General features: G+C 70.8%; 38 protein-coding genes and 2 pseudogenes (2 of these 40 only partly in view). 20 read left to right on the top strand and 20 right to left on the bottom strand.

The features are described 5' to 3' along the window. Window positions 1-703, top strand: the end of a protein-coding gene (gene glnA, locus CRP52_RS23495) for a type I glutamate--ammonia ligase (protein ID WP_097238197.1). 710 nt of this gene lie to the left of the window's left edge; only the last 703 of its 1413 coding nucleotides appear in the window; its start codon lies beyond the left edge, outside the window; its stop codon occupies window positions 701-703. A 221-nt stretch (window positions 704-924) separates the two neighbouring features. Here glnA and CRP52_RS23490 read toward each other — a convergent pair whose 3' ends face one another. After that, window positions 925-1773 carry a helix-turn-helix transcriptional regulator gene (locus tag CRP52_RS23490; protein WP_097238196.1) on the bottom strand — a complete coding sequence of 283 codons (849 nt, stop codon included), beginning with the start codon at window positions 1771-1773 and terminating at the stop codon, window positions 925-927. Between the two features lie 235 nt (window positions 1774-2008). On the opposite strand from CRP52_RS23490, the gene CRP52_RS23485 reads away from it, so the two are divergent. From CRP52_RS23485 to CRP52_RS23475, 3 genes are all read left to right on the top strand, one after another. Beyond that, window positions 2009-3448, top strand: coding sequence for an aldehyde dehydrogenase family protein (locus tag CRP52_RS23485; RefSeq protein ID WP_257032817.1), 1440 nt, complete (start codon window positions 2009-2011; stop codon window positions 3446-3448). 36 nt (window positions 3449-3484) lie between these two features. After that, window positions 3485-3841 carry a nuclear transport factor 2 family protein gene (locus tag CRP52_RS23480; RefSeq protein WP_097238195.1) on the top strand — a complete coding sequence of 119 codons (357 nt, stop codon included), beginning with the start codon at window positions 3485-3487 and terminating at the stop codon, window positions 3839-3841. Between the two features lie 117 nt (window positions 3842-3958). Continuing rightward, the gene (locus CRP52_RS23475; protein ID WP_097238194.1) at window positions 3959-4375 is read left to right on the top strand and encodes a nuclear transport factor 2 family protein; all 417 of its coding nucleotides are present in this window, start codon (window positions 3959-3961) and stop codon (window positions 4373-4375) included. A 48-nt stretch (window positions 4376-4423) separates the two neighbouring features. On the opposite strand, the gene CRP52_RS23470 is transcribed toward CRP52_RS23475, so the two are convergent. Continuing rightward, a complete protein-coding gene (locus CRP52_RS23470; RefSeq protein ID WP_179852899.1) occupies window positions 4424-4840 on the bottom strand; it encodes an SDR family NAD(P)-dependent oxidoreductase in 417 nt (138 codons plus the stop codon). A gap of 3 nt (window positions 4841-4843) precedes the next feature. On the opposite strand from CRP52_RS23470, the pseudogene CRP52_RS23465 reads away from it, so the two are divergent. The 5 genes and pseudogenes from CRP52_RS23465 to CRP52_RS39795 all read left to right on the top strand — a co-directional run bounded on the left by CRP52_RS23465 (window position 4844) and on the right by CRP52_RS39795 (window position 8706). Next, window positions 4844-6056 (top strand): annotated as a pseudogene (locus CRP52_RS23465) (replication initiator). Continuing rightward, window positions 6053-6238 (top strand): helix-turn-helix domain-containing protein, encoded by a 186-nt coding sequence (locus CRP52_RS23460; protein ID WP_097238193.1) that lies wholly within the window; start codon window positions 6053-6055, stop codon window positions 6236-6238. Before CRP52_RS23465 ends, CRP52_RS23460 begins: the two are co-directional and overlap by 4 nt. Then, a complete protein-coding gene (locus tag CRP52_RS23455; RefSeq protein ID WP_097238192.1) occupies window positions 6238-7446 on the top strand; it encodes a tyrosine-type recombinase/integrase in 1209 nt (402 codons plus the stop codon). Before CRP52_RS23460 ends, CRP52_RS23455 begins: the two co-directional genes overlap by 1 nt. Before the next feature lie 215 nt (window positions 7447-7661). Continuing rightward, window positions 7662-8072 (top strand): annotated as a pseudogene (locus CRP52_RS40855) (IS110 family transposase); the annotation flags it as partial. Between the two features lie 46 nt (window positions 8073-8118). Next, window positions 8119-8706, top strand: a complete 588-nt coding sequence (locus CRP52_RS39795; RefSeq protein ID WP_257032816.1) for a transposase — start codon at window positions 8119-8121, stop codon at window positions 8704-8706. Window positions 8707-9297: 591 nt separating this feature from the next. Here the strand turns inward: CRP52_RS39795 and CRP52_RS37720 are convergent. The 3 genes from CRP52_RS37720 to CRP52_RS23440 all read right to left on the bottom strand — a co-directional run bounded on the left by CRP52_RS37720 (window position 9298) and on the right by CRP52_RS23440 (window position 10888). Next, complete coding sequence (locus tag CRP52_RS37720) at window positions 9298-9606, bottom strand: hypothetical protein (protein ID WP_143685813.1); 309 nt, start codon at window positions 9604-9606, stop codon at window positions 9298-9300. A gap of 648 nt (window positions 9607-10254) precedes the next feature. Then, window positions 10255-10506 (bottom strand): DUF7848 domain-containing protein, encoded by a 252-nt coding sequence (locus CRP52_RS23445; RefSeq protein ID WP_097238191.1) that lies wholly within the window; start codon window positions 10504-10506, stop codon window positions 10255-10257. Window positions 10507-10582: 76 nt separating this feature from the next. Beyond that, window positions 10583-10888, bottom strand: a complete 306-nt coding sequence (locus CRP52_RS23440; protein ID WP_373560513.1) for a hypothetical protein — start codon at window positions 10886-10888, stop codon at window positions 10583-10585. A gap of 181 nt (window positions 10889-11069) precedes the next feature. Here CRP52_RS23440 and CRP52_RS23435 point away from each other — a divergent pair, with 181 nt between their 5' ends. Continuing rightward, window positions 11070-12272, top strand: coding sequence for a helix-turn-helix domain-containing protein (locus tag CRP52_RS23435; protein WP_097238190.1), 1203 nt, complete (start codon window positions 11070-11072; stop codon window positions 12270-12272). A 529-nt stretch (window positions 12273-12801) separates the two neighbouring features. On the opposite strand, the gene CRP52_RS23430 is transcribed toward CRP52_RS23435, so the two are convergent. Beyond that, entirely contained in the window at window positions 12802-13188 is a 387-nt protein-coding gene (locus CRP52_RS23430) for a winged helix-turn-helix domain-containing protein (RefSeq protein ID WP_257033114.1), read from the bottom strand. Between the two features lie 549 nt (window positions 13189-13737). Between CRP52_RS23430 and CRP52_RS23425 the strand changes: the two genes are divergently transcribed. From CRP52_RS23425 to CRP52_RS23415, 3 genes are read left to right on the top strand one after another with little or no spacing between them, the layout of a single operon-like run. Further along, window positions 13738-15264, top strand: coding sequence for a replication initiator (locus CRP52_RS23425; protein WP_306458919.1), 1527 nt, complete (start codon window positions 13738-13740; stop codon window positions 15262-15264). Beyond that, complete coding sequence (locus CRP52_RS23420; RefSeq protein ID WP_097238189.1) at window positions 15261-15449, top strand: helix-turn-helix domain-containing protein; 189 nt, start codon at window positions 15261-15263, stop codon at window positions 15447-15449. Before CRP52_RS23425 ends, CRP52_RS23420 begins: the two co-directional genes overlap by 4 nt. Continuing rightward, window positions 15449-16780, top strand: coding sequence for a tyrosine-type recombinase/integrase (locus CRP52_RS23415; protein ID WP_097238188.1), 1332 nt, complete (start codon window positions 15449-15451; stop codon window positions 16778-16780). The genes CRP52_RS23420 and CRP52_RS23415 overlap by 1 nt, the downstream gene beginning before the upstream one ends. A 334-nt stretch (window positions 16781-17114) precedes the next feature. On the opposite strand, the gene CRP52_RS23405 is transcribed toward CRP52_RS23415, so the two are convergent. Together CRP52_RS23405 and CRP52_RS23400 are read right to left on the bottom strand one after the other, a co-directional pair. Then, window positions 17115-18125: a polymorphic toxin-type HINT domain-containing protein gene (locus CRP52_RS23405; protein WP_097238186.1), complete on the bottom strand. Its 1011-nt coding sequence runs from the start codon at window positions 18123-18125 to the stop codon at window positions 17115-17117. A gap of 20 nt (window positions 18126-18145) precedes the next feature. Then, the gene (locus CRP52_RS23400; RefSeq protein ID WP_101948242.1) at window positions 18146-24895 is read right to left on the bottom strand and encodes an RHS repeat domain-containing protein; all 6750 of its coding nucleotides are present in this window, start codon (window positions 24893-24895) and stop codon (window positions 18146-18148) included. A gap of 710 nt (window positions 24896-25605) precedes the next feature. Here CRP52_RS23400 and CRP52_RS23395 point away from each other — a divergent pair. Continuing rightward, complete coding sequence (locus CRP52_RS23395; RefSeq protein WP_097238184.1) at window positions 25606-29682, top strand: FG-GAP-like repeat-containing protein; 4077 nt, start codon at window positions 25606-25608, stop codon at window positions 29680-29682. 73 nt (window positions 29683-29755) lie between these two features. On the opposite strand, the gene CRP52_RS23390 is transcribed toward CRP52_RS23395, so the two are convergent. The 3 genes from CRP52_RS23390 to CRP52_RS23380 form a co-directional block, all read right to left on the bottom strand. Beyond that, on the bottom strand, window positions 29756-30964 hold the full coding sequence (locus CRP52_RS23390) for an acyltransferase family protein (RefSeq protein ID WP_097238183.1): 1209 nt from the start codon (window positions 30962-30964) through the stop codon (window positions 29756-29758). Between the two features lie 141 nt (window positions 30965-31105). Beyond that, a complete protein-coding gene (locus CRP52_RS23385) occupies window positions 31106-32266 on the bottom strand; it encodes a PP2C family protein-serine/threonine phosphatase (protein ID WP_097238182.1) in 1161 nt (386 codons plus the stop codon). Window positions 32267-32507: 241 nt separating this feature from the next. Next, window positions 32508-33749, bottom strand: coding sequence for a cytochrome P450 (locus tag CRP52_RS23380; RefSeq protein ID WP_257032815.1), 1242 nt, complete (start codon window positions 33747-33749; stop codon window positions 32508-32510). Window positions 33750-33907: 158 nt separating this feature from the next. Between CRP52_RS23380 and CRP52_RS23375 the strand changes: the two genes are divergently transcribed. Then, window positions 33908-34264, top strand: a complete 357-nt coding sequence (locus CRP52_RS23375; protein ID WP_097238180.1) for an arsenate reductase family protein — start codon at window positions 33908-33910, stop codon at window positions 34262-34264. A gap of 24 nt (window positions 34265-34288) precedes the next feature. Here the strand turns inward: CRP52_RS23375 and CRP52_RS23370 are convergent, their stop codons facing one another. After that, the gene (locus tag CRP52_RS23370; RefSeq protein ID WP_097238179.1) at window positions 34289-34759 is read right to left on the bottom strand and encodes a pyridoxamine 5'-phosphate oxidase family protein; all 471 of its coding nucleotides are present in this window, start codon (window positions 34757-34759) and stop codon (window positions 34289-34291) included. A gap of 165 nt (window positions 34760-34924) precedes the next feature. On the opposite strand from CRP52_RS23370, the gene CRP52_RS23365 reads away from it, so the two are divergent. Both CRP52_RS23365 and CRP52_RS23360 read left to right on the top strand, forming a co-directional pair. Then, window positions 34925-35494: a DUF1697 domain-containing protein gene (locus CRP52_RS23365; protein ID WP_097238178.1), complete on the top strand. Its 570-nt coding sequence runs from the start codon at window positions 34925-34927 to the stop codon at window positions 35492-35494. Between the two features lie 184 nt (window positions 35495-35678). Beyond that, window positions 35679-36224: a DUF1707 and FHA domain-containing protein gene (locus CRP52_RS23360; RefSeq protein WP_097238177.1), complete on the top strand. Its 546-nt coding sequence runs from the start codon at window positions 35679-35681 to the stop codon at window positions 36222-36224. Window positions 36225-36273: 49 nt separating this feature from the next. On the opposite strand, the gene CRP52_RS23355 is transcribed toward CRP52_RS23360, so the two are convergent. The 3 genes from CRP52_RS23355 to CRP52_RS23345 form a co-directional block, all read right to left on the bottom strand. After that, window positions 36274-37236, bottom strand: coding sequence for a DUF1152 domain-containing protein (locus CRP52_RS23355; protein WP_097238176.1), 963 nt, complete (start codon window positions 37234-37236; stop codon window positions 36274-36276). Window positions 37237-37402: 166 nt separating this feature from the next. After that, window positions 37403-38311, bottom strand: a complete 909-nt coding sequence (locus tag CRP52_RS23350) for a hemerythrin domain-containing protein (RefSeq protein ID WP_097238175.1) — start codon at window positions 38309-38311, stop codon at window positions 37403-37405. A 330-nt stretch (window positions 38312-38641) separates the two neighbouring features. Next, window positions 38642-39691 carry an alpha/beta hydrolase gene (locus CRP52_RS23345; protein ID WP_257032814.1) on the bottom strand — a complete coding sequence of 350 codons (1050 nt, stop codon included), beginning with the start codon at window positions 39689-39691 and terminating at the stop codon, window positions 38642-38644. Between the two features lie 425 nt (window positions 39692-40116). On the opposite strand from CRP52_RS23345, the gene CRP52_RS23340 reads away from it, so the two are divergent. Further along, entirely contained in the window at window positions 40117-40860 is a 744-nt protein-coding gene (locus CRP52_RS23340; protein WP_097238174.1) for an SDR family oxidoreductase, read from the top strand. 156 nt (window positions 40861-41016) lie between these two features. Here the strand turns inward: CRP52_RS23340 and CRP52_RS23335 are convergent, their stop codons facing one another. The 3 genes from CRP52_RS23335 to pulA all read right to left on the bottom strand — a co-directional run bounded on the left by CRP52_RS23335 (window position 41017) and on the right by pulA (window position 51543). Next, on the bottom strand, window positions 41017-42753 hold the full coding sequence (locus tag CRP52_RS23335) for a carbohydrate-binding module family 20 domain-containing protein (RefSeq protein ID WP_097238173.1): 1737 nt from the start codon (window positions 42751-42753) through the stop codon (window positions 41017-41019). Window positions 42754-43047: 294 nt separating this feature from the next. Further along, window positions 43048-45384, bottom strand: a complete 2337-nt coding sequence (locus CRP52_RS23330; protein WP_101948240.1) for a M4 family metallopeptidase — start codon at window positions 45382-45384, stop codon at window positions 43048-43050. A gap of 627 nt (window positions 45385-46011) precedes the next feature. After that, window positions 46012-51543: a pullulanase-type alpha-1,6-glucosidase gene (pulA, locus tag CRP52_RS23325; RefSeq protein WP_097238172.1), complete on the bottom strand. Its 5532-nt coding sequence runs from the start codon at window positions 51541-51543 to the stop codon at window positions 46012-46014. A gap of 317 nt (window positions 51544-51860) precedes the next feature. Here pulA and CRP52_RS23320 point away from each other — a divergent pair, with 317 nt between their 5' ends. Continuing rightward, a complete protein-coding gene (locus CRP52_RS23320; RefSeq protein WP_097238171.1) occupies window positions 51861-52829 on the top strand; it encodes a phosphatase PAP2 family protein in 969 nt (322 codons plus the stop codon). A gap of 73 nt (window positions 52830-52902) precedes the next feature. On the opposite strand, the gene CRP52_RS23315 is transcribed toward CRP52_RS23320, so the two are convergent. Then, window positions 52903-56034: a bifunctional [glutamine synthetase] adenylyltransferase/[glutamine synthetase]-adenylyl-L-tyrosine phosphorylase gene (locus CRP52_RS23315; RefSeq protein WP_097238170.1), complete on the bottom strand. Its 3132-nt coding sequence runs from the start codon at window positions 56032-56034 to the stop codon at window positions 52903-52905. A gap of 211 nt (window positions 56035-56245) precedes the next feature. Here CRP52_RS23315 and CRP52_RS23310 point away from each other — a divergent pair, with 211 nt between their 5' ends. Then, window positions 56246-57025 (top strand): class E sortase, encoded by a 780-nt coding sequence (locus CRP52_RS23310; RefSeq protein ID WP_097238169.1) that lies wholly within the window; start codon window positions 56246-56248, stop codon window positions 57023-57025. A gap of 72 nt (window positions 57026-57097) precedes the next feature. Here the strand turns inward: CRP52_RS23310 and CRP52_RS23305 are convergent, their stop codons facing one another. After that, window positions 57098-57671: the final stretch of a hypothetical protein gene (locus CRP52_RS23305; RefSeq protein WP_097238168.1), read on the bottom strand. Its footprint extends 683 nt past the window's final position; only the last 574 of its 1257 coding nucleotides appear in the window; the start codon falls outside the window, past its right edge; its stop codon occupies window positions 57098-57100.

Here is a 57671-nt window from a genome sequence, read left to right as displayed (position 1 = left end):
CAAGTACATCATCAAGAACGTCGCCTGGCGCAACGGCAAGACCGCCACCTTCATGCCGAAGCCGATCTTCGGCGACAACGGCTCGGGCATGCACGTCCACCAGTCGCTGTGGACCGAGGGCTCCCCGCTCTTCTACGACGAGCAGGGCTACGCCGGCCTCTCCGACACCGCCCGCTACTACATCGGCGGCCTGCTCCGGCACGCCCCGTCCCTGCTGGCGTTCACCAACCCCTCGGTGAACTCCTACCACCGCCTGGTCCCGGGCTTCGAGGCGCCGGTCAACCTGGTCTACTCCCAGCGCAACCGCTCGGCCGCGATCCGCATCCCGATCACCGGCTCCAACGCCAAGGCCAAGCGCATCGAGTTCCGCGCCCCGGACCCGTCCTCCAACCCGTACCTGGCCTTCTCCGCCATGCTGATGGCCGGCCTCGACGGCATCCGCAACAAGATCGAGCCGCTGGAGCCCGTCGACAAGGACCTCTACGAGCTCGCCCCCGAAGAGCACGCCAACGTCCCCCAGGTGCCCTCCTCCCTCCCGGCCGTCCTCGAAGCCCTCGAAGCCGACCACGAGTACCTCCTCGCCGGCAACGTCTTCACCCCGGACCTGATCGAGACCTGGATCGACTTCAAGCGCACCAACGAAATCGCCCCCATCGCCCTCCGCCCCCACCCGCACGAGTTCGAGCTGTACTACGACCTGTAGGAGCCCCGCTGACCTGCGGAAACGCAGTGTGATCGCTCATCGTTTCCGCAGGTCGGACACTCTTCTGACCTGCGGAAACGCTGTCTTCGGACCCGCTGTCGGACATCCGGTGGCTCGCGATGTGAAATCGGAGTGAAACGGAGCACGAGACCGCAGGCCGCCGAGCCCAACAGCTTCTCCCGCGCATGGCCGACAGACGGCCCTCGCCGGGCGGCAATCGGTCAGCTGCCGGCGGGCCGTACGTCGTCCCGGTGTCCCGCTGCGTGGAGGGAGCCGAGGAGTGCGAGGGAGTCGGTGTCGGTGCTGCCCGGCGCCGTGGTGCCGACGAGGAGGTACTGGCCGTCGGCGGCCTGCACGTCGAACGCCTGGTAGGTGAGGGTGATGCGGCCGACGTCGGGGTGGTTGAAGACCTTGGTCTTGCGGCCCAGGCCGCTGACGCTGTGGTCGCGCCACAGGGCGGCGAACTCCGGGCTGTCGGTGATCAGTTCGCGCACCATGGCGGCGAGCTCGGGGTCCTGGCGGTCGTGTCCGGCGGCCAGGCGCAGTGCTTCGACGGTGTCGCGGGCGACGCTGTGCCAGTCCGCGAAGAGTTCGCGGGCGGCCGGGTCGTGGAAGAGGGAGCGCACCATGCGGCGCCGGTCGGCCAGGGGTGAGAGCAGGGCGTCGGCGAGGGAGTTGGAGGCGAGGACGTCCAAGCGGCGGTTGATGACGTAGGCCACGGCCGTGGGGAAGGCGTCCATGAGCTGGAGGAGGGCGGGGTGCACCTGGTCGTGCGAGTGGGCGGGCGCCGACTTGGGTAGCAGGCCGGCCAGGCGGTAGGCGTGCCAGCGGGCGTCGGTGCCAAGGCGCAGGGCGCCGGCGATGGCGTCGATCACCTGGCCGGAGGGGTTGGTCTCGCGGCCCTGTTCCAGGCGGGCGTAGTAGTCGGCGCTGACGCCGGCCAGAACGGCGACCTCTTCGCGCCGCAGGCCCGCGACCCGGCGGGAGCCGGAGGTGGGCAGGCCCACGTCGGCGGGCGTCACCCGGGAGCGGCGTGCCCGTAGGAACGCGCCCAGCTCGTGGCCACTCATGCTCGCATCGTACGCCGCCCAGACCACCGGCTCGCCGGGGCGGCTCGCACCGGTCGTGGCGCGGATTCGGGCGTCTGTTCCTGGGTGTGGCACTCCTAGGCAGGCCCGGCCTTCCTGGTGGCCTGTGCGGTGCCGATAGTCGATGGTGTGCCGGTCCGCGGCCTTGGGGCACCGGGCCGGACGTCCGCCCCGAAGGCGGGCACACACCAGCGATCGTCGTGCCAGGAGAACCACCATGGACGCCAGTGCCTTCACCGACTTCACCATGACCATCGCCGGCCGGGCGGTGCCGGGTGCGGCGTCCTACGAGGTCCTCGACCCGGCTGACGAGACGGTCGTGGCCTCGGCGCCGGTCTGCTCGCCCGAGCAGCTCGACCAGGCGGTGGCGGCGGCCAGGGCAGCCCTGCCCGGCTGGTCGGCGACGCCGTTGGAGGAGCGGCGCAGGCTCGTGCTGGCGGTCGCCGACACGGTCGAGGCGCACCTGGAACCCCTCAAGTGGCTCCTGACCCGGGAGCAGGGCAAGTCGTTGGACGACGCCGCCGCGGAGATCCTCGGGTTCGGGTACTGGTTGCGGGGGACGGCGTCGCTGTCGCTGCCGGAGACGGTGAACGAGGACAGCGCGGAGCGGCTCTCGGTGACCCGCCGGGTGCCGCTGGGGGTGGTGGGCGCGATCGTTCCGTGGAACTACCCGCTGGGCAACGCGGGGTTCAAGCTCGCCCCGGCGCTGCTGGCGGGCAACACGGTGGTGTGGAAGCCGTCCCCGTCCACCCCGCTGGTCACGCTGAAGGTCGGCGAGCTGCTGTGCGAGGTCCTGCCGCCCGGTGTCCTGAACGTCGTCTCGGGCGGCGCCGAGCTGGGGCCGTGGATGACCGCGCACCCCGGCATCGACATGATCAGCTACACCGGCTCCACCCGCACCGGCCGCCGGGTGATGGCCGGCGCGGCGCCGACGCTGACCCGGGTGACCCTGGAACTGGGCGGCAACGACGCGGCGATCGTCCTGCCGGACGTCGATGTGCCCGCCGTCGCGGAGAAGCTGTTCTGGGGCGCCTTCGCCAACAGCGGCCAGGTGTGCCTGGCGATCAAGCGGCTGTACGTCCACCGCGACATCCACCAGCCGCTCCTGCGGGCGCTGGCCGCCTACGCCGCCACCGTGCGGGTCGGCCGCGGCACCGAGCCGGGCGTGAGGCTCGGCCCGGTGCAGAACCGCCCGCAGTACGAGCGGGTCCTCGACCTCCTCCAGGACTCCCACGCCCAGGGCCACCGCTTCGCCACCGGCGGCCGGGCCGGAGAGGGGCCGGGCTACTTCGTGGTGCCGACGCTCGTGGACGATCCCCCGGAGTCCTCGCGGATCGTCCAGGAGGAGCAGTTCGGGCCGGTCCTGCCGGTGCTCTCCTTCGACGACGTCGAGGACGCCGTCACCCGGGCGAACGCGAGCGAGTACGGCCTCGGCGCCTCCGTCTGGTCGTCCGACCCGCGGACGGCCCTGGCCGTCGGACGGCGCCTGCGGGCCGGCACGGTGTGGATCAACGAGGTCCAGCACCTCACCCCGCTCGTCACCTTCGCGGGCCACAAGCAGTCCGGGCTCGGCTCGGAGAGCGGCGCCGAGGGCCTGCTCGAATACACCGCGCCCCAGACCTTCACCCTCCGCCACGCCGCTGCGGCCTCGGCCTGAGACCCGGGCGTGGACCGACGACGAAGGAGGCCGGCGATGCCGACCGAACAGCAGGTCAACGACTGGGTCCAGGCGTACGTGCGGGCCTGGCGCAGCAACGCGCCCGAGGACATCGCGGCCCTGTTCTCCGCCGATGCGGAGTACCACGAGTGGCCGTATGAGACCGACTGGATCGGCCGCGAGGAGATCGTGAAGGGCTGGCAGTCCCGCCAGGCCTGGCAACAGGGCGGCTGGGACTTCGAATGGTCCATTCTCATGATCAACGGGGACACGGCCGCGATCAAGGGCACCGGCGCCTACGAGGAGCTCGGCACCTTCGCCAACCTCTGGACGGTGACCTTCGACGACCACGGCAGCTGCGTGATGTTCCGGATGTGGAACAACCAGGTCTGACGCGGCGCGGACAGCAAGCAGCACGGGCCGCCGGCCGGCGGCCCGTGCCGGGATTCGGAAGACACGATGAGCGAGACGATGGTCGACTACGCGTAGTTCAGGGCCCTGGGCCCCTTCATGGAACTGGTCGAGGAGTCACTGGCCGGTCTGACCGACGGCGAGCACTACTTCGACCTGTTCGCGGACGACGTCGTCATGGAGTTCCTCTACGCGCCCCCGGGCACACCGCCCGCGCTGCACGGACGCCAGGCGATCATCGACTCGTTCCGCGGGTACGGGCGCATCATCGCCCTGGAGCGCATGAGCGATTCCAAGGTCTACCCGACCACCACCCCGGACGTGGTGATCCTGGAGTACGCCGGCCACGGCACCGGGGTCGCCACCGGCAGGCCCTACCACCAGCACTACGTCTCGATCGTGACGATCCGACAGCGGCGGATCGTCCACTGGCGGGACTACTCCAACCCCCTGGTCGTCATCGACACGATCGGTGGTGCGCAGGAGATGACGAAGGCCATGTTTCCCAGGGCCTGACCACACCGGTGGCCCCGGCTGCCGTGGCGGCCGGGGCCCGTCCCCGATTCACTGCGGTGGAGCGAAGTGGCCGTCGACGGCCGTCCACCCGCCGTCGACGGTGAGCACGCCGGCGGTCACGTAGCTCGCGGCGTCCGAGGCCAGGAACACCACCGCACCCGCCATCTCCTCGGGCTGCGCCCAGCGGCCCAGCACGGTCTTGGCCGCGTACGAGTCATAGCGCGCGGGGTCGGACGTGGCCCAGGTCGTCATCGGCGACTCGACCACCCCGGGGGCGAGCGTGTTCACCCGCACGCCGAGCGGGCCGAGTTCGGCGGCCGCCGTGTTCAGCAGGGCCACCAGGGCGGCCTTGGTCGCGGAGTAGATGCCCTGGGCGGGTTCCACGGTGACGGCGCGGATCGAGGAGACGCCGATGATCGAGCCGCGGTGGACGCCCGCCAGCGTGGCTATCTGGGTAAGGGTCACAGCGTGGACGCCTTCGGCCAGAGCCAGGCGGCGCGCGGCGGCCAGCTCCTCGGCACCCCGCTCGACCCCGCGCGCTACGACTACGCGGGCGCGGTGCTCTGGAACGCGCACGCCCCCGCCCTGTGGGCACGTTCACCACCCACCTGCGCCGCGAGATCGCCAAAGCCGCCGGGCTCACCCAGCGGACCCTGCGACACCACGCCACCCTGTCCTACGCCAAGGTCGCCGAGTACCAAAAGCGCGGCCAGGTCCACTTCCACGCCGTCATCCGCCTCGACGGACCGACCGGCCCCACAAGCGAACCGCCCGCCTGGGCCACCACCGAGCTCCTCGATCACGCCGTCCGCACAGCCGCCAGGCGTGCCCGCGTCCCGCACGAAGGCCAGCCCCGGCGGGAACGACCGCAGCCCGCCGGGAACGCGACCCGGGTCCAGGGCGCTGACCGGGCGGGGCGCCTGGTGTTCCGGTTCGGGCGGCAGATCGACGTCCGCGCGATCCGCAGTACCGACTTCACCGGCGACGCCCCCGTCACCGACCGCCACGTCGCCGCCTACATCGCCAAGTACGCCACCAAGGGCGCCGAGACCACCACCGGCACCCTCGACCGCCGCCTCCGCCTCCTCGCCGAACTCGCCCAGCACGACATCACCGACCACGCCCGCCGCATGATCCACACCGCCTGGCACCTCGCCGCCCGCCCCGATCACGCCCACCTCCGCCTGCGCCAGTGGGCTCACATGCTCGGCTTCCGAGGACACTTCTCGACCCGTACCCGCCACTGCTCGACCACTCTCACCCAACTGCGCACTGAACGCACCGCCTGGCGAGCCCGCCAATCCGAGGCCACCGCTTCGGCTGCCGTCGGCCCGCGCCCTGAGCAGATCGAGGCCGACACGTTGTCTCCACCGGCGGACAGCCGGTTACTGACCGGAACGGTGACCGCGATGACCACGGTGACCTGACCGCCGGTCACCGAGCCGGTCGCTGTGCCGGTCAGCACGGCGGCACGAACACGACCCTCGTCCTCTCGCACTGGCAGTACGCGGGAACCGGCCTCCTGCCCGAACTCGCCCACCTCGCTGACCTCCTGGCCACCACACCGCGCCCCCGGCCCGAGCAACCGAGCCGCCCCCGGCATGCGCGGCGCGCCGGTGACCCGGCCGGTCACACCACCGACCCGCTGACCGCCGCCATCCAGACGGGGGTGATCGCGTGACCGCCGACGCCGAACTCCTCACCGTCCCCGAGGTCATGGCCCGCCTGAAGATCAGCCGCTCCACCGTCTACGACCTCATCCGCACCCGGCGGCTCGCGTCGATCACCATCGGCCGCGCCCGCCGTATCCCCGCGCACGCCCTGACCGCCCTCGTCCACCACCAACTCGCAGAGGCAGCCTGATGACCACCCACGACAACAACCCCGCCACCGGCACCAGCTCGCGGAGGGTCCGCGCCAACGGCGACGGCACCATCTACCAGCGCAAGGACGGCCGCTGGGAAGCCGCCGGCTACGTCCTCGCCCCCGGCAACACCCGCAAGCGCGTCAGCGTCTACGGCACCACCCGCAAGGACGCCCTCGCCAAACTCACCGAGAAGACCGCCTCCAGCAACCGCGGCGTCCCCGTCGTCACTGCCCAGGGCAGCCTGGCCACCTATCTGACGTACTGGCTGGAGAACGTCGCCGTCCATCAGCTCCGCGAGACCACCCACACTCGCTACACCGCCTGCGTCACCCAGTACCTCATCCCCGGCCTCGGCAAGAAGAAGCTCGCCAAGCTCACCGCGAAGGACGTGCGCACCTGGCTGAACGAACTGCGGACCGTCTGCCAGTGCTGCGCTCGCGGCATCGACGCCCGACGCAAGCCCGACGCCCCGGCCGGCCGCCGCCCGCGCTGCTGCCCCATCGGCAAATGCTGCCGCAAGTACCTCTCCCCGCTCACGCTCGCCTACATCCACTCCGTCCTCAAGTCCGCCCTGGAGCACGCCGTCTGCGAGGAAGAGATCCCGCGCAACGTCGCCCGCAACGTCCGCACCGGAACCCCCCGCCCCCGCCGCTTCAACCCCCTCACCGCCCACGAGGCCCGCACCTTCCTGACTGCCGCGCAGGGCCACCGCCTCCACGCGCTGTTCGAACTCGCTCTGCGCACCGGCCTCCGCAAGGGCGAACTCCTCGGCCTTCACTGGGAAGACCTCGACCTCGACCACGGCACCGCCAGCATCCGCCGCACCCTCCAGCGCACCGGCACCGGCGGCCTCACCACCCTGCCGACCAAGACGATCAGCTCCGAACGCCGCATCGCCCTCCCCGCCGCCTGCGTCGCCTCGCTCCACGAGCACCGTGACCGACAGGCCCGCGAGAAGCAACAGGCCGGCGCCGAGTGGGCGGACAACGGCCTCGTCTTCACCCGCCCGGAGGGTCACCCCATCGAACCCTCCACCCTCACGCGGCACTTCAACGCGCTGCTCCGATGCTCCCGCCTGCGGGCGATCCGGTTCCACGACCTGCGGCACTCGACCGCGACCCTCCTCCTGGAACAGGGCGTCGAACTCGTCGTCATCAAGGAACTCCTCGGTCACGCTCACATCGGCGTCACGGCGACCGTGTAGGCACACGTCCGCCTCCGCCTCCAGCGCGACGCCATCGACCTCCTCAGCCGTACCCTCGGAAAGCCCCCGAGGCCGCCACCGACCCCGACGACGGCGACGACCCACCGCTTGGTGCAGCACCCGTCCGCTGATGCGATGAAGGGGCGGAGCCTCCGCTCCTCGTGGGTGCCCCGGCGTCGGGCGACACTGGGCTTGTCCATGCAACCTGCACAACGATGGAGGCCCCTGTGTGTGCAGAGTACGCCGGGCGGCAGTACGTCGGTATCGACCTGCACCGCCGCCGCTCGGTTATCGTGAGGCAGACTGATCAAGGCGAACTGCTGGAGACCGTCCGGATCGACAACGACCCCGTGGCGCTGGCCCTTCAGATCGCCAAGGCGGGGCCCGACCCGGACGTGGTACTGGAGGCCACCTACGGCTGGTACTGGGCCGCGGACGTGCTCCAGGCCGCCGGCGCCACCGTCCACCTGGCGCACCCGCTCGGCATCAAGGGCTTCGCCTACCGGCGCGTGAAGAACGATGTGCGGGACGCAGGGGATCTTGCCGACCTGCTGCGGATGGGCCGCCTGCCCGAGGCCTATCTCGCCCCGCCCGCCGTACGCGAGCTGCGCGAGCTGGTCCGGCATCGAGCCAAGTGCGTCGCCCTGCGATCCGGACTGAAGGCGGAGATCCATGCCATCCTCGCCAAGCAGGGCATCATTCTGCCGGCCAGCGATATCTTCGGCGTCCGCGGTCGCGATCTCCTCGCCACGGCGCCACTGGACCTCCCTTCCGGCCCGGGCCAACGCCACACTGCGACTCATCGACGCCTACGACTTCGAGGTCGACCTCGCCAACGGGTGGCTGCGCGCCCGTTTGGCCACCCACGCCGGCTACCGCACAGTGCAGACCCTGCCTGGTGTGGGCCCCACCCTGGCGGCGGTGTTCGTCGCCGAGATCGGCGAGGTCGACCGCTTCTCCGACGCCGCTCACCTGTGCTCCTGGGCCGGTATGACACCACGTCATCGCGAGTCCGACACCAAGGTCCACCGAGGACGCATCACGAAGCAGGGCTCCACCCTCGTGCGCTGGGCCGCAATCGAGGCCGTCCAGAGGATTCCTTCCGGCAGCTGGCTCACCTCCACCAGGGCCGCCATCACCGAACGACGCGGCCGCAACATCGCCACCGTCGCGGTCGCCCGCAGACTACTGACCCTGGTCTACTACGGCCTGCGCGACGGCGAGATCCGCTCCCTACGTCGAGGCAAGGCCGCAGCATGACCAGGCACACTGCCGCGTCCGGGCGCGAGGTCGTGCAACGTCTGACCCCCGCCACGGCGGCGAGGTCGCCCCGCTGATTGACCCCGCCCGGCCGCACGCCGAACCGCTCCATGCCCCACCCGGGGCGAAGGGATGACCGGCAGCCGTGCCAACGGCCTGCCCACCCCGGCACCGTCCGGACCCTGGAGACGACACCAAACACCCCCAACACAAACCCACCAGGAACGCAGCAGCAACCAACCAGCACTTCCGGCCCCAACATCGTCGCGAGCCGACGCCCCAACCTCAAGGCCGTTCGTCCTCGGCTCCGCCTGCGGGCGCTCCGCCTTGACCCACGGGACGCCGTGTTCGCGTACGCCCAAAACCAGCCGGAACAGCTGGAAAACAAGCTGCCCGGCACTTGACCGGCCCCGTCCCTTCAGGGATGACGTTGCCGTCAACTACTGCCGTCAGACGCCCAGAGGCCCCACCGGAACTAGACCAGTGGGGCCGCTGTGATCTCTATAGACCGGGAGCCTTCCCATGCCAGGGAATTCCCAGGCAGGACACCTTCAGAATAGAAGAGCATTGCAGAGTTCGATGTAGCTTCAGTTACTCCTGAGACGCAACCGAGCGAAAATAATCGGCTGCACGGTTGAGCGAATTATCCAACGCCACCAGCCCCTCTGCATCACGCCATTTTCTGGTCCCCGCCTCACAGGCTTGCCATGCCTCGACGTACGCATCCTCTGCATCAGCGATGCTGAAAAGCAACTCATCTAGACGATCACCCGAGATCCGACTCTTCTTGCCTGGATCAAGGATCCTGTCATTCATTTCGGCTCGCGCAACCAAGACCTCTCCTGCGCGCCGAAGATGAATTTCACCCACGTTCGCACTAACGATGATCTCGGCCAGCACTCTAAGAGCAGGTGGCGGAACATACATCGAAGATCAATCTCCTCACTAACCCCTCCTAAGGGCGAGTCGCAATGTAGCCACGCCCCTCGCGCCTTCCGGCAACTCGACTCCACCCGCCCGCAATATGGCTACGCAGTACGTGACGCAGTTGTTACCGGGACCATAGGGGCCGAAGTTCGTGTCGATGGAGCCTTGCTGGGCTTTCCAAGCAGCCTCCGCATTGGGAAGATTGAACGTCCTGGATACGGTCTTCGGCCCCATGTCCTCTAGATACGCCTCCCCACCCACATTTGGGAGCCCAGAATAGTTGCCAGGCGACCTAGGCCTTCCCTGCGGCATGGCTTCTGTCGTGGCCGATCGCCCGTCTGCCATGTCTATCCGAATGATGGCGTGCCCATCACTCCCCTGCTCAGGATCGTAATGGATGGTCGCCGTTCCATCGCAATTATGGACAAGGACCGGCGTGGCCCCTGCCAGCACATAGTACGTGTGCTACGCGACCCCTCTCCACCTGCCTTTTCGCAGGTCAACGGTGGTTTGACGGTCCGTTGGTGTCCGTGGATGTGCGCCGAAGTCCGTGGTTGTTGCCGTCGCTACTGCCGTCAGAGGTGTAGACCAGTTGTGCTGTCATCGGCTGCGCGCGTGATCCTACTGCCACGCTCCGGGCTCGGCACGGACGATGGTGTGGGTGGTCTGCCGATAGGACTGGTGGCCGGTCTGCGCGCAGTGTCCGGCGATCCAGCGCGTCAGGTCATCGGGGGTGTGCATCTCGCCGGACGCGGCCGCGCAGTCCTGTTCTTCGCCGGTGACGCAGAGCGCCTCGAAGGTCGGCAGCGCCAAGGGGTCCGGGTCGGTGGTCACGTTGTACTCGCGGAACCGGTAGCGGGTGGTCGTCCCCATCAGTGTGGTCCTCTGCCTCTGTCGCGTCATCGGGTCTCGAAGGTCTACCGCCGTGGTGGTGTCGCGGACTTGGCCATCAGTTGTGCTCGTCAGGCCGGGCACCCTCGGTCGCCTCCTGTGGGGCGGGGATGCGCTGCCCGCGCGAGTCCGCGATTCTGAGCACGTCCGACAGGGCCTCGGTCAGGCGGCAGGCCAGCCAGCGGTATTCGACGGCCGGCCGTACGGGCGCACCAGGTGCCAGGACGCCTCGGGCGTACTCCAACAGTTCCTCACCCATGCTGATCTGCACCGTTTCGATGTCGTCGGCGAGGGTCGAGAGGTACCCCCTACCGTCGGTGCTCAGGTAGCAGGGGTTCCCGTCCGGGGAGGTCCACGGGAGCAACCGAGGCCCCTCCCCTGCAGACTCCGCACTCCGATGAGGCAGGCGTTCCGCTTGGCTGCTGTTCTGGTTCATCGTGCCCGCCCGTGGTCGGCTCCGCTGTGGCTGTTGATCAGGGTCCCCTTTGGCGCGAACCTTGCGGAGTAGCCAGCGTGTCTGCCTCCGTGTCTGCCAAGCTGGCTTGGTGCGGGAGACGGTCGGGGAACTGGTCAGGCGGCTGCGCCTGGCGCGCGGTTGGAGTCAGCGGCGGCTGGCCGAGGCGCTGGCCGATGCTGCTCCTGAGCGCGTTCCTCCGACGCGCAACGACGTGTCCCGCTGGGAGATCGGCACGCGGTCCCCCCGGGAGTGGCTGCCCTTCCTCGCCCTGGTGCTGGAGGTGCCGCGCGAGCTGCTGGAAGCGGCGAAGGCAGTCCAGCCCCCCAAGTCCGTGCCGCGTGCGCTGACCGTCGCCGACTTCCTGCCCGAGAGCGACCCGCTGTCCGCGCTGACGGCGCGAACTGGTCGCCGGATCGGTGCCGGGCAGGTTACCGACCTGGCCCGGCGGGTGCACGGGCTCCGGCTGGCCGACGATGTGGTGTACGGGAAGGACCTGATCGCCCCGGCCCTGCGGGAACTGCGGACGGCGGTCACGCTCTACCGCGAGGGCACCCACACCGAGCAGGTGGGCCGTGAACTGCTACGGACGATTGGCGAGTTGGCGCAGATCGCCGGTTGGGTCGCCTCCGACGCGGGCGAGCATGCCGAGGCCGAGCGGATCTACCAACTCGGGATCAGTGCCGCCCGTGCCGCCGGGGACGGGGTGCTGTCGGGGAACGTGGCGGGTTCGCTGGCCTACCAGTGGAGCAACACCGGACGCCCCCGCGACGCGGTGGACCTGGCTGCCGCCGCAGTGGCAGAGGCCGGCCCCGATGCTCCGGCGAAGGCCCGCGCGCTGTACCTGGACCGGGTGGCCTGGGCGCACACCCGCGCCGGCCAGGACCGCGCAGCGATGACCGCGCTCGGGGAAGCCGGCGAGGCCCTGGCCAAGGACTCGGCCGGTACCGAGTCGCCCTCGTACCTGTACTGGATGGACGCTGGGGAACTCCAGGTCATGGAGGCCCGCGTCTACACCGAGCTGCACCGGCCGCTTCGCGCCGTACCGCTGCTGACGGACGTCCTGGGTCGTTATGACGCCAGTCACGCGAGGGAGTTGGCGCTGTACCTGTCCTGGCTGGCCGTGGCCTACGCCGACGCGAACGAGCCCGAGGCCGCAGCCGGGACCGCCGGCCGGATGCTCTCCCTGGGGCAGAGCGGCAGCGAACGCACCACCGAGCGCGCACGGATCGTCCTGGACCGGTTGCGAGCGTTCCGCGACGTTCCCGAAGTCGCCGAGCTGCTGGCGTCCTGATCGCCCCGATCGCGCGGGGGGCGAGTTCGGACTGCTGCTTGCGGGCGTCTCGGCACTCGGCGGGCTTGCGCACGGTGTGGTCGCTCGGCACAGGAGCGGTCGTGGGTCGGCGGGGAGCCTGCGCTGCGGAGCCGGGGCGGCGTCGGACACCGCCCTCGGCGGGCCCGGCGGTGGAAACGGAGGGTCGGACCCCTGGCCGACCCCGTGCCCGCGATCCGACCGTAGGACGGTCGCAGGCGACAACTTGCTCCGCGACGCGGGCAAGGAGTCCATAGGACACAACTTGCTCCGACCCTGGGCGGTGCTGGGGTAAGCAGCGCTTACCCCACAACTTGCTCCCACCGGGCACCAGTCGCCCCCCGCTCACGACCTGGTGGACCACTGTTCGCCGACACCCGTGAAGACCTCGGGGCCAGTCAGCCCTGGGTCGGTCGGCGACGGCGGGCCACCTCCAGCGGGCGGAGCCCGCCTTGAACCTCGTAGAGAAAATCTGAACGCACTGCCCCGACCAGCGTCCCCGCACGGCGGGTCAGCGGCCTCGCTCGGTGCCGCCCGCTTCCAGGGCTTCGATGCGGGCGCGGAGGTCGGCGAGCTGCTCGACCGCCCCGGCAAGCGCGTGCTCCAGCGCCCCGACGCGGGCCGCCGTCCCGCCCGCGGGCACGGTCTCCCGGCTCGGGCTGTCGAGCTCATCAGCGTCGGCCTGGTCGTGGCGGGCGACGAAGGCACCCTTGCCGGGGCGCGAGAGGGCCCAGCCGTCCTGCTTCAGCAGGGCCATGGCCTTCTGCACGGTCAGGCTGGAGGCCCCGAACTCCCGCATCAACGCGCTCTGCGTCGGCAGCGCGTCCCCCAGCCTGAGCCCGCCGGAGCGGATCTGCTCGCGCAGGGTCTCGGCGATGACCTCGAACGTCAACGGCACTCCGCCGCCCGCCGGCCTGCGCCCGCGCCGCATCGCCACCACGCCCGCCACTCCCGCCTTTCGTGCCCACTATCAGCGAATTCCGGCCCGTCCAAACCGGGAAACCGGCCCCACACTACCCGCGTCCCGCCGCCCGAAGAAAGGAATGAGGAGGGATGCACTTGAATGCGCCCGTGGAACGGTGCTACCTTCACGCACCGCCGGTGATCACCACCGCCCCCGCCGACCGGACCAGCCGTCCCCGGCCCAGCGCCCGCGCCCGCCATGAGGCGCCACTCCCCATCCCCTGTGAGCCGATCACTTCGGCCCTCCGCTCCGCCACCTCTCGTCCCCTCATCGCTTCTGCCGGAGGTCTGTCCCGCATGCCCGCGCAGCTCCACCTCCCGTCTACCGCAAGCACTTTCGCTCCCGCGAACGGGGTGTGCGCCACGCCGATGCACGCTGTCACGGTCACGGCCGACGCGTCCGCGAGCAGGGATTCGGCGCTGGAGCGCCGGGCGCGGCTGACCGCCCGGCTGGCGAAGCTCGCCGCCGCCGGGTACCTCTCACCTGGCCCGCCAGGTCGGCGGGCTCGGCGGCTGCGCCCGTCCGATCCGCCTGACCGGGCACCGCACCCGCGTCGACGCCGCGACGGGCCAGGTCCTCGACCACCTCGACGCGCGGCAGCTCCCGGCGGGCGAGCTGCTGGTCCGCTGCGGCAACCGCCGCGTCACCCGCTGCCCGGCCTGCTCGACGGTCTACCGCTACGACACCTACCAGCTCATCGCCGCCGGACTGCGCGGCGGCAAGACCGTCCCCACCAGCGTCGCAGCCCACCCGCGCGTGTTCGCCACGCTCACCGCGCCCGGCTTCGGCCCTGTCCACAACCGGCCCGACACCGGCCGCTGCCATTGCGGCCAGTGCCATGCCGACGACGACCCGCTTCTCGGCACCCCGCTCGACCCCGCGCGCTACGACTACGCGGGCGCGGTGCTGTGGAATGCGCACGCCCCCGCCCTGTGGGCGCGCTTCACCACCCATCTGCGCCGCGAGATCGCCAAAGCCGCCGGGCTCACCCAGCGGACCCTGCGACACCACGCCACCCTGTCCTACGCCAAGGTCGCCGAGTACCAAAAGCGCGGCCAGGTCCACTTCCACGCCGTCATCCGCCTCGATGGACCGACCGGCCCCGCAAGCGAACCGCCCGCCTGGGCCACCACCGAGCTCCTCGATCACGCCGTCCGCACAGCCGCCAGGCGTGCCCGCGTCCCGCACGAAGGCCAGCCTAGGCGGGAACGACCGCAGCCCGCCGGGAACGCGACCCGGGTCCAGGGCGCTGACCGGGCGGGGCGCCTGGTGTTCCGGTTCGGGCGGCAGATCGACGTCCGCCCGATCCGTGGCACCGACTTCACCGGCGACAGTCCAGTCACCGACCGGCACGTTGCCGCCTACATCGCCAAGTACGCCACCAAGGGCGCCGAGACCACCACCGGCACCCTCGACCGCCGCCTCCGCCTCCTCGCCGAACTCGCCCAGCACGACATCACCGACCACGCCCGCCGCATGATCCACACCGCCTGGAATCTCGGCGCACGCCCCGATCACGCCCACCTCCGCCTGCGCCAGTGGGCCCACATGCTCGGCTTCCGAGGCCACTACTCCACCACCCTCACCCACCTCCGAGCCGAACGCACCGCCTGGCGAACCCGCCAACCCGACACCACCGCCCCGGCTGCCGGAGGCCCGTGCCGTGCGCAGACCGACGCCGACAACGTCGTGTCCACCGGCCGACAGCCGGTCAGTGACCGAGGCAGTGACCGCAATGCCCACGGCGGCCTGACCGCCGGTCACTGTGCCGGTCACCGCGACGGGGCCGGTCAGCGTGGCACGGGCACAACCCTCGTTCTCTCGCACTGGCAGTACGCCGGAACCGGACTCCTGCCCGAACTTGCCCACCTCGCCGACCTCCTGGAAGCCAAGCGGCCCACCCGGCCCAACGGACGTCGGCCGGACGGCCCCGGTCAATCCGGCGGTCACCAGCCCGGTCACCCCGGTCACCGGTCAACCCGCGCCGGCCGGCGAGGGGCCACCGAATGAGCGCCGGCGTTGAACTCCTCACCGTCCCCGAGGTCATGGACCGGCTCAAGATCAGTCGCTCCGCCGTCTACGACCTCATCCGCACCCGGCAACTCGCCTCCCTCACCCTCGGCCGAGCCCGCCGCATCCCCGCCCACGCGCTCGCCGACCTCATCCACACCCGACTCGACCAGGAAGCCGCCTGATGACCACACCTCGCAACACCCCTGCCGCGTCGCGCCGCGTCCGCGCCAACGGTGACGGCACCGTCTACCAGCGCAAGGACGGCCGCTGGGAAGCCGCCGGCTACGTCCTCGCTCCCGGCAACACCAGCAAGCGCGTCAGCGTCTACGGCATGACACGGGCGGAAGCACTGGCCAAGCTGACGGAGAAGATCGCCGCCAGCAACCGCGGCGTCCCCGTCGTCACCGCCCAGGGCAGCCTCGCAGCCTTCCTGACGTACTGGTTGGAGAACGTCGCCGTCCACCAGCTCCGCGAGACCACCCACACCCGCTACACCGCCGTCGTCCACCAGTACCTCATCCCCGGCCTGGGCCGGAAGAAGCTCGCCAAGCTCACAGCCAAGGACGTCCGCACCTGGCTGAACGAGCTGCGCACCGTCTGCCAGTGCTGCGCACGCGGCATCGACGCCGGTCGCAACCCCAACGCCCAGACGAACCGCCGCCCACGCTGCTGCGCCATCGGCCGCTGCTGCCACAAGCGCCTCTCCCCGCTGACCCTCGCCTACATCCACTCCGTCCTCAAGTCCGCCCTGGAGCACGCCGTCCGCGAGGAAGAGATCCTGCGCAACGTCGCCCGCAACGTTCGCACCGGCACACCCCGGCCCCGCCGCTTCAACCCCCTCACGGCCCACGAAGCCCGCGCCTTCCTCGCCTCCGCACAGAACCACCGCCTCCACGCGCTGTTCGAACTCGCTCTGCGCACCGGACTCCGCAAGGGCGAAGTCCTCGGCCTGCGCTGGGAAGACCTCGACCTCGACGACGGAACCGCCAGCATCCGCCGCACCCTCCAGCGCACCGGTACCGGTGGCCTCACCACCCTGCCGACCAAGACGATCAGCTCAGAACGCCGCATCGCCCTCCCCGCCGCGTGCGTCGCATCGCTCCACGAGCACCGTGACCGACAGGCCCGCGAGAAGCAGCAAGCCGGCGCCGAGTGGGCGGACAACGGCCTCATCTTCACCCGTTCCGACGGTCACCCCATCGAACCCTCCACTCTCACACGACACTTCAATGCCCTGCTCCGCTGCTCCCGCCTGCGAGCGATCCGGTTCCACGACCTGAGGCACTCGACCGCGACACTTCTCCTGGAACAGGGTGTCGAACTCGTCGTCATCAAGGAACTCCTCGGCCACGCCCACATCGGCGTCACCGCGACCGTGTACGCCCACGTCAGGCTCCGCCTCCAGCGCGACGCAATCGACCTCCTCGGACGCGCCCTCCGCAACCCCTTGGAGGCCACCGGCGAACCCGACGACGGCGACGACCCGCCGCTTTGTGCAGCACCCGTCCGTTGACGTTGCCGTCAACTACTGCCGTCACACATGCCAGAGGCCCCGCCGAAATTCATTTCGGCGGGGCCTCTGGCATGTGTCTACGAATACAGCTCCAGCCATCCCCAATCGCCGGGACACGTGCTCAGCTCTCGAAGACAGTACTTCAGACAATTCTGAAGAGTGGGCGCGTCTGTGCGAATCAATTCGCGTTCACCCAGCCCCGGCCCTGACATCACCATCGTCCAGGGCTTGTGCCCTGTTTGCATACGCTCATGGTCAACCTTGAGGAGGACAGTGACGCCAGCCCTCCCCAGCTGATCCATGAGTAGCTCGATATCCACCATCACCGCTCCCGTCAATACCCTCGTAGCATCGAGGCGATCTCCCCAACATCCATGCTGTGACCTGCCTTTTTCGGGGTAGCGACTTTGGATATAACGCTCCATAGATCATCTGAAGTCGGCCCACTGGTGATGCCGTTACGGTCCATCAGCTGAGATACGACAGCATGAGCAGTGCGCTTGTTTCCATTGTCGAACATGTGGCCACCCGCAATGTCTCGAATCACCACCGCCGACTTCTCCCAGAAGCTGCCGTAGCGACTCGCGTTGATCATTGTATTCTCGGGAGTTCCACGCTCCGCAACCAACCCACCGAATCCGCGATTCGTCTCTGTTATCTCATCTGGAGAAACGGAATTCTTGAAGCCGCCATCGCCGCAATTGTGCACCAGAACCGGCGTGGTGCCTGCCAGCACATAGTACGTGTGGATGTCCGCGATGGTGAGGTCGTAGGCGACCTGGGGGGCGGTGTCGTAGTTCCTTACTGCCAGGACGGTGGGAGTGCGGCCGTCTATGGTGCGGACCTTGTCGCCGGGGGTGAGGTCGGCGGCGTTGGTCCACTTTTTGGTTGTTTCATCCCAGAACGGGTGGTGCTGGGTGCTGGTGAGGTTCTCTACTGCTCCGGGGTCGCCGTTGGAGTCGTTGACTTGGAGCTGCAGGTCGGTGAAGTGCTGATCATCTGGTGTTCGGATGGTGCGGATGACCGACTTGGGTTCGGTTTCTCCCGTCGTCGGGTCCGTTGCCTGGACCTGGTCTCCGAGCTGAAGGGATTCGATCGCCTGGGTCGTGCCGTCGGCCAGGAGAACGCGCGTGCCGGGCGGGAAACTGTGGGTGGCGCTGGCCGGGGAGTTACTGCACGAGATCATGGACAGCGCATCAGCCGTCCTGTCGGCCATGTCCTCGGCCTTTTCGGCCGTCATAGCAGCTTTGCCGGCCTTTCCGGCCAGTGCGAAGACACGCTCGCCGGGGATGGCACCTGCGAGGTTCTGGGCTGCGCTCGCGTAGTTGCCGTCGTAGGCGTCCATGGCAGCGGATCCGACAGCGCCTACGGCGCCCAGTCCGGGAACGATCTGGAGTGAGTCGAAGAGCTCATGGAAAGCTTGATTGTTCCGCCGCGGTAGATGATGAAGACGTGCTTGCTTACGACGTTGGGGTGTTCCTTGTTCCCGCTCCACGCGTTCCAGTAATTCTCGGTCCAGGACCCGTCCCGCTCTAGCTTGAACGTTTCGGTGGTGATATTGCCCTTGTCGTCAGTGCAGGTGCCGAATCCACCGCAGACGCCTTCCGGGCGGAGGCCGCTGGGGTCGCTCTTGTTGACGGGGTTGCTGTTGGCGTAGGCGTAGCCATTGATCTGTTGCGGGTCGGAGAGGTCGAGGATGGGGTCGACGGAGACGAAGCGGCCGTTGGCTGCGTCGTACTCACGGGCACCGAGGTGGGTGAGGCCGGTGGTGGCGTCGTTGGTGCCGCCGACGAAGCCTCGTTCGGTGGGCCAGGAGGCCGGTTTCTTGCCCCGTGGTGTGCCGAAGGCCGTGGTGTCGCCTCGGGTGTAGGCGAGGTTGTCGGCGCTGATGGTGAGTTGGGCGGTTCCCTGCTGGTCGTTGATCAGGTAGTTGAGGCTGCCGTCGTCGGACTTGACGATGGTGGCGTTGGCGACGGTGATGTAGCGGGTGGCGGTGACCTTGTTGGCGGTCTTGTCGAGCTTGAGTTCCTGGCCGTCCAGGTAGAGGGTCACCGAGTCGGGCTCACGGCGCAGGAGGCGGTTGCCGTTGGCGTCGTAGAGGAAGGTCGTGCTCTTGCCCGCGACGGTGGACTTGGCGAGGTGGCCTTCGGTGTCCCATTCGAGGGACTGATCGCCGTCGGCGGTCACGCGGCGGACGGTGTTGCCGGCCTCGTCGTAGGTGAAGGTGTCGGTCCGGGCGTCGGTGCCGGTGATATCAACCCGGGAGAGGGCGTGCGGCCGGGTGCCTCCTGGGGCGGGGTAGGTGGAGGTGCGCTGGGTCTGGTCGCTCTGCTGGTTCTCCGCGGTCTGGGTGAGTTGCGCCCAGGGAAGCCAGCTGCCCGTGGTGAAGGACCGCTTGGTGTAGTTGAGGGCTCCGCCGGCGGCCGTGATGAGCTTGAGGTCGCCCGAGGAGCTGACGACTGCTGCGGACAGCGGCTGGTTCAGCTGGCCGACGACCTGGCTGACGTTGCCCCAGGGGAACCAGTTGCCGTCGGGCTTGCGGGCCGTGTGCCAGAGCGTGCCGTCGACGGTGGTGACGACTTCGAGTCCGGCGCCGGTGGCGGTGGCGGTGATGTCGGTAGGCGAGCCCAGGCTGCCCACGACGCTATAGACGTCGCCCCAGGAGTGCCAACTGCCGTTGCTGTAACGGACGGTGTGCCAGAGCTTGCCTCCGGCGACGACGATGACCTCAAGGCCGGTGCCGGTGGCCGCGCTGGTGACGCGGGTGGCGCCGGTCAGGCTGCCGGTCTCACCATAGACGTTGCCCCAGGCCGACCAGGTACCGTCCGGCCTGCGCAGGGTGTGCTTGAGCAGGCCATCGGAGAAGGTGAGGACCTCCAGCCCGGAGGCGGTGGCCGACAGGGACAGCTGGTTGGGGTTCGCGATGGCGCCGACGACGCCGGTGACGTCACCCCAGGGCTGCCAGGAGCCGTCGGGCTTGCGCAGGGTGTGCCAGACCCTGCCGCCGGCGATGGCCATGATCTGCAGGGTGTTGTCGGCCCAGACTGCTGCGACGTGCTCGACCGGAGCGCCGAGCGGGCCCGCCTGGGTCGTGGTGTGCAGGTTCTCGTAGTTGCGCCACGTTCCGTTGGTGCGCTGCTGGGCGAGGTAGACCTGCCCGCCGGAGATCGCGACGGAGGCGGTCTGGCCGTCGCCGGCGATGGCGACGGAGCTCACCTTGGTGGTGTCCATGAGCGGGCCGGGCGCGGCGCCGCTTGTGCGGTTGGTCGCCTGGGTGCGGTTGCCGGCCGCGTCGTAGGTGTAGCTGGTCCAGTACGGGTCGACTCCGCCGACGAACGGGCCGTTGGCCGTGGTCGGCTTGGCCACGCAGTCGTCGGTTGACGACCAGGCGTTGGTCAGGCGCTGCGCGAAGTCGTAGGTGTAGCACTGGGTGTCCGTGACAGCAGAGTCGTCGCGGTCGTCGCGGACACGGGTGATGCTGCCGATCGGGTTGTAGGTGTAGGTCTTCTTGTCGAGTGTCTGCGGCCCGCTCTTACGACGGTCGGTCTGAACCTGGGCGAGGCGCTGGGTGGCGTCCTCGTAGGTGTAGGTCTGGAAGGCGTCGGAGCCGAAACGGCCGATGGTGCTCTGCGTGAGCTGGCCGAACGGTGAGTAGGAGTTGCCTTGGGAGTAGACCTGGTCGCTGCTGACCGTGGTGGGCAGGCCCAGCGGGGTGTAGTTCCGGCGAACGGTCTCCTGCGGGAGTCCGCCGCCAGCCGGATAGGTGGTGGTGTCAACCAGGCCGGTATCGGGCGTGTAGCTCTGGGAGGTGCTGTAGGTGTTGGCCAGCAGCCCCTCACTGTCCGGGATGGTGACGGTGGATCCGGTGGGCCGTGCCGCGCCGTCGAACCCGGTGACGGCGGTGGAGTACGCCTTCCCGTTCTCGTAGCGGGTGCTGCCGGTGGCCAGGCCGTTGCTGCCGGGCAGGGTGTCGTAGGCCCACTCGGCGAGCTTCGTCCCGGTGGTGGAGCCGTCGAACATCGTCGTCTTGCGACCGAGGACGTCGTAGGCGTACGCGAGCGTCCTGCCCCGGGCGTCGGTGACGGTGGCGAGCGTGCCGTCAGTGTTGTAGGTGCTGGTGGTGGTGCCCTTGTCCGGGTCGACAGCCTTGGTCTGCCGGCCGAGCAGGTCGTACTCCCAGCTCCAGGCGTTGCCTGCGGCATCGGTGAACCGGGTGAGCTTGCCGGCTGGGTTGTAGGTGTACTTCAGGGTCTCGTACGCCGACGCGGGCGCGTCGAAATCCGGGCTACCGCTCTTGTAGTGCCGCACCTCGGACGTTCGGCCGTGGGCATCGGTGATGGTGAGCGTGGGTGTGCCACCGTCAGGCGGAGTGGTCGCACCCCAGTTCACGCCGTAGCGCGTGGTGGAACGCCACTGCTCCACATTCAGGGACTTGAAGATGCTAGCGGTGGGCCGGTCGAGCCCATCGAACTCGGTCTCCGTCTGCGACGGGATTTTGTTGTCCAGGCCGATCCACAGCGCTGCCTCCGGAACGCCGTCGGCGTGGTACGCCCCATTGGCGCGGTAGACCCGGCCGTGGCTGTCGTAGAAGCTGTCGGTGATGTTGCGGCCACCGTTGTGGGCGGTGCTGCCGCCGTGCGCCTCCTCCTGGACCTGGCGCGGGCGCAGGAGACCGTCGTACAGGGAGATGCTGGTGCGGTAGTCGCCGCCTTCCAGCAGGGTCCTGGTCGTGACGGCGGGCTGCTTGCCGGGTTCGATGGTGTACGCGTACGTCGCGCTGGCCGAAGCGCTCTTGTCCCGGCCGGGGTTCCACACGGCCGTGGTGCGGCCGAGGGCGTCGTAATCGACGTAGGTGGTACGGCTGTTGGCGTCGACGACCTTCACCGGGAGGGCACGCAGGCCGTCGTAGGTGGTGATGGTCGTGAACTTCTTGGGGTTGGTCGACTGCACGACGGTGGCCTGGCTGCCGCTCGCCGGGGTGTAGGACGTCGTGGTCTCGGCGTTGTTGGCGTCCTTGACGGAGGTTGCACGGCCGTACTGGTCGTACGCGGTGGTGGTGACCGTCTGGTAGTGCGGGTTGCTGCCGTCGAAGCGGTCGAGGGCCTCCGTCGTGGTGGCGTTGCCCTTGCCCGGTTCCGGAGCGGATCCGAAGGGCTTGCCGTCGTAGGCCGTCCTGGCCTCGCTGGTGACGGTCGCCGGCGTGGCGGTCGTCGAGCAGAGCGTGCTGCTGGTCTGGACGTTCTGCTGGTAGGAGATCAGCCAGTTGGTGGTGTCGGGCGTGACGTAGGTGGTGCGGGTGCACTGCTCGTCACCGGAGACGTTCGTGTCGCCTTCGTCGGAGACCGTCGTGGTCTGACCGTAGTCGTCGAAGGCACGGCTTTCGCGGAGCGTGCGGGCCGTACTGCCGTCCGGCTGGAACGCCTTTGTGGTCACGCTCTCGGTGCGGACCATCGCGGCGGTCAACGGGGGAATGGCCGCGGCCTCGGGGCGGCCCGCCTCTCCCGGCGGGGTCGAGGTGGCCTTGCCGTCCTTGCTGGGCAGGGCCTTCACCGCCCGGCTCGCGGTGCCTCGGAGCCAGGGGTTGTTCACCGTGCTGGTGAGGGGCTTGCCGCCGTCCTGGTCGTCCTTGTCGTAGACGACGCTCTCGCGAGCGAAGCCGGAGAGTTCGTTGCTGTCCTTGAAGCCCTGGAGGGGGCTGACGGGCCTCGGCTGCCCGTTGGCGAGGGTGTCGCCGTCCAGGCCGCGGAAGTAGACCGTCTCGGTCAGACTCTTGCCGGAGGCGCCGACCCGTGTGCGGACCCGCTGGTAGCCGCGGAAGTCGTTCCAGGTGCGCTCCTTGTCCGGGGTGAACTCGGAGTTGTCGCGCCGCCAGGCCGCGCCGTCGAGGTACTCGTAGTTGGTGACCTTGTCAGGCGATCCCGAGCCGGCCACCAGGTCGTGCTCGGTGACCGTGTCCACGAGGTACTTGTGGAACCAGTCGAGGACCGGGTCGACCGCGCCTTCCGGGGTCCACCAGGACGGGTAGCAGCGCCTGGTGTTGCTGTCCGGGATGGGCAGAGCGCCGGCGACACAGTCGATGCCGGTGTACTTGATGTCGGTGTTGGAACCGGTCTCGGAGGTGATCCGGTTGACCCGGTACCGGTTCATCGGCGGACGGCCCTCGGCAGAGTCGACCCGGTTGGGGCGCAGGTCCCCGCCGAAGGTCACCGGCTGGAGCGTCTGCGCAGTGGCACCGGCCTTGGCGGTACGGGTGATGGACTTCAGCCACAGCGCCCGGCCGCCGCTGTCACCGGTGGCGGGGAAGTCCTGGTCCAGGCTCCAGGCATCGACGTCCCGGTAGTTGCCGTCGCTCTGCCGGGCCTGCGTGCTGATGCCGGTCAAGCGCTTCTTGGACCAGAAGGTCGGGGCGCCGTTGCGGCAGTCCTGGTCCTTGTCGCAGGACTGGTCGACCGGGGTGTCGTACCAGTTGGCCGCATTGGCCTTGGTGAAGGAGCAGTCGGCCGCCACGCACCGGTCGGCGGTGGAGAAGGTGACCTTGCCGGCGGGCGAGGCGTTGTAGACCTGGCCGGCTCGATGACCGTACTCGATGTGGTTCAACGTGACGGCGCGGGTGTAGGCGGCGTCGGCCTTGGGGGTTCCCGTGGAGGCGCCGATGTTCTTGGCGTAGGCGTTCTTCTCCTGGTCGTAGAAGTACGCCATCGCGTTGCCGTGCGGGTCCACGACGTAGTCGAGCTGCCAGCGCCAGGCCCGGTCACGTGAGGAGTCCTTGAACGCGGGCGCGTAGCCGGGCTCACCGGGCTGGTTGCCGAACACCGGCACGGTCAGGGCCGACCCGGTCTCGGGCTTGCCACTGCTCCACCCGGGCAGGCGGTTCTTGCCGAAGAAGTACTGGGTGCCGTCGGTCGTGGTGACCTTCCAGTACTCGTTGTCGGTGTCGCCGTTGGCGGTGTCCGTCGCGTTGCCGTTGAGCTTCTCCACCCGCGAGCCGTCGTCGTTCGACAGCTTCCAGGTGCCGGTGGCGTCGTCGCGCACCAGCGCGGAGCTGCTGCCGTTGAGCGAGACCGTGGCGTTGTCGGACTTCCAGCACAGGTCACCGCCCGTGGCGGGAGCGTTGCTGCCCGAGCCTTTGTCCCCGACGCAGCCCGTGTAGGTGCGCTCGATGAAGCCCGGGTTGTAGTCCCAGCCGTCACCGATCCACGAGGACTGGTTGTTGGTGGATGCGGTGCGCCCGTCGATGGCTGCGGACGAGTAGCCGATGGTGACGTGGGGGGTAAGGTCACCAGGCACCGGGGGCAACTGGATCGGGTAGGACCAATTGAAGGAGCCGGTGTTGCCGCTCACCGACCAGGTGCTGGACGGCGACAGCGACGTCGCCTTGTAGTTGCCGTCCGGCCCCGACGCCCCGGCCGTGGCGGCCAGTACGGTCGCACCGGTGACCGACGCTTCCGACGCCTGGCTGAGGGCGGCCTTCACGGCGCCTCCGGAAGACTGGCCCGCAGGTGCGGGCACCGCGACGTCGGCCGTCAGGGTGCCGGTCTTGGTGTCGTTCGAGGCGGCCACCGGCGTGACCGTGCGGCACTGCGGCTGGTCCGGAGTGGTCAGCGCGCACGCGGGCAACTGCACGAAGGTCAGGCGGGAGCCCCAATCGGCCCCGAACGACTCGTGGAAGGCCTTGTAGTCGAGCTGCACGCGGGCCTTGTCCGGGGCCGTGCTGCCGGCCACCGGCTGCAGGTTGACCAGGACCCCGTCGAGGCCGACCTTGGCCGCCGCGGCACGGTCGGACAGCGCGACGCGGATCTTCGGCTGCTCACCTGCCGCCGGGCTTGCTCCGACGGAGGCGACGGTCAGCGGCAGTCCCGGTGCCTTGGCCTGATCGGTCGGCCGCTGTGCCGAGGTTGCCGGGAGGGCGAGTTCGGCCTGCCCCGGCTTCGGCCATGCCGCCGCCGGAGGCGCGGTCGGAGGTTGGGCCGACTTCGGGTCTGGGCGGTGCGCCTCGACCTTGGCGAGCGGGACGGACTCGACGTGCTGGACGGGCGGCAGCTTGAAGTCGCCGTCGGCCGCTACCGCGACGGCCGGAATCTGCACGGCCGCGGCTATCAGAGCCGTCACCGCCATGGGTGCGACTTTACGGAGCACCGGGCGTGTTATTGCCTCGGACCGACGCTTTCGCGGTCCGGGCGAGGCGCCCGTGTCGGATGGATACATCCGTTTCTTCCTCTTGGTCGTGTTGTGCGGGTGCGATCACACCCGGCGGGACGCTACCAAGGCCCGCCGACAAGAGGAGCTTTGATTGATCATCACGCAGCTTGCTCTAGAGCATTTATCTCTCTTCTGTAACTCCTTCACACACTCAGCGACACGCCTGCACAGTGACACCGGCCCGCATAGGGCGGTTTTGTCGCACAAAGTTCCCTCGCCACGCTCACTCTCCGCACAGTGTGATCACGATGTGGCATCTGATTTCCATCTCCTGCCAGAACCGCCCGCCTCACACCCCGCCGGATCGTCACCCCTCGCTTGCATGATGGGGGCGCCCACGAACCGCACAGAAAGTGAAGGGGATGCACCGACACAACGTCCGCCGAATAGGGCGAACAACCCGGAAGTCGGTGGCCGCGCTGATCGCAGCGGCCACCGTCGGATTCGCGGCAATGGGACCGCTTCCCGCCCGCGCGGACACTGGAAGTCAATCCGCGATTCCTCGACCGAACACCCCTGAACAAGCAGCATTGTTGAAAGCGCATCAGCTCGGAAAGCCAGTCGATGTTGCGGAGCGACAGGACGAGTCGAGCGAGCTCCTGGCGAACCCTGACGGAAGCTTCACCTTGCGTCGGCATGCACGACCGGTCCGCGCGAAGGTCGCCGGGCAGTGGCAGCCGGCGGACGCCACGCTGGAACGCCGTCCCGACGAGAGCATCGCCCCGAAGGCGTCCGTCTTCCCGATGACGTTCTCCGCGGGCGGCAGCACTCCCCTGGCCACCATGCAGAAGGACGGCAAGTCCCTCGCCATCACCTGGCCGACGCCGCTGCCCCAGCCCGAACTGAACGGCAGCACGGCCCTGTACCGCGAGGTACTGCCCGGTGTGGACCTGAAGGTCCTGGCCGAGAGCGACGGCTTCGCCCACCAGCTGGTCGTCAAGACCAGGCAGGCCGCGGACGATCCGCGCCTGGCCCAGGTCACCTACGGCCTCAAGACCGCGGGAATCACGCTCGGTTCCGGCAAGGACGGCCGGATCGCCGCGACCGACGGTTCCGGCGGTACGGTCTTCACGGCGGAGGCCCCGCGGATGTGGGACTCCCATGCCCCGGCTGCCACCGCACAGCAGCCCACCTCAACCGCCACCTCGTTGAGGTCCAAGTCGGCACCGGCAGCGGTCGTGCAGTCCGCCGACAGCGTCACACCGTCGAGCCCGGCAACGCCCAGTACTGCCGAGCACGCGCCGAAGACGATGGCCACGCAGATCACCTCGGACACCTTGCGGCTGACCCCGGACGCCGGCCTGCTGCACGGCCCGGACACCGTGTTCCCGGTCATCATCGACCCGACGTTCACCGACGGCTGGCGCAACCGCTGGGCGGTCGTCTACTCCGCCACGCCCAACGACGCCTACCCGGACGGGAACGGCTGGCATTCGGACAATCCTGCGGACGAGCCGCGCGTCGGCTACAACGGCAGCGGCAACACCCGTTCCTACTTCGAGATGAACACCCAGGGCCTGGCCGGGGCCACCATCATGTCGGCGACCTTCCACGTCGAGGAGACCCACTCGTGGGGCTGCGACCCGGCTGCGGCGGGCAACACCGAACTCTGGGCGACCGGACCGATCAACCAGACGACGCCGACCTGGAACAGCCAGGCCTCCTGGGCCTGGCTCCTGGGCGCCAAGGCCTTTGCCCACGGCAACCCCAGCTTCTGCCCCGGAGTCGAGGGCCAGGACTACAGCACCGACGCCCTGCGCGCTGTCGTCCAGGGCTCCGCCGACCGGGGCGACGGCATCGTCACCCTCGGGCTGCGCACGCCGGACAACTACCTCGGCAACAAGAACAGCTACAAGCGGTTCAAGAACAACCCGTGGCTTGAGATCACCTACAACCGCCCGCCCGTCCTCCACGACTACGCGGCGTGGGAGAGCCAGTGGACGCCCGGCAGCAGTAGCAATGTCAACGTGCCGTGCATCAGCGACCCCGCGGCCTGGCCCACCATCGGGCGCAACGACCTCGTCATGACCGCCAGGATCTCCGACCCGGACAACGATGCCGATCTGAACGCCAAGTTCGAGGCATGGGACCACGACACCGGGCAGTACATCCTGATCGATCGGGCCTTCACCCCCAACGACACCTGGGCCATCATGAGGCTCAACGCCGACAAGCTGCGCGACGGCGGCCGCTACAAGTGGCACGTCCAGGCCGAAGACGGCATCGCCGTCACGGGCTTCGGCCGCGATTGCGGATTCAACGTCGACCGCACGCCTCCGACCAAGCCGACCGTCACCTCCGCGGACGGCCACAGCATCGACACTGGGGTAGTCCCGCCCCGCACCCCGCGCACGGTCAAGTTCGCCTCCAGCGACCAGTTCGGCCTCAAGGGCTTCTGCTACTCCCTCAACAAGCCCCTTCCCGTGGTCAACCAGGGCTGCGGCGGAACCTGGGTGGATGCCGGCCCTGACGGAACGGCGACCGTGTCCGTGACCCCCACCATGTGGCCGACCAACCAACTCACCGTCCAGGCCATGGACAAGGCCGGCAACCTCTCCCCCTACGACGGCTCGGATGGCGGCCCCAACTCCAGTACCACGCTGATCACCACCGCCACCGACAACTTCGTCCACGATGCCACCGACCCCACCCTGGAAGGCGACCGCCGCGGCGACCTGACCGGTGACGGGCACGCCGACCTGGTGGTCGCCACCAGTACCGGCGAACTCCTCCTCTACACCGGCCGCGGCGACGGCACCTTCGACCAACCCCGAACCGTCGCCAACCCGGGCTGGTCCGGCGCCCAGATCACCCACCGCGGGGACTTCACCAGCCAGAGCCCGGGCCGCACCAGGGACGGTTACGAGGACTTCCTCGTCAAGCAGGGCCCCCGTCTCTACCTCTACCCCGGCAACGGCATGGGTGCCCCCGACGAATCCAAGCGCACCGAGCTGGTCCACCCCAGCGGGGGCGACTGGTCGGGTACCAGCCAGATCGTCGCTGCCGGCAACCTCGACAACCTTCCTGGCAATGATCTGATCGCCAAGGACGGCGACACCCTCACCCTCTACAGCGGCACCAAGGAAGGCCCCCTCGATGCCGAGACCGGCACCAACAAGCTGAAGCCCGGCACCGTCGTCTCCGCCGCCGGCTGGGCCGACTACGACGTCCTCGCCCCCGGCGACGTCAACGGCGACGGCATCCCCGACCTGCTCGCCCGACGCAACACCACCGACCCGAGCGACAGCGAGTACGGACGCATCCGCCTCGTCCTCGGGGCCCGCAACGCCGACGGCCACGGCTACCAGGTCGGCAGCCCCGCCACCGGCACCATCTACGCCACCGGCTTCGACCCCCAGCACCGGCCCCTGATCACGTCGCCGGGCAACCTGCACGGCAGCGTCACCGACAGCGGCAAGGGCTACCCGCTGTTCACCCCGACCCCGGGCCAGGCCACCGGCGACGTCCTCGCGACCACGTCGGCCGACCCCGCCGCCGCGGTGACGTACTACACCGCCGACGGAACCGCGCAGACCACCACCTGCCCGACCGGGTGCCTGCTGATGTACCCGGGCACACCCACCGGGCTCGGGCTGCCGCGCCTGGCCTCCCAGGGCAACCTGCACACCGTCACCGCACTCGACGGCGGACAGAGCCTGCGCAGCCCGGCCACCACCATGACTCGTGCCGCCAACGGCACCCTCGTCGCGGTCAAGGTCAATGCCGACGGAAGCGTGTGGGCGACCAACCAGACCAGCACCACGGGTGGCTTCCGCAGCTGGTACCAGCTCAGCCCCCAGGGCGTCCACACCGGTGACCCGGCGCCGATCCTGTCGCCGGCGGCCGGCGGCACGGTGCACATCTTCGCCCGGACCCGCACCGGCCGGATCATCGACTACGCCCAGGCCGGCCCCGACGCGTCCTTCAGCCCCGCAACGGACGTCGGCAGCTCCGCGCCGGTGTTCGCCCAGGACCCCGCGGTCACCCTCGCCGCCGGCGGCGGCATGATCGTCACCGCTGTCGACACCGCGGGCGACCTGTGGTCGACCAGCCAGTCCGCACCCGGATCCGCGTTCGGTGCCTGGTCCAAGGTCAGCGTCAGCGGCGGGCTCACGGGCCGCTCCGCCTCCGTGCTGTCCCCGGCAGGGGGCGGCACGCTCAACCTGTTCGCCCGCACCACCAACGGGCACATCGGCTACTTCGGCCAGAGCGGCCCGACCAGCGGGTTCAGCCAGGGTGACTACCTCGGCACCACTTCGCCCGTCTTCGCCGGGGATCCGAGTGTCACCACGGCCGCCAGCGGCGGCATGATCGTGGCCGCCATCGACGTCAACGGGGACGTCTGGGGCATCGACCAGGCCGGGCCCGGGACGGCCTTCCGCGAGTGGTACAGGATCAGCCTCAACGGCGGCACCGGCGGCGCCACCAGCATCGTCCTGTCCGCCGGAGCCGGCGGCACCGTCAACATCGTCGCCCGTACGGCTGACGGGCACATCGTGCTGTTCGGCCAGAGCGGCCCCACCAGCGGGTTCAGCGCCGGCACCTACCTCGGCAACCAGAGCATGATCTTCGCCGGGGACCCGCGCGTCATGCTCTTCGACAACGGAGCCATGATCGTCACCACCACCGACGCCGCAGGCACTACCTGGGCGATCGACCAGCCCTCGCCGGGAGAGGCCTTCCGCTCCTGGTACCAGGTCTGATCACCGACGGTCGAAACGAGTGCGGCCGACCTGGCGGAACCCGCCGGGTCGGCCGCACCTTGTCCGGGGTGGGTCAGTACGGTCCGCCGCCGTGGGGCGTGCGGTAGTGGTCCGGAGCCGGGTACGTGGGCGCGGTGGGGGGCGGGGGCCAGGTGGCGGCGGGGACGGTCTGCAGGGCCGGGGCGGGCTCGGGGGTAGCCGGGGCAGCCGGGGCGGGCAGGGGTTCGGCGGCGCGGAGCTGGTCGATGCTGTCGGTCATGCCGCGCTTGAGCAGTGGGGTCAGCGGCTTCTCGATGAGCCGGTGGACCAGCCAGGAGGCGACCAGCATGCCGGTGGTGACGATGCCGACCGCGACCCAGGGCTTGGTGCCGTGGTCGTAGAGGGCGCGCAGGGCCGTCCAGCCCATGGTCTCGTGCAGGAGGTAGAGCGGGTAGGTGAGCGCTCCGGCGAAGGTGAGCCAGCGCCACTGGATCCGCGAGGCCCAGCCCAGCGCCACCACGATGATCACCAGGTAGGAGAGGGTGGTCAGCAGGACGGCCGGCCAGGTCGGCAGGTCGGGTTGGCCGAGGTAGGGGTTCACGTCGTGCTGGTGCTGGATCGTGTAGAGGACGGAGAGGATCCAGCTGATCCCGACGATGCCGAAGAGCATCAGGTTGGGGCCGTACCGGTGGACCAGGTAGAGCGCGAGTCCGGCGACGAAGAACGAGGAGACCTCGGACATCGCGAAGAACTGCAGCACCGGCCACTTGGTGCTGGTCGCGACGATGCCCGCGACCGTCCAGATCGAGCAGAAGGCGACGATCCGGCGGTAGGTCACGCCCTTCCACACGACGATGGCGAAGAGCAGGTAGAAGCGCAGCTCGATCCAGAGCGTCCAGTAGACGGCGTCGACGTCCGGGATGCCCAGGCCGCCGTGGAACATCGTGAGGTTGGCGAGGACCTGCTCCGAGGCGAGCGGGCGGCGCACGACCGGCCACATCGTCACGACCGCGGTGGCTGCCAGGACGGCGAACCAGTACGCCGGGTAGAGCCGGATGACGCGGGAGCGGACGAAGTCGCCCACCGGGCGGCCCCAGCTGCTCATGCAGATCACGAAGCCGCTGATGACGAAGAAGAGGCAGATGCCCGTCCACATGTACCCACCCGGCACGGAGGCCCGGTGGAACACCTCGTGGACCGGCTTGCCCCAGGCGCTGTCGTCCGGCTTGGTGCCGCCGCCGTATCCGACGTAGTGGTGGAAGACCACCATCAGCGCTGCCAGGATGCGCAGTCCGTCCAGCACGGCGAGGCGGCCGCCCCTGCCGGATTTGCGGCGGCCCGAGGATCCTGGTCGTTGCCTGGGGAAAATGCTCACGGCAGAAGATAGCGCACACACGGTCAGCCGACCACGACGGGCTTGGTCTTGACGGCCCTGGCTCTGGCGTTACGGGGTGCCCGGGGTGTAAGGCGCATCGGTGGTGCGGAGGGCGTCCGAGGCGCCCGAGACCTCCGAGGTGTCCGGGGTGAGGGCGAGGACGGCGAGGTCGTCGGCGAGGAGGCCGGCGTAGTGGCGGACGTCCTGGGCGAGGAAGGAGACCAGGCGGTCGGGTTCGGTGGTGCCGAGGGCGGCGAGGCGGGGGGCGAGGGGGTAGAAGGCGCCCGCGGGGTCGCGGGCCTCGCTGACGCCGTCGGTGTAGAGCAGGACGGTGTGGCCCGGGGGCAGGGCGACGGCGGTCGGTTTGCCGCGTTCCTCGGCGGGGCCGAGGTGGCCGAGGCCCAGGGGGAGCTCGTCGGCGCAGGGCACCGGGGAGATCGCGTCCCCGGAGAGCAGCAGCGGGGTGGTGTGGCCGCGGTTGACGATCTCCACGCAGTCGGAGCCCGGCCGGTACTGGAGCAGGACGGCGGTGGCGAACAGTTCGTCGTCGCCGCGGTCGGCGGCGTCGCGCAGGACGGTGCGGTCCAGCTGGTCGGCGAGGTCGACCAGGCCGGGGGTGTCGTGGGCGGCCGCCCGGAAGGCGCCGAGGACGTCGGCGACGGTGCGGACGGCCCCGAGGCCCTTGCCCCGGACGTCCCCGAGCAGCACCCGGACGCCGAAGCGGGTGTCGCAGACCTCGTACAGGTCGCCGCCGACCAGCACCTCGGCCTGCGCCGAGCGGTAGAGGCCGGCCACCCGCAGCCCGCCGGTCCGCTCGGGCACCGGGCGCAGGACGGTGCGCTGCAGGGTCTCGGCGACCGTACGGGCCTGGAGCAGGTTGCGGTTCTGCCGGGTGCGCTGCCAGGACAGGGCGGTGCCCATCACACCGGAGAGCAGGGTGGCGATGTAGACCCAGACGTGGTGCTGCTCGTTGACGTGGCCGGCGTGCAGGGCCAGGAGGATCTGCAGGGCCAGGGAGCCGAGCGTGGCTGCGGCGGTCAGGACCGGGCCGTAGCTGAACGCGGCCACCACGGGCAGCGCGGTCAGCAGGAAGCCGGCGGCCACGGCGTCCGGGACGATCGCCTCGGTGATCAGGTCCAGCAGGAGGAGGACGACGGGGAGCCACGGCACCCAGCGCGGCACCCGGGGCTGCGGCGCGGCAGGGCGCGGCGGGCGGGGTGCGGTGGGCACGGCGGGACCTCCTGGCTGGAGGCGGAGCCTCCTGGCTGGCGGCCGGACCGGGGGAAAGCTCCGGGTGTGGCCGGTTTTGTCCCTCCATGCTCTCCTACGAACGGCCCAGCTACGAACGGTCGGACGTCCCGTTCTCCGTACCGGGCCGGCCCCGACACGGACGGTCGGGGGCCGGTCGGCGGACGGTCACCGTACCGAGCGAACGTCACCACACCGATGGGAGGGCGACGGGCGGCGGCCTTCAGCGCACGGTCACCGGCAGCGTCTCGAAGCCGCGCAGGACCAGCCGGTCCCGCCGGGTGGGGACGCCGCCCGGGGCGAGCCGTGGGAAGCGGTCCAGCAGGGCGGGCACCGCGACCTCGGCCTCCAGCCGGGCCAGCTGGGAGCCCAGGCAGAAGTGCGGGCCGCCGCCGAAGCTGAGCGGCTGGCTGTCGGTGCGGGTCGGGTCGAACACCCCGGGGTTCCGGTACCGGGCCGGGTCGTGGTTGGCCGCGCCGATCAGCAGGGTCACGCCGCTGCCGGCCGGGATGGGCAGCCCGTCGATGTCCAGGCCGTCCGCGAGCGCCACCCGCCCGGTGGCCTGCACCGGGGAGTCGAAGCGCAGCACCTCGTCGGTGAAGCCGGCCGGGGTGATCGCACCGTTGCGCAGCCCGGCGGCCGCCTCGGGGTGGCGGAACAGCAGGGCGAGGCCGTTGCCGAGCAGGTTGGTGGTGGTCTCGAAGCCGGCCACCAGCAGCAGCACCAGGTTGGCCAGCAGCTCCTGGGCGGACAGCCGCTCATCGTCCTCGGCGGCGATCCGGGCCAGGTCGCTGACCAGGTCGTCCTGCGGCCGGGCCAGCCGTTCGGCGGCCAGCTCGGTGAAGTAGTGGGACAGCTCGTCCGCGGCGCGGTCGGCCACGGTCAGTTCGTCGAGGTCCGCGAGGATCTCCAGGGCGACGGTCAGGTCGGAGGCCAGGCCGCGGAAGCGGTAGCGGTCCTGCTCGGGGACGCCGAGCAGCTCGCAGATCACCCCGACCGGGAGGCGGAAGGCGAAGGCGTCCATGAAGTCCACCGGCGAACCGTCCGCGCCCTGCTCGGCCATCCCGTCCAGCAGCTCGGCGACCGCCTTCTCCACCGCCGGGCGCAGCGCGGCGACCCGGCGCGGGGTGAACACCGAGGCGATCAGGGAGCGCACCCGGGGCTGGTCGGGGGCGTTGCGCTGGAGGATCGAGCGGCCGAAGAGGGCGAGCGAGGAGTGCGCGGTGAACTCCGGCTCCAGGCCGGACATCATCTCGGCGGTGGCGACGCCGAAGGCGGGCGTGCGCAGCGCCTTGTTGACCGCCGCGTAGCCGCTCGCCACGAACATCCCGTCCCCGGCCGGTGTCACCGGGCCGAGCTGCAGCGCCTTCGCGTAGAGCGGGTACGGGTCGGCCCTGACCTCCGTGGTCATCAACTGCTCGATGATCGCCGCGCCGTCCATGCGGTGCTCCCCTCCCGAGATCACGGTCACGCTTCCTGGTGCGTGAACCACCGGCGGGCACGGCGGAGTTCCCGTACGGCGGGGTTCGCGGGCGTTTCCCAGCCCTTCCCCCGGTCCGTTCCCCGGCCGGCTCCCCGGTCCGCTCCCCGGTCGGGTGCCGGCCGCTCGGTAGGCTGGGCGGTATGGAGATCTGGATCAACCCGCGTTGCGGCAAGTGCCGGTCGGCGCTCGGCGAGCTGAACGAGGCCGGCGTCGAGTACACCGTGCGGCGCTACCTGGAGGACCCGCCGACCGCGGCCGAGCTGGAGCAGGTGCTGGAGCGCCTGGGCCTGGAGCCCTGGGACATCACCCGCATCGACGAGCAGGTCGCGAAGGACCTGGGGATGAAGGGCTGGCCCCGGGAGGCGGGCGAGCGGGCCCGCTGGATCGCGGCGATGGCCGAGCACCCCATCCTGATCCAGCGCCCGATCATCACCGCGGACGACGGGCACGCCGTCGTGGCCCGCACCCCCGAGGCAGTGAGGTCCGTCCTGCCGTAGGGCCTGCCCGGGGGCGCCGGCCGGTCAGTGGAGCTGGATCGTCTCCACCGGCCGGCCCGGGTGCCAGTTGCGGACCAGCAGGTGCTCGCCCTCCACGGCGGTGTGCACGACCTGGTCGATCTCCAGCCGGAAGGCGTGGAACGGGGTGGGCGGCGGCTCGGGCAGATCGGCGGCGAACACGGCGAGCTCGGTCTCGTCGGTGATCTCGACCGCCCGGCCGGAGACCTTGGAGTCCCCGCCGGCCATGGTCTCGTCCCCGGGGTGCGCGTGCAGGGCGAACCGGGCGTCGCGCTGGAGGTCGCGCGCCTTGACCGCCCCGTACATCGACCCGAGCCAGAGGTCGGCGCCGACGAACTCGACCTCCGTGCCGCTCACCCGGGGCGAACCGTCCTTGCGCAGCGTCGCCAGGACGTGGTGCTTGTTGGCCTCGAACCGGGCCCGTACCAGGGGCGCCAGATCCGGGGCCGCCTGCTCGAAATCCTGCCAGGTAGCCATGGCGCCAGTCTGGCACCCGGCACCGACAGCCGCCGTCCTCGGTCGCGGTCCTCGGTCGCCGTCGTCGGTCGCGGTCCTCGGTCGCCGCCCTCCGTCGCGGTCCTCGAACGCGGTCCTCGAACGCGGTCCCGGGCCGCTGTCGTAGGGCGGTGCCACACTGACGGGGTGACCACCACGACCACCTACATAGCGTTCCTGCGGGCCATCAACGTCAGCGGCCGCACGGTGAAGATGGAGCGGCTGCGGGCGCTCTTCGCCGAGCTGGGCCTGGGGAACGTCCGCTCGTACATCCAGACCGGCAACGTCTTCTTCACCACCGAGGAGCCCGCGGACGAACCCACCGCCGGGGCGGCGCGGGCCGCGCTGACCGGGCGGATCGAGGAGCACCTGGAGCGCTCGCTCGGCTACCCGGTGCCGGTGATGCTGCGGACGGTGGACGAGGTGGCCGGGCTGCTCGCCGCCGAGCCGTTCCGGGGCGTGGCGGTGACGCCGGACGTCCGGCTGGTCCTGGCCTTCCTCTCCGAGCCGCTGCCGGCCTCGCTCCCCCTCCCCTTCCGCTCGCCCAAGGGCAACGTCGAGGTGCTGGGCGCCGACCAGGGGGCCGCGTACGTCGTGGTCCGCCAGGACGGCAAGTGGGTCACCGAGGGCATGTTCGGCAAGGCCTACCAGGGGTCGGTCACCTCCCGTTTCCTGCACACCACGGAGAAGATCCTGGCCGCCGCCCGCAAGGCGTGAGCAGGCACAGGGCTGAGCAACCGCAGGGCCCGAACAGCCGCAGGCCTGACGGCCCGTAGGCCTACGGGAACCGTACGGAACCGCGCGCCCGGACGGGGCGTCTGGACTGCCGTGACGTACGAAGCGAGCGCCCGCGCACGGCGTGATCTGGACAGCCCGAGCCGGCCGAGCCGACAATCTGGCCATGACGCCTCCTGAGTTCCCGACCGGTCGGATCCGGCCCTCCGACGCCGAGCGGGAGTTGGCGCTCGGGGTGCTGAAGGACGGCGCGGGCAGCGGGCGGCTCTCGCACGACACCTTCCTCGGCCGGATGGACATCGTCCTGCAGGCCACCAGCCGAGGGGAGTTGGACGCGGCGGTGGCCGGGCTGCCGACCGGCGGGCCGGTCGAGCGCTTCGTGCTGCGCACGGTCGGCCGGGTCTCCGCCTTCGGTGACCGGATGAACCGGGCCTGGCGCACCGAGCGGCTGCCCGGGCTGAGCCTGCCGCAGGCCGGTGCCGGGCTGCTGACGATCGGCCGGATCCCCGGCTCCGGGCTGCGGCTACACGACGCCTCGGTCTCGCGCAACCACGCCGAACTCCGGCACGAGAACGGCGGTTGGACGCTGTACGACCTCGGCTCGACCAACGGCACGCACGTCAACGGGCGCCGGATCGCGGGCGGCGTCCGGGTCCGGCCGGGCGACCAGGTGCGGTTCGGGAACCTGGAGTTCCGGCTCGCCGACCTCTGACGGCCGCGACCCGGGGCCCGCTGCATCCAGGCCGAAAGCCGCCCCGCCCTCAGTGCGGGAACTGACGGGGCGGGCGCTGCCGCGGCAGCTCGTCCTGGAACTCGGCGATGGTGGTGGCGATCTGGCGCATCACCACGGTGTTCTCCAACCGGTCCAGGTAGCGGTTCTCGGCGGCCAGCGCCTCGACCGTGACGCCGAAGTACATCGCCATCAGCGGATTGACGAACAGCTCGCTGTCCTTGGTCCGCTCGGTGAACCGGACGTTGCCGAACTCGCCCCGCAGGGCCGCCGCCACCGAGCCGTTGACGATGCTGGGGTGCTCGGGGAAGGCGGCCCGGGCGTGCTCGACGGCGTCCAGGTAGAGCACCGCCTCCCGGCTGTCGCGCGGGATGGAGAAGGCACCGAGGTAGCCGCCGGCCCGGTCCAGCGCGGCGAGGTTCTCCAGGACCAGCGTGTGGTTGACGCCGTGGTGGGCGTCGATGCCGAAGCCCAGGCAGGCGACCAGCCGCTCGGGTACCTCGGTGAGGCCGGCCACCGCCGCCAGGCTGGCCATGTCCTCCTCCGGGGTGCCGAGTCCGGCCTCGTCGCCGCGCATCAGGATGTCGGTGCCGCCGTCCACCAGCAGGACGGCGTCCACGCCCAGCCGGCCGACGAGCGCCCGGTAGGCGTCGCGCAGCGGCTGCACGCCCTCCGTCGGAAAGGCCCACACCGTGTCGGGCATCCCGTGCAGCTGCAGCCAGCGGGCCAGGGTGCGCTCCGGGAAGTAACCCGCGGGGGCGGCGGTGTCCGGCCGGATCATGGCGAGGTCGGGCTCCGCCCAGACGTCGGCGGGCAGGCCGTAGAGGTGGGTGAAGGAGAGGTTGGCCAGGTGGACCTCCTTGCCCGCGGCGCGCAGGGCGAGGGCGATCGGGAGCCCGGCGTACACGTCGAATCCGCCGCCGGCGCCGGCAATCAGGATGCGTTCGGCGGCCAGCAGCCGGGTGATCAGCGGTGGTTGGAGCAGAGAGGTCATCGGCGGACCGTAACACCACGGGCCGGAAGGGCGGACCTCGGGAGGAAGCGGGCGCGGGTGGGCCGCCGGGGAGGTACCGAGCCGAGCGGATGCCCGACGTCCGTGCAGCATATGCCGAGAGCGTATGCCACGCGCGTAGATCGAAGGCCCGCGAAAAGCCCGGCGCTCAGTCGGCGACGGTCCCCAGGCCGTTGGTCCCCAGATCGCCGGTCCCCAGGCCGTTGGTCCCCGGATCGCCGGTCCCCAGGCCGTTGGTCCCCAGATCGCCGGTCCCCAGGTCGCCGGCGACGGCCTCACCCGGAGCGCTGTCCTCCAGGCCGTCGCCCGGACCCCACAGCTGCGCGGTGCAGCGCTGGTAGGTCGCCTGCCAGTGCGGCCAGTTGCGGGCCACGTCGTCGTCGCACTCCGCCAGCAGCCGCTCGACCGCGGCCGGCTGGACGCCCTCCAGCAGCCAGGCCAGCGCGTCCGCCGTGCCCGGGCCGTCCGCCACCCGCAGCAGGTCCAGCAGCTCGCCCAGGCCGCCGAGCCGGGAGCCGTCGGCCACCACCCGCTCCATCCGGGGCAGCAACTGTCGCTCCTCGATCCGCAGATGGGTCTCCAGTCGGGCCGCCAGGTCCTCCATGGCGTACGCGACGGGCCAGGCGCTGCCGGTGTCCCTGCTGGCGATCCGGACCAGCGTGGTGACCCGGGTGAAGGAGTGGTCGAGGTTGTGGTGGTCGGCCTCCAGCCAGTTGAGCAGCAGCCGCAGCTCGGGCGCGAAGCGGCGCACGATCGGCCAGAGCCGGGTGTCCTGCTGCTCGTGGTGGCAGGTCAGCATCGCGGTCAGGAAGTTCCAGTGCCGTAGCAGCGCCTCGCCCTTGTCGTCCTCGCCGGGCTGGAGCAGCCGCAGCGCGTTGGGCAGCCGGGCGAGGTCGCGGCGCAGCGCCGCGTGGACGAGGCGCAGTCCGGCGAACCGTACGGTGGCCGGGTCCTCGTCCGAGGCCGATCCGTACGCGTCGGCGACCCGGGAGTCGGCTCCGGGCTGCCGGGGCGCCGGCACGATGGGGGCGGGCTGGGGCAGCAAGTGGATCGGCATGACACTCTCTTCACGACTTGGGTCAGGGCGGGCGGTGGCGGCCGGTGCAGGACCGCCCAGCCAAGGTGCTCGAAGTCGATCAGAAGCGAATCAATGTCCGATTGACGCGCAGGTCACAGGCCTGCGCGGGGGTTCCCGGGAGCCCGCCGGAGACGGCCGGCGAAGGGACTTCGGGGAAGGTCCGCGAACCCGCGAACCGCACGGACCCGGCGGAAATGCCGACCGCCGGTGCCGGGGACGCGAGCGCGTCGCCGACACCGGCGGTACGGAGGACAGGTGGTGCGGGCAGGAAGCGGGGACTCGGTCCGCCGCCGGATCCGCCGGGTCGGCTCAGTCTGCCGCCGGCCCCGCCAGGTTCTTGGTCAGCCACACCAGCGTGTCCGGGATCATCTTCTTGAAGTCCGAGGTCAGGTGCTTGCCCCCGGGCTGTTCGTAGTACTCGATGGTGGTCGGCGCGACGGCCTTGCCCACCCAGCTCTTGACCACCTTGGTCTCGTACGGGTTGGCACCGCCCGCGGTGACGTACATCTTCACGTCGGCCTTGCCCTGCGTGACCAGCACGTCGGGGTTGTTGGCCGCGCGCTCGGCGTCGTGGCCCTTCCACAGCAGCGAGTCCGGGATGAAGTAGCCGTCGATCGGTACGGCGGCCTTGTAGACCTCGGGGTGCTGCAGGGCGAGCTTGGCGCTGCAGAACCCGCCGGTGGAGGCGCCCATCACGCCCCAGCCGTCGCGGCCCTGGACGGTGCGGAAGTTGGCGCGGACGAAGTCCGGGATGTCCTCGGCCATCCAGGTGCCCATCTTGGGCTGGCCCGGGATGTCGGAGCAGTCCAGCGCGTTCTTCTCGTCGCCGTTGAAGTTCTGCACCGGCATGATCATGATGAACGGGTGGGCCTTGCCCTCCTTGACCAGCTGCTCGTTCTCCTCCTGGATCGGCAGCTGGTTGTCGGTCCAGGTGTTGTAGCCGTTGCTCTGGCCGCCCGCGAAGAGGGTGAGGACCGGGAAGCCGGTCTTGGCGTACTTGGGGTCGTTGTACTCGGGCGGCAGCCAGACCCAGACCTTGCCGGAGACGCCCGACTTCGCGCCGGTCACGGTGGTCACGAAGATCGGTCCGGCGGCGGTGTCCCGGGCCTTGGCCAGGCTGGCGTTCGGGCCGGTGGGCATCAGCACCTTGCCCACGGCCACGGCGGGCGCCCCGCCGCCCGGGGTGCCCGTGCCGGTCGGGGTCCCGGTGACGCCGCCGGTCGCGGACGGGGTGGCGTCCGCCTTGGCACTGTCCCCCTTCCCACCGCCGGAACTCCCGCAGGCCGCGAGCGAGGCGGCCAGGGCGAGCACGGCGGCGCCGGACAGGACGGCACGGGAACGGGACGACTGCCTAAGCACGGTGAGGACTCTCCGACCGAATGTCGCGCCCGGTCCGGCTGACCGGGCGGCGGCCCCCCGGTGGGGCCGGACAGACCGGGGCGCGACGCTGGTGCGGCCCCCGGAGCAGTGGCGCGCCGCCCCTCGCGGGGGCGCGCCTTCCTGCGATCTTATGACGTGGGCCGGGGTGGCCCGGTTGCGCGTCGGCCACCGGAAATCCAATGTTTGTTCGCGATCAGGTAAAACCCCCTGTCGCTCCCGCCGTTCGGCGGGGGCCGGATGGCGGGGATCGACCGCGGGACCCGACGTCGCATTCCCGGCCGGCCAGCGGATTTTGGGCACTTCGACGAATGACGGCGGCCCGCGGATCCGGGACGATCTCTCCCGGGCCGACCGGGCGGACAGCCGCCGGAACAGGCACGAGAACAGCCAGCGAGGAGAGCGCCATGCCCCAGCAGATCGCCGTCGTCACCGGAGCCGGGAGCGGTGTCGGCCGCGCCGTCGCGGTCGAACTGGCCGCGGCCGGCTGGCTGCCGGTGCTGGCCGGCCGACGGGCCGAGCCCCTGCACGAGACCGCCCGGCTCTGCGGCGCCCCGGCCGACGTGCTGCCGACCGACGTCACCGACCCGGCCGCCGTGGACGCGCTGTTCGCCACGACCGCCGAGCGCCACGGCCGGGTGGACCTGCTGTTCAACAACGCCGGCAGCTTCGGCCCGGCCGTCCCGGTGGAGGAGCTGGAGGTCGAGGCCTGGCGGGCCGTGGTCGACCTCAACCTGACCGGCGCCTTCCTCTGCGCCCGGGCCGCGTTCCGGCAAATGAAGGCCCAGGACCCGCAGGGCGGCCGGATCATCAACAACGGCTCGATCTCCGCGCACGTCCCCCGCCCGCACTCGATCGCCTACACCGCGACCAAGCACGCCGTCACCGGCCTGACCAAGTCGCTGTCGCTGGACGGCCGCCCGTACCGGATCGCCTGCGGACAGATCGACATCGGCAACGCGGCGACCGACATGACGGCGGCGATGAGCGCGGGCGTGCGGCAGGCGGACGGCCGGATCGCCCCCGAGCCGACCATGGACGTGGCGGACGTCGCACGCACCGTGCGGCACATGGCCGCGCTGCCGCTGGAGGCCAACGTGCAGTTCGCCACCGTGATGGCGACGGCCATGCCGTACATCGGGCGCGGCTAGGGCCTTTCCGGCTTCGTACGGCGTCATACGGCCTCGGACAGCTACGGACGGGTTCGTACGAAACCGTACGAGGGAACCCCCGTCAGCCGGAGCTGACGGGGGTTCCCTCGGTGGCGAAGGGGGCGAAGGGGCAAAGGGGCGAAGCAGCGAGGCCCGCTATGGCCGCCAGGTGTCGTTCAGCGTGACCACCCCGCCCGCGGGCACCGTCGCGGTCCGGTTGGCGCCGGACTCCCAGGTCACCGCGCCGCTCGCGTCCTTGCGGACGTACTTGTACTGGAACGAGGTGCCGGCCGGCAGCGAGAGCGCCAGCGACCAGACCGGGTAGCCGGCGGACGACAGCGGCAGCGCCTTCGCCGGGTCCCAGCCGCCGAGCGCCGCGGCGTCGCCGACCACGTAGACGTTCTGGCCGACCGTGGTGGTCGCGTTGACGTTGAACGAGGCGCCGGAGACGGCCGCACCGGGCTGGACGTACAGCGCGACCGCGTCGCCCGCGCCGACCGTCGCAGTGAACTGCCCGTTGGCGCCGACCTGGTAGGTCGGCCCGGTGCAGCCGCCACCCGCCTGCGGGTCACCGTGCTGGACGTCGCAGTAGGTGCCGGCCGGCAGACCGGTCTGGAAGGTCTGGGTGATCGCGCCGCTCTCGTGGTTGATCGCCACGTAGCCCTTGTTGCCGCGGCCGAAGGCGATCGCGTTGTTGCCGTTGGACCACCAGTCGGTCACCCCGGTGCCCGCGACGGCGTTGCGGAAGCCGACCATGTTGGCGACCTGCCGCCAGGCGTGGGTGCAGTTCCAGCCGTCCTGGTAGCAGGCGTTGACGGTGCCGCCGTTGGGCGGGCCGTCGTCCTTGTTGGTGAAGGAGTAGCCGGAGTAGATGTTGGGCGAGCCGTACGTCGAGGCCAGCAGGAAGACGTTGGCCAGCGTGTAGGTGTTGCCGTAGGTGTAGTTGAGGGTGGAGCCGTTGCGCTCGGTGTCCCAGTTGTCGAGGAAGCTGCGCGCCTGGTTGCTCGGCAGGTAGCCCCAGGAGGCGCCCCAGCCGTTGAGGTTGGCGAGCTTGTCGCTGGTGAAGATGCGCTTGAGGTCGGTGCCGACCCGGAACTCGTCCACGTCGCCGTTGCCGGTGTACTCGGTGGGCTGGATCGGCTCGCCGGCGCCGTAGATGACCTCCTGGACCCAGTAGGCCTTGGGGTTGGCCATCTTGGCCTTGATCGCGGCGAGGTCGGTGGCGGCGATGTGCTTGGCGGCGTCGATCCGGTAGCCGTCCACGCCGAGCGAGCCGAGGTCGTCCAGGTAGTGCGCGATGGTGGTCTGGACGTACGTGCTGCCGGTGTCCAGGTCGGCGAGGTTCACCAGTTCGCAGTTCTGGACGTTGGAGCGGTCCTGGTAGTCGCTGATCGGCTGGCGGCAGGAGTGGAAGTCCTGGTCCTGGTACGTGCCGGGGTAGGTGTACTTGCTGTAGACCGTGCCGCCGGTGCCGGTGCCGGAGCCGGCCGACATGTGGTTGACGACCGCGTCGGCGATCACCTTGACCCCGGCCGCGTGGCAGGTGTCGACCATGTTCTTGAAGGAGGTGCGGTCGCCGAGCCGCCCGGCGATCTTGTAGCCGACCGGCTGGTAGGAGGTCCACCACTGGGAGCCCTGGATGTGCTCCTGCGGCGGCGAGACCTCGACGAAGCCGTAGCCCTTCGGGCCGAGTGTCGAGGTGCAGGCCTGGGCGACGGAGTCGAAGCGCCACTCGAAGAGCGTGGCGGTGACGTCCTTGCCGTTGTTGGCGGGCGGGGAGGCCTGGGCGGCGGGGGCGCCGAGGGCGGTGCCGAGCGAGAGCGCGAGCGCCGCCGAGGCGGCGAGCGCGCCGGCCGCGCGGGCGGGCCGGCGGTGGGGGGCGGTGGTGACCACGTCGTCTCCTGGGGTGGCTGGGGTGGGGCAGCCGAGGTGAAGCCTGCAGGAAGTTTCTGTAACTTGCCGGAAACTTGCAGCGCCGAACCTAGGGTCACCGGGAGACACCGTCAAGACTTCAGGAAGATACGTTTCTGCATCGCCGGAGCGGAAACCGGAGCGGACACCGGAACGGGCCCCGGAGCGGCAGCCGGTTGGCCACCCGAACAGGGCATACGACAAGGGCCCGGCAGCCGTAGCCGCCGGGCCCCTCACCTGTCCTGGTTCACCGGCCCCTCAGGAGCCGGACCGGGCTCAGCCGGTCTGGACGGAGGTGTCGTCGATCACGAAGCTCGTCTGCAGCGAGGAGTCCTCGGTGCCGTTGAACTTCACAGTGACCGTCTGGCCCGCGTAGGCCGACAGGTCGAAGGTGCGCTGCTGGTAGCCGGCCGCGGCGTCCACGTTGGAGTAGGTCTTCAGCGTGGTGCCGTTCACCGACACGGTCAGCTTGTCGTACGCGGTGGTGCCGGTCTCCGCGGTGTCGATGTGCAGCCAGAAGCTCAGCGTGGCCTTGCAGCCCGCCGGGATGGTGACCGTCTGCGACAGCGAGTCGGTGTGGGTGGAGCCGTAGCCGTTCAGCCACGCCTTCCACGAACCGCCGTGCGCGGCCTGGCTGGAGCTGTTGTCGACCACACCGGAGCTCGCCGTCCACGGCGCCGCCGTGCCCGTCTCGAAGCCCGCGTTGCCCAGCAGCTGCGCCGGGGTGCAGCTGCCGCCGCCACCGGTGGTCACCGTCCAGGTGAAGCTGGTGGTGCCCGACTTGCCGGCCGAGTCCTTGACCGTGACGGTCACGTTGGAGGTGCCGGCGGTGGTCGGGGTGCCGGTGATCGCGCCGGTGGAGGCGTTGATCGCCAGGCCGGCGGGCAGGCCGGTGGCCGAGTACGACAGCGGGGCGGTGCCGCCGGAGGCCTTGATGGCCAGGTTGACGGCGGTGCCGACGGCGGTCGACTGGTTGCCCGGGTTGGTGACGGTGACGCCGCCCGGGTTGGGCAGCCCGCCGACGTTGACGGCGGCCCAGGCGGTGGCGACCGCGTTGTACTCGGCGCTGTTCGCGCCGTACAGGTCGGTGGCCGCGTTCAGGGTCGCGGTACGGGCGGCCGCGTAGTTGGTGGTGGAGGTCATGTACGCGGTCAGCGCCTTGTACCAGACCTGCTCCGCCTTGTCCCGGCCGATGCCGGTGACGGTGATGTTGTTGACCGTCGGGCTGTTGTAGCTGACGCCGTTGATCACCTTGGCGCCGCTGCCCTCGGCCAGCAGGTAGAAGAAGTGGTTGGCGACACCGGACGAGTAGTGCACGTCCAGGTTGCCGACGCCCGAGTACCAGGAGTCCGCGGACTGACCGTCCTTGGAGGGCTTGTCCATGTAGCGCAGCGGCGTGCCGTTGCCGTTGATGTCGATCAGCTCGCCGATCAGGTAGTCCGGCACGTCCTTCGGCAGGTTCGCGTAGAACTCGACCATGGTGCCGAAGATGTCCGAGGTGGCCTCGTTGAGGCCGCCGGACTCGCCCGAGTAGTTCAGGTTGGCGGTGGCGGCGGTGACGCCGTGGCTCATCTCGTGGCCGGAGACGTCGAGCTCGGTCAGCGGGTGGGTGTCGCCCGAGCCGTCGCCGTAGGTCATGCAGAAGCAGCCGTCGTCCCAGAAGGCGTTGACGTAGCCGGTGTCGTAGTGGACCCGGCTGGCGGCGCCGACGCCGTCGTTGCGGATGCCGTTGCGGCCGAAGGTGTTCTTGTAGAAGTCCCAGGTGACCGCCGCGCCGTACTGGGCGTCGACGGCGGCGGACTCGCGGTTGCTGGCCAGGCCGTTGCCCCAGGTGTCGCTCGACTTGGAGAACAGCGTGCCGTTGCCGGAGGTGCCGTTGTTCATGTCGGTGGTGGACTGGCCGCCGCGGGTGGCGTCCTTCAGCGAGTAGGTCGAGCCGCTCTGGGTGGTGGTCAGCGGCACGTTGCCGACGAACACGCCGTTGCCGGAGCCGCGCTGGATGCCGTCGGCCTTGCTGAGCACGTCGCCGGTCCTGGCGTCGGTCACCACGTGCAGCTTGCTCGGGGTGCCGTCGGACTCGCGGCCGGAGAGGACGGTCTCCCAGGCGAGCTTCGGGGTCCCGTCGGCGGCCCACACCACCAGGCGCGGGGCGGTGTCGACGGCGGAGCCCTCCTCGGCGGCGAGCGCGGCGGCCTGGGCCTTCGGCGCGGCCAGGGCCGGGGCGGTGTCGACGCCGGCGAGGTTGGCCTCACTGGCCTTGGTCACGCTCTTGGTGGCACCGTTCGCGTCCTGGTGGACGATCAGGTCGCCGCCGAGGACGGGGAGTCCGGCGTAGGTGCGCTCGTAGCGCAGGTGGCGACCGCCGTTGGAGTCCTGGACGACGTCCTTGGTGACCAGCTTCTCCTGGCCGCTCAGGCCGAGGGCCTGGGCGAGGGAGGTGGTCTGCTGGTTCGCCGAGGCGATCAGCGCGGCCCGGGTGGTCTGCTGGGCGGCGACGGCGGCCGGCGCGTCCGGCGTGGCCGCCTGGGCGATGACCGGTATGCCGGTGACCAGCAGCGCGGTGGTGGCGGCCATGACGACCGCCGCCTTCCGAGCGTGAGCGTAACGGGACATGCGGACTCCTTTTCCGACCGGCGCTGGGTCGCGCCGGTGGAGAGAAAACCTGGGCCGCGGGGTTGCGGCGCAGTGGGGGCCCCCGGCGGGTGCGACGGGGGTGCGATAGCGGGTTGCGGTGCTCTCAACCCGTTGCGAGGTCGGGACGCGCTGCACCTGGACTGGAACAGCTGCACCGGGAGGTGGGGCCCCCTCGTCTGCAGCCGGGAGGAATCGTGGCAGCAAACCGGCCGCCAATGACAGATGCATGCCACGGATTGGCCGGTTCATTACCGAAACCGTATGCATGGCGGTTCATCAGTTGTGCTACGGCATTGCAAACTCATGAACACGGTTTTCATGGTCCGGACAAAGTTCGATCACCACCGGCAGTCACTGACCAGCACTCAGGACCGCCACCCCTACCACCGAGTAGCGCGCAGCGCCGCGCGGGCGGGGCACGTCACAGTTCCGGCCGTGCCAGGGGCGGTTTCCGGCCAGTTCACGGCCGGAACGGAACCGGGCCCCGCGCCACCTCAACGGCGGAGCGGGGCCCGGAAATCGGCGCGGTGTACGGATCAGTGCCGGATCAGCGCCGAATCAGTGCTGGATCGACGCCGGAAGACGCCGCGCCTGATCACGCCGCATTCAGTGCTGGACGAACACCGCCACGGTGCGGCCCGGCACGGTGAAGGTGCCGGTCGCGGCGTCGAAGCCGGCCTGCTGCACCACCCGGTCCGCCCCGCCCGCCTGGACGGGGTGCAGCGCCTGGCTCGTCCCCTTCAGGGCCGCCACGGTCTGCCCCTGCGCGCTGGGCGTGGCGTTGAAGACCACGGTGATGCCCTTCTCCGCGCCCGTCAGCCCGGTCCCGTCCAGGTGCAGGGTGATCACCCCGGGCGTCTCGCCGGCCGTGCCGGAGAGCGGGTACGAGAGCCGCTGCTGGACGGCGGCCAGGCTCGGCAGGGAGAACAGCGGCGAGGACTGCTTGATCCGCAGGAACTCCTGGTACTGCGCCGAGGCGGCCCGGATGTCGGCCGCGCCGACCGTCAGCCTCGGGTCGGCCAGCAGCGATCCGGCGGTCGGCCACATCCCCTTGTTGTCGGCCGCCGGCGGCAGCCCGCGGCCCCAGCCGTTGCCCTGGGCGGCGTCCCAGTGGATGGCGTTGAACCAGTCGCCCGAGTCGTAGGAGTTGGAGTCCAGCGACTTGGAGCGCAGCAGGTCGCTGCCGGCCTGGGCGAAGCCCGCGCCCTGGGTGAGCGCGGTGAGCGAGAGCCCGAGCGCCTGCATCCGGGCCCGGTCGGCGGGGGCGGTGCCGGTCGGCAGCTTGTAGGCGAGCGCGTCGAACAGGTCGGTGTTGTCGTGGGCGTCCACGTACTCCACCGCCTCGCCCGGCTTGGCCGCGTACCCGGTGGGGGCGCCGTTGTAGTCGACCTGGGCGCCGGTGACGGCCTTCCCGGAGCTGTCGGTGAAGGAGTAGCCGGCCAGGTTTCCGGTCAGCCCGACCTTCAGCTGGTCCATCTGGTGCAGCAGCCGGGCCTTCTGCTCCTCCGGGGTGCCGTTCGCGGACGAGCCGTTGGGGTCGGTGAACAGCCCCGAGGCGAAGCCCTGTTGGGGCGCGGAGTCGAGCATGAAGTTGCCGCCGCGGGCGGCGTCGCGGATCCGGTCGTCGAAGGTGGCGATGCCGGTGCCGGCCATGTTGGCCTGGGTGGCCTGCTCGAACCGGGCGTTGTTCGCGACGGCGCCGAAGTTCCAGCCCTCGCCGTACAGGAAGACGTTCCTGCCGTCCACGCCGTCCGAGTCCGGCGTCATCTTCCGCAGGGCGGCCTGCACGTCCAGCATGGTGGACTTCGGGTCCAGGCCCATCAGGTCGAAGCGGAAGCCGTCCACCTTGTACTCGCGGGCCCAGAGCGTCACCGAGTCGACCACCAGCCGGTTCATCATGGCGTGCTCGGGCGCGGTGTCGGCGCAGCAACTGTCCGTCGTCACCTTGCCGTTGGCGTCCAGCCGCTGGTAGTAGCCGGGAACCACCCGGTCCAGCACCGAGTGCTCGGCCTGTCCGGCGGCGGCGGTGTGGTTGTAGACCACGTCGAGCACCACCCGCAGGCCGGCCGCGTGCATCGCCTGCACCATCTGGCGGAACTGCACGGTCCGGGCAGCTCCTCCCCCAGCCTCCGGCCGGGAGGTGCTCCCGGGGTCGGTGGCGTAGGAGCCCTCCGGCACGTTGTAGTGCAGCGGGTCGTAGCCCCAGTTGTAGGCGTCGTCGGCGGCGACGGCCGCCACGCACTCCTGCTGCTTCGGGCCGTCCGGCGGAAGGGACTTGAGGTCGCAGGCCGGCAGTTTCTGCTCGGCCCGGTTCTCCCGGATGGTGGCGATGTCGAAGGTCGGCAGCAGGTGGATCGTGGTCACCCCCGCCTTGGCGAGGTCCCGCAGGTGCTGCATGCCGGCCGAGTTCGACTCGGTGAACGCCAGGTAGGTGCCGCGCTCGGCGGCCGGGACGGTGGCGTCCTCCACCGAGAAGTCCCGGACGTGCAGTTCCTGGATCTGCTGCTGTGCGGGCGGGACGGCCTGCGGGCGGGCGTGGTCGTCCCAGCCGGCGGGCTTGAGCTCCTTGGCGTCGAGGTCGGCGACCAGGCTGCGCCCGGAGTCGGTGGACAGCGCCACCGAGTACGGGTCGGTGACGGTGTTGACCACGACCTGCTGCACCGAGGGCGCCCAGACCTTCACCTGGTACAGGTAGTACTTGCCGTCCAACTCGCCCTTGTCGCGGACGATTTCCCAGACGCCGGTCTCGTCGTCGAGCTTGAGCGGCAGCGTCTTCGGGGTGCCGCCGGTGGCGCTGTCGAAGACCTGGACGGAGACCTCCTGCGCGGTCGGCGCCCAGAGCGACAGCGCGACCTTTCCGTTGTAGTACGCCGGGCCGAAGTCGACCTTGCCGGTCCGCCCGGCGTACAGGTCGTCCAGTGCGCCGGGGATCTGCACCCCGGTGCCGGCCAGGACGGCCCCGCTGGGCAGGTGTTCGGTGAACAGCAGCTGGCTGCGCAGTGCGGCCGGGACGCGGGCGGCGTCGCGGGCGTCCACGGTGAAGGCCCGGTAGCCCGCCAAGTGCGGGTACTTCGCCTTCTGCGCGTCGGTCAGCCCGCCCTTGACCGGGGTGAGCCGCAGCCACCGGCCGGGCTTGGTGAGCACGCCCTTGTCGGCCCGGATGCCGCCCTCGGGGTCGTAGACCAGCTGGGCGCTGGTGCCGCCGGCCAGGGCCTCGTCGGTGGCGCCGTAGTTCGCCGGGACGACGACGGTCCTGCCGTCGATCCACTGCGCCTTGGCGCTGCCGAGGTCGAGCTGCGAGGAGGCGGCCGGGTTCTGCGGCAGCAGATAGCCCTCGCGGCCGCCGAGGATCCAGACCTCCTTGCCGTTGACGGCGAAGTCCAGCGACTGGTCGGCGGGCAGGTCCTTGTCGTTGCCCCGGTGCAGGATGTAGCTGAGGCTGGTCGCGCCGGGGGCCAGCGGCACCTCGAAGACGGCGCCGAAGGCGTCGCGGCGCACCGGCATCAGCGGCTTGCCCCAGTCGGTGGGGGTGGCGGCGCCGGTCCAGTCGTGCAGGCCCCAGCCGTCGTATTCGCCGTCGGCCCGGTTGTAGTGGATGACGGCGGTGTTCGCGGGCTGGCTGTTCGGCGGGCCGGGGTTGGCGGTGCGCACCGCCGGGTCGCCCTGCTTCAGCCAGACCTCGCCGGTGCTGCCGACGTCGATGTGCCGGTCGGCGTCGACGTCCTTGGCGCCGTTCTTCTCCACGATGAAGCCGACGTCCGAGGCGCCCGGCTTGAGCTTCACGTAGGCGAAGGCGCCGTACGCGTCCCGCCCGGTGAAGGCGTGCCCGGCCGGCCACGGGGTGGCCTCGCCGTCGGCGAGGTCTCCCCAGGCGTAGACGTTCCAGCCGTCGTAGTCGCCGTCCGGCCGGTTGTAGTGGACGACGGCGTACGGGCGGGCTCCGGCGGTGGGCACCGGCTTGGGTGCGGGGGTGCCGGTGGTGAAGCTCGCGGTGGCGGAGCGCAGGTGGCCGCTGGAGTCCTGGACGACGGCCTTGTAGCGGACGACCGTGCCGGGGGCGACGGCGCCGAGGTCCTGGGTGACGGCGTACCTCCCGGTGTCGGCCGTCCCCAGCGTCTGCCAGGGCCCGTTGCCGATCTGGGCGGCGAAGCTCACCCGGTCGAAGCCGCCGCCGTCGGCCTTCGCCCCGACCGTGACGAGGCCGGTCGCGCCGTCCGCGGGCGGCTGCACCGCGAGCTGCGGCGCGGCACTCACCGCGGCGAGCCTGCCGCCCGCCTTGAGCACCACGGAGGAGAGCGCCGGCACGGTGACGGTCACCTTGCGGTCCGCGCCGCTGGTGACGTGCTCCCCCGCCGCCGGGTAGATCCGGTCGAAGCCCATCCCGGCCGAGAAGGTGTCCAGGGTGACGGTCTTCGCCTCGGTGGCGTTGTTGACCGCCACCAGGTACTCGACCTGCTGCCCGGCGTCGATCCGGGAGAAGGCGTACACGCCCGCGCCGTCGGCGGCGTACCGCTCGATCTGGGCGCCGTCGGCCAGCGCCGGGTTGTCCCGGCGCAGCTTCGCGAGGCCCGCGATGCCCTGGTAGAGCTCGCCGCCCTGCCCGTACCGGTCGGCCGGGCCGGAGGGGCCGCCGAGCACCCGGTCGCTGTTGTACGAGGGCGTCTTCGAGGCGAACAGGTCCTGCCGGGCGTCCTTGTCGCCGCCGGCGCCGGTGAAGCCCTGCTCGTCGCCGTAGTAGACGACGGGCTGTCCGCGGGTGAGGAACTGCAGCTCGTTGCCGAGCCGGTCCTTCTTCAGCAGGGTCGCCCCGTCGGCGCCCGGGTTGTCGGCGAGCAGGAAGGAGCCGAAGCGGCCCATGTCGTGGTTGCCGAGGAAGGTCGGCAGCTCGTACGCGTCGGTGTCGGCGCTCGTGTAGCGGTAGTCCTGGCCGTAGACGTCGGCGAGGGTCTTCGCCGAGCCGCCCTGGGAGACGTACGAGCGGGCCGCGCCCTGGAACGGGAAGTCCAGGGTGGCCTGCAGCCTGCCCTTGGTCACGTACGGGGAGGTGATCGCCGGGTCGCCGGAGTAGACCTCGCCGAACATGAAGAACTTCTTGTTGCCCTGCTTGGCCGCGAAGTCCTTGAGCGCGGGGGCCCACTGCTGCCAGAACGCCATGTTGACGTGCTTGACGGTGTCGATCCGGAAGCCGTCCACGCCGGCGTCCTTGACCCACTGCTGGTAGACCTTCTCGAAGCCCTTCACCACCCGGGGGTTCTGGGTGTCGAGGTCGTCCAGGCCGCTGAAGTCGCCCTCGGTGGCGGACTCTCCGACGAAGGTCGAGTCGCCCCTGTTGTGGTAGAGCGAGGGGTCGTTGAGCCAGGACGGGGTCTTGGCGTTCGCGTCGGCGGGGGTGCGCAGGACCGGGGTGTAGGGGAAGGAGTCCTTGGTGATCCGCGGCCAGGGCGCGCCGGCGTCGGCGACGGCGGTCTCGTCGACCGGGTTCCCGTCCGCGTCGAGGGTCGGGTAGGCGCCGGCCGAGCGGTAGCCGTGCTGCTGCTCGGCGGCGTCGATGACGTCGGCGGAGTGGTTGGTGATGACGTCGAAGAAGACCTTGATCCCGCGGGCGTGCGCCTTGGCTATCAGCTCCTTGAGCTGCTCGTTGGTGCCGAAGTGCGGGTCGACCTGGGTGAAGTCGGTGATCCAGTAGCCGTGGTAGCCGGCCGAGGCGTCCGCGCCGCTGCCCTGCACGGGCTTGTTCTTGAAGATCGGCGCCATCCAGATCGCGGTGGTGCCGAGGTCCTGGATGTAGTCGAGCTTCTGGATCAGGCCGGCCAGGTCACCGCCGTGGTAGAAGCCCTTGTCGGCGGGGTCGAGGCCGTTCTCCAGCCGCCCGCCCGTGATGCCACCGGTGTCGTTGGCCTGGTCGCCGTTGGCGAAGCGGTCGGGCAGGACGAAGTAGAACTGCTCGCGGGTGAGGTCGTGCCGCCCGGCGGTGGCCGCGAGCGCGGCGTCCGAGGGCGGGGCCGGCGGGGCGGCGGCCAGGGCCGCGGGGACGCTGCCGAGGGTGGCGGCCGTCAGCGCGGCGGCCAGCAGGACGGCCGTACGGCCCGGCCTGCGCAGGGATCTGCTCCGTCGGGGGCGGAGCGGGGCATCGGCCACTGAGGGCTCCCTTAGGGGAAGGGGCGATCGATTTTCCCAGGAAGCTAGCGGCCTGCAATATGTTTCAGCAAGATGCAGAAACGGTTTCGTCGCGGGAACATCCAGGTCGGAGCCCGCTCCGGCCACCCCGATTACTCCCTCGGAGCGACGGGCGTGACAATGGGACGTATGCCCGTCCCACCGGTACGCACCAGAACCCCCAGCACCCCCTACCCCGGTGGGAGTCGCCCCCTAGCCCTCAAGGGGGACAGCCGGTGAAGAATCCACTTCCAGAGGATGAGCAGACGGCGACGAGCGGTCTGGCAGACTTGCCGCCCATGGGGGAACCGACCGAGATCCAGCGAGGCGACGCCGTGCGCGCCGACGCGGCCAGCGGTGGCGGTTCCGTAGCGAAGACGGCCACCCCAGGCCGCCTGCCCGACGGAGCCACCCGCACCGCCCAGTCCCGCACCGCCGCCCTGCGGGGCCACGTGCGCGCGCAGCGGCTCTCGCCCGCCCGGCCCCGGATCTGGTTCGAACTGGCCCTGATCGGGATCAGCTACTGGATCTACTCGATCGTCCGCAACGCGGTCCCCGAGCAGGAAGCGATAGCCCAGAAGCACGCGCGCTGGATCTGGGACCTGGAGCAGCACCTCGGCATCGCCGTCGAGCGCTCGGTCAACCACGCCGTGGACGGCGTCGGCTGGCTGATCACCGGGATGAACTACTACTACGCGACGCTGCACTTCGTGATCACGATCGGCGTCCTGGTCTGGCTCTACCGCCGCCACCCCGGCCGCTACGTCGCCGCCCGCACCGTGCTGTTCGTCACCACCGCGATCGCCCTGGTCGGCTTCTACTTCTTCCCGCTGGCCCCGCCCCGGCTGATGACCGACGGCGGCTTCGTCGACACCGTGAAGGCCCACGGCACCTGGGGCTCGATGGCCTCCGGCCCCGCCGCCCACGTCTCCAACCAGTACGCGGCGATGCCCTCGATGCACATCGGCTGGTCGATGTGGTGCGGCCTGGCGATCTTCTTCCTGGCCCGCCGGACCTGGGTCCGAGTGCTCGGCCTGATGTACCCGGCCGCCACGCTGGTGGTCATCGTCTCGACCGCCAACCACTTCTGGATGGACGCCGTCGGGGGCGAGCTCTGCCTGGCGGTGGGCTTCCTCACCGCCCGCTGGATCTACCACGAGTGGGTCTACAAGCTGCCGCAGGTCCCCGCCCGGGAGGCGGCCGCCGAGCAGCCGATCACCGTTCCCGAGCAGTGGAGCGAGCCCGCGGTCAGCACCGCCCGCCGCTAGCGGCGGACAGCCGGACAGCCGAATGGGGCCCCGACCGGGGCCCCTTTCGCATGCACCGGACGCAGCCGGGTGCTCACCCGACCCCGTAGAACAGCCGGTCCACCACCACCCGGGCCCGCCGGGTGGTCCGCCGGTAGTCGTCCAGCAGCTCACCGCTGTGCCCGGCCCCGTACCCGAGGTAGCGGGCCACCCCCGCCAGCTCCCGGGCCTCCCCCGGGAAACTGTCCCCCGGCCGGCCGCGCACCAGCATGACCGCCGACCGCACCCGCGAGGCCAGCACCCAGGCCGCCTCCAGCACCTCCGCGTCCTGCGGCTGCACCAGCCCGCCGTCCACGGCCGCGGCCAGCGCCGCCCTGGTCCGGGTGGTGCGCAGGGCCGGCAGCGCGTGCCCGTGCTGGAGCTGGAGCAGCTGCACCGTCCACTCCACGTCCGCCAGCCCGCCCCGACCGATCTTGGTGTGGGTGGTCGGGTCGGCCCCGCGCGGCAGCCGCTCGGCCTCGATCCGGGCCTTGATCCGGCGGATCTCCACCAGGTCCCGCTCCGGCACCCCTCCGCCCGGGTAGCGCAAGGGGTCGATCAGCTGCCGGAACCGCGCCCCCAGCTCGGCGTCCCCGGCCACCGGCTCGGCCCGCAGCAGCGCCTGACTCTCCCAGGCGTGCGACCAGCGCCGGTAGTACGCCGCATAGGAGGCGAGGGAGCGCACCAGCGGGCCGCTGCGCCCCTCCGGCCGCAGGTCGGCGTCGACCAGCAGCGGCGGCTCGGTGGACGGCGCGCCCAGCTGGGCGCGCAGCTCGTGGCAGACCGCCTGGGCGGCCCGGGCGGCCTCCTCCTCCAGCGAGCCGAGCAGCGGCTCGTGCACGAAGAGCACGTCCGCGTCCGAGCCGTAGCCCAGCTCGCGGCCGCCGAAGCGGCCCATCGCGACGATCGAGATCCGGGTCGGCAGGTCCCCGTTCTCCGCCTCCCAGCCGGCCACGCAGGCCCGCAGCGCGCCCTGCAGGGTGGCGGCGTTCAGCGCGGTCAGCGCCTCCCCCGCGGTGTCCAGCGCCTCCCCGGGCTCCTCCCCCAGCCGGCCGAGGACATCCGCGGCGGCCGTACGGAACAGCTCCCGGCGGCGCACCGAACGGGCGGCGGCCACCGCGGCGGTGGTGGACCCGGCCCGGCCGACGGCGGCCAGGATCTCTCCCTCCAGGGCGGCCCGGCCGCGCGGCTCCAGGCCCTGCGGGTCGCCGAGCATGGCCACCGCCTCGGGGGCACGCAGCAGCAGGTCGGGGGCGAGTCGGCCGGCCGACAGCACCCTGGCCAGCTGCTCGGCGGCGGCGCTCTCGTCGCGCAGCAGCCGCAGGTACCAGGGGGTGCGGCCGAGCGCGTCGGAGACCTGCCGGAAGTTGAGCAGCCCGGCGTCCGGGTCCGCCGAGTCGGCGAACCAGCCGAGCAGCACCGGCAGCAGGGTGCGCTGGATCGCGGCCTTGCGGCTGACCCCGGAGGCGAGCGCACTGATGTGCCGCAGCGCCGCCGCCGGGTCCGCGTAGCCCAGCGCCTCCAGCCGGGCCCGCGCGGCGTCCGGGGTCAGCCCGGCCGCGCCCGGCGGCAGTTCGGCGACGGCGTCGAGCAGCGGCCGGTAGAACAGCTTCTCGTGCAGCCGCCGGACCTCCACCGCGTGCCGCTTCCACTCGCGCTGCAGCGCGGCCACCGGATCGGCGCGGGTGTCGTCGTTGATCAGCGCGGCCAGCGAGCGGGCCAGCCGGCGCTGGTCCTCCGCCTCGGTGGGCATCAGGTGGGTGCGGCGCAGCCGGTACAGCTGGATCCGGTGCTCCAGCGAGCGCAGGAAGCGGTACGCGGTGTCCAGCGAGGCCGCGTCCGCCCGGCCGACGTACCCGCCGCGGGAGAGCGCGGCCAGCGCTTCCAGGGTGTTGCCGCTGCGCAGCGCCGGGTCGGTGCGCCCGTGCACCAGCTGCAGCAGCTGGACGGAGAACTCGACGTCGCGCAGCCCGCCCGGGCCGAGCTTGAGCTGGCGGTCCAGCTCGGTGACCGGGATGGAGTCGATCACCCGGCGGCGCATCTGCTGCACGTCGGTGACGAAGTTGTCCCGGGCGGCGGCCTGCCAGACCATCGGGGCGAGCGCGTCGACGTACGCGGCACCGAGCTCGGCGTCCCCGGCGACCGGCCGGGCCTTGAGCAGCGCCTGGAACTCCCAGGTCTTGGCCCAGCGCTGGTAGTAGGCGAGGTGGCTGGCCAGGGTGCGCACCAGCGGGCCGTTGCGGCCCTCGGGGCGCAGATTGGCGTCCACCGGCCAGATGGTGCCCTCGCCGGTGGTGTCCGCGCAGAGCCGGGTGAGGGCGGCGGCCAGCCGGGTGGCCGCCCTGATCGCCACCTGTTCGTCCACGCCCTCGCGGGGCTCGGCGACGAAGATCACGTCCACGTCCGAGACGTAGTTGAGCTCACGGCCGCCGCACTTGCCCATGCCGATCACGGCGAGCCGGCAGGCCGCGGCGGCGTCCGGGTCCTGCTCGGCGGCGAGGTCCAGGGCGGTCTGCAGGGTGGCGCCGGCCAGGTCGGCGAGCTCGGCGGCGGTCCGGGCGAGGTCGCTGATGCCGGTCAGGTCGCGGGCGGCGATGGCGAGCAGGCAGCGGCGGTAGGCGATCCGCAGCGCGTCGGCGGGGCTGCGGCCGCCACCGCGGGCGGGCTCGGCCCGACCCCGCTCCGCTCGGCCGTTCTGGGCCCGGCCGTTCTCGGCTCGGCCGTTCTCGGCTCCGACAGGAGCGCCCTCGCCCCGCTCGGCCCGGACGCTCTCGGTCAGCGCGCGGCGGAAGTCCTCCGGGCCCGGGTGCATGTCGCGCAGTTCGAAGGTGACCAGCACGTGCCAGTCCTGCGGGTGCCGGGCCAGGTGGTCGCCGAGCGCGGTGGAGACGCCGAGCACGCCGAGCAGCCGGTCGCGCAGCGGCTTGGAGGTGGTGAGGGTGTCGCGCAGGGTGCGTCGGTCCGCGTCGTCGGCGGCCTCCAGCAGCCGGGCCAGGCCGAGCAGCGCCAGGTCCGGGTCGGCGGTGGCCCCGAGCGCGTCCAGCAGCACCGGGTCGTCGGCCAGCCCTTCCAGTCCGGGGCCCTCCAACAGCCGCACCGCCCGCGCCGGGTCGCCGAACCCGCGCCGGACCAGCCGGTTCTCCGGCCGGCTGACCCGGCTCCCGGCCCGCTGCTCCTCCACCGCCATCGGCCCCTCCATCCGTCAGCCCAAGGGCCCCTCCTCGAACTCCCCGCCTGCGGGGCATGCTCCGGGCGGACGACGGGAGTTCGACGACAGGCCCTAGCAGGTTACGCGCCCGCGCGACCCGCCGCCGGACACGACCACGGACCGGCCGACCCGGCGCTCGGCGTGGCGTGTCGGCTTGCCCGCCGGCTCCCGGACACGGTGGAGTACCCGCATGGCCAGCCAGGACACCCTCGGCGAGGGCTCCCCCACCGTGTCCCCGCGCCGACGCCCCCTCCGGATCGCGGTCGGTGTGCTCGGCGACCTGCTGTTCACCACCGGCGTGCTGTTCGCCCTGCTGGTCGTGTACTCGCTCTGGTGGACCGACCTCACGGCCGCCCGGCACGCGGGCGTCGCCGCCGGGCAGTTGCGCCAGAGCTGGTCGGTGGCGGCCCCGGTGGCCCCCGCGGCCCCTCCGACCGACTCGGCGAGCCCCGCAGCCCCCGCCCCCGCCCCCGTCGACGGCGGTGGGGGCATCGGATTCCTGCACGTGCCCGCGCTGGGTGCCGGCTACCAGGTGATGATCAAGATCGGCACCGACGAGGACACCCTCGCGGACGGCGTCGCCGGGGCCTACACGACGCCGTACGCCGCCGCGATGCCCTGGGAGGAGCAGGGCAACTTCGCCCTCGCCGCGCACCGCGACGGCCACGGCGCGGTGTTCCACGACCTGGACCAGCTCAAGCCGGGCGACCCCCTGGTCGTGGAGACCCGCGACCGCTGGTACGTCTACCGGGTGGACGCCACCCTGCCCGAGACCTCCAAGGACGACGTCGGCGTCATCGCCCCGGTGCCCACCGGCTCCCCGTACACCGCGCCGGGCCGATACATCACCCTGACGACCTGCACACCTGTTTACACCTCGCGCTACCGCATGGCCGTCTGGGGCAGCCTGGTCCGGGAACAGCCGGTGGACCCGAGCCGTACCCCACCCCCCGAACTGCGCGAGCGCTGACCCCCGAACGCCCACAGCACACCGCCCCGGCCGTCGACCGGCCGGGGCGGTGCCCGTCTGGAGCCACGCCGCTCACGCGCGGCGGCGGCCGAACCTCATCGCTGCCGCACCGGCCGCGAGCAGCGCGGCCGAGAGCCCGAGCATGATCGGCGTGCCCTGGGCACCCGTGTGGGCCAGCTCCCCGTGGTGGTGGTGTCCGGGCTTCATCTCGTGCCCGGAGCCGCCGTGGTGGACCGCCTTGTACGGCCGCTCCTCCGCGACGAACTTGATCTTGTTCAGGTTGTGCGCGGACTGCTGGTTGGTCTGACTCTGCTGGTTGGACAGCTGGTTGGACTGCGAGGCCGAGTTCTGCGCGTTGTTGTTCGCGGAGTTGTTGGCGGCGTTGTTCGAGTTGCTGGTGGAGCTGTTGTTCGCCGTGCTGGCGGCGCTGTTGTTCGCGCTGTTGTTGAGGTTGTTGTTGACGTTGTTCTGCACGATGACGGTCACGTCGACGTGCTGGTCCTGCCCCTGGCTCTGCTGGCCGTTCTGGCTCTGGGCGACGTTCTGGTCCTGAGCGACGTTCTGGTCGACGTTCTGGCTCTGGTCCTGACCCTGCGCCTGGTCCTGGCCCTGGTCCTGGCCCTGATTCTGGCCCTGATTCTGGCCC

It is taken from the genome of Streptomyces sp. 1331.2, assembly GCF_900199205.1.
GTDB lineage: Bacteria > Actinomycetota > Actinomycetes > Streptomycetales > Streptomycetaceae > Kitasatospora.
The sequence above is the reverse complement of the archived record's forward strand: the minus strand, read 5'-3'. Positions and strand labels throughout refer to the sequence as shown.

Bases quoted from the DNA above. Each gene is read 5' to 3' on its own strand.
- CRP52_RS23320 (WP_097238171.1), top strand. From the start codon at position 51,861: ATGGGGGAACCGACCGAGATCCAGCGAGGCGACGCCGTGCGCGCCGAC.
- CRP52_RS23350 (WP_097238175.1), bottom strand. From the start codon at position 38,311: ATGCCGATCCACTTGCTGCCCCAGCCCGCCCCCATCGTGCCGGCGCCC.
- CRP52_RS23485 (WP_257032817.1), top strand. From the start codon at position 2,009: ATGGACGCCAGTGCCTTCACCGACTTCACCATGACCATCGCCGGCCGG.
- CRP52_RS23310 (WP_097238169.1), top strand. From the start codon at position 56,246: ATGGCCAGCCAGGACACCCTCGGCGAGGGCTCCCCCACCGTGTCCCCG.
- CRP52_RS23330 (WP_101948240.1), bottom strand. From the start codon at position 45,384: ATGTCCCGTTACGCTCACGCTCGGAAGGCGGCGGTCGTCATGGCCGCC.
- CRP52_RS23370 (WP_097238179.1), bottom strand. From the start codon at position 34,759: ATGGCTACCTGGCAGGATTTCGAGCAGGCGGCCCCGGATCTGGCGCCC.
- CRP52_RS23405 (WP_097238186.1), bottom strand. From the start codon at position 18,125: ATGGACGCCTACGACGGCAACTACGCGAGCGCAGCCCAGAACCTCGCA.
- CRP52_RS23355 (WP_097238176.1), bottom strand. From the start codon at position 37,236: ATGACCTCTCTGCTCCAACCACCGCTGATCACCCGGCTGCTGGCCGCC.
- CRP52_RS23400 (WP_101948242.1), bottom strand. From the start codon at position 24,895: ATGGCGGTGACGGCTCTGATAGCCGCGGCCGTGCAGATTCCGGCCGTC.
- CRP52_RS23420 (WP_097238189.1), top strand. From the start codon at position 15,261: ATGAGCGCCGGCGTTGAACTCCTCACCGTCCCCGAGGTCATGGACCGG.
- CRP52_RS23375 (WP_097238180.1), top strand. From the start codon at position 33,908: ATGGAGATCTGGATCAACCCGCGTTGCGGCAAGTGCCGGTCGGCGCTC.
- CRP52_RS39795 (WP_257032816.1), top strand. From the start codon at position 8,119: ATGCCATCCTCGCCAAGCAGGGCATCATTCTGCCGGCCAGCGATATCT.
- CRP52_RS23315 (WP_097238170.1), bottom strand. From the start codon at position 56,034: ATGGCGGTGGAGGAGCAGCGGGCCGGGAGCCGGGTCAGCCGGCCGGAG.
- CRP52_RS23475 (WP_097238194.1), top strand. From the start codon at position 3,959: ATGGAACTGGTCGAGGAGTCACTGGCCGGTCTGACCGACGGCGAGCAC.
- CRP52_RS23415 (WP_097238188.1), top strand. From the start codon at position 15,449: ATGACCACACCTCGCAACACCCCTGCCGCGTCGCGCCGCGTCCGCGCC.
- CRP52_RS23340 (WP_097238174.1), top strand. From the start codon at position 40,117: ATGCCCCAGCAGATCGCCGTCGTCACCGGAGCCGGGAGCGGTGTCGGC.
- CRP52_RS23445 (WP_097238191.1), bottom strand. From the start codon at position 10,506: ATGGGGACGACCACCCGCTACCGGTTCCGCGAGTACAACGTGACCACC.
- CRP52_RS23480 (WP_097238195.1), top strand. From the start codon at position 3,485: ATGCCGACCGAACAGCAGGTCAACGACTGGGTCCAGGCGTACGTGCGG.
- CRP52_RS23490 (WP_097238196.1), bottom strand. From the start codon at position 1,773: ATGAGTGGCCACGAGCTGGGCGCGTTCCTACGGGCACGCCGCTCCCGG.
- CRP52_RS23360 (WP_097238177.1), top strand. From the start codon at position 35,679: ATGACGCCTCCTGAGTTCCCGACCGGTCGGATCCGGCCCTCCGACGCC.
- CRP52_RS23455 (WP_097238192.1), top strand. From the start codon at position 6,238: ATGACCACCCACGACAACAACCCCGCCACCGGCACCAGCTCGCGGAGG.